Source organism: Allobosea sp. (assembly GCF_051860145.1).
Lineage (GTDB): Bacteria > Pseudomonadota > Alphaproteobacteria > Rhizobiales > Beijerinckiaceae > Allobosea.
This window is the reverse complement of record NZ_JBHYEM010000001.1, coordinates 313,677-369,672: the sequence shown is the minus strand read 5'-3', so window position 1 is coordinate 369,672 and position 55,996 is coordinate 313,677. Positions and strand designations below refer to the sequence as shown.

Sequence of the window (55,996 nt, the reverse complement as noted above, 5' to 3'; positions counted from 1 at the left end):
TATCCCGTCATAGCCGTCAAGCCGCTCCGGGAAATCGCCCTCGAAGGCCCAGCGCGCATCGACATCGAGCCCCCAGGACGCGAAGCGCTCGGGCAGTTTCGCCACGGAATCCCGCTTGGGGCCGTTCTGAAGAAAAAGCAGGCGTCCGCTCATGGCGCCGATCCTTCCATTGCGCTGTCGTTGGGCAGATTGGCCATGGAATCCGGGGCCAGCGTGCCGGCCAGCAGGTCCAGGATTCCCTGCTTGGCGTGGTCGATATGCAGTTGCATGGCTCGTGTTGCTCCCGCGGCGTCACCCGCTTCGATCGCAGACAGGATCGCGTGATGCTCGGTCTTGCCCGGGGCGAAGCGGCGCGGGATCCGCGACAGCCCGAACATGCGCGTCCGCTCGCGCAGCTCCTTCACGAGCCGTGCCATCGTCTGGTTGCCGCTGGCTTCCGCGATCGACAGATGGACGAGATCGTCGACCGTCCAGTGACGGTCGTGGGAGACCTCGCGCGGGCTCGCCATCCCGTCGATGGCGGCGCGGATCCCGGAGAGCCGTTGCTGCGACAGGCGGCCGGTCGCCAGACGTGCCGTCTCGCCTTCGAGCAACCGCCGTGTCGCGAGGATTTCCATCACGTCCTCGATGGAAACCGCCTGCACGGTCAGGAGCCGCTTGTCGCGTCGCAAATAGCCTTGCCCGGCCAGGCGCCCAAGGGCCTCCCGGACCGGCGTCCTCGACAGGCCGAGCTGTTCGGCGAGTTTTCTGTCCTGCACCACCGAGCCGCCGGGCAGGTCTCCGGCGACGATCATCCGACGGATTTCGCGTACGGCCCGGTCCGCCAACGAGGCGTCGTCGAGCAGCGGGGCGGAGCTCTGCGGGGTTGGTATCATGTGAGGATACTTTTGGTATACCAAGCCGTCAGTCAAGTGGGGATCTGTCCAAAATGCGAGCAGCCGTGCCTGTATTGCGACCACGGCGCCTGTGGGAGGGCAATGCTCCGGCCGAGTTTTGAGCGCAGCGCGAGGACCGCACCGAGGGGCGGCGGGACGTTGTCGCCGCTCGGGCCGCGCCATACACTCGCTCGGGTTCGATCTGGCGATCAGCCTGAAGACATGTGAACGAGGGCGATGCGCGCGCGTCAGATCGAAGTGTTTCGGATGGTGATGCGCTGCGGCACGCTGACCAGCGCGGCCGAAGCGCTCAATGTCTCGCAGCCGGCGCTGAGCCAGATCCTGCTCCACACCGAAGACGAGCTCGGCTTCAAGCTGTTCCTGCGCGTCAAGGGCCGGCTCATCCCCACGCCCGAGGCGGAAGAGCTCTATCCCGAGGTCGAGCGGCTGTTCGGCGATCTCGAAGGGCTGCGCCGCCGCGCGGGCGATCTCCGGCAGGGCAAATCCGGCGTGGTGCGCCTTGCCGCCTCGGCGCCGCCGTCGCTCTCGCTGGTGCCCGAGGCCCTGCGTCATTTCCGGGCAGCGCATCCCGATATGCGCATCCTCTCCTATGTCGTGCCGGCCGAGATCATCATGGGCATGCTCGACAGCGGCCAGGCCGGCCTCGGCATCGCCATGAACGACCGGCCCATCCCGCTGATCGACACGGAAATCATTGGCCATACGAAAGTGGTCTGCGTCCTTCCCGCCGGCCATCGCCTCGCGAGCAGCATTGCGGTCAGCGCCGGCGACCTCGATGGCGAGACGCTGATCTCCTACCGGGCCCAATCCTTGCCCGGGCAGCTGCTGCGCGCGGCGCTCGGGCGGGAAGGCCTCTCGTTCGAGCCGGACATGGAGATCGACGTCTCGATCATCGCGCTCGCTTTCGTGCAGCAGGGGCTCGGCATCGCGGTCGTAGACGGGCTTCTGCCCTGGCACAGCTTCCCGGGGCTCGTCACCCGCCCGTTCCTGCCGAGCGTCGCATTGCCGCTCTGCCTGCTGACCAGCGCGCGCCGGCCGCTGTCGCGCAGTCACGAATTGCTGCGAACCCATTTGCGCACCGCCTGCAAGCAGCTCGGGCTGGAGCGGCCCATGGGCTGACATCAGGCGGGCTGACGTCGGGTGCCCTGACGCCATAAGCCCGGCTTATCCGAGCCCGGCGTTTTGCTCTTTGACGATGAGGGCCCGTCGCCGCGACAGTGCCGCTTCCTCTCGCATACAGGCGGATCATGAGCTGGCGTATCGGCGTCGACATCGGCGGCACCTTCATCGACTTCTGCGCGCTGGAGACGACGACCAACCGGTTCGAGACCATCAAGGTCCTGACCACGCCGGACGCGCCCGGCAAGGAACTGCTCGACGGGCTCGGCCTCCTGGAGGAGCGCCACGAGGTCCGGCCGGAGGAGGTCGTCTCCTTCGTCCACGGCACCACCGTCGGCATCAACACCATCATCCAGCGCAAGGGCAGCCGGCTCGCGCTGATCACCACCGCCGGATTCGAGGACGTGATCGAGCTGGCGCGGCTGCGCATGCCGGACATGTATTCACTGTTCTGCGCCCGGCCCGAGCAATTGATCCCGCGCGACCTGATCTATGGCGTCCGCCAGCGCCAGCTCGCCAATGGCGATGTGGCGGAGGCGCTCGACAGGAATGCCCTCGCCGAGGCGGTGGGCCAGATCCGCGCCAGGGGCGTCGAGGGCGTCATCGTCTCCTTCCTGCATGCCTATCGCAATGGTGCGCATGAGGCGCAGGCCAAGGCGCTGATCGCCGAACTCGCGCCAGAACTCTTCGTCTTCGCCTCCAGCGAGGTCTGGCCGGTGATCCGCGAATACGAGCGCAGCACGACCGCGATCCTGAACGGCTATGTCCATCCGCGTGTCGCCGGCTATCTCGGCGCGCTCGAGACGGCATTGGCCTCGCGCGGCGTGCCGGCCGGGCCGATGCTGACCAAATCCAATGGCGGCGTGATGAATGCCGAGACCGGCAAGCGCGCCTGCGTCAACATGCTGCTCTCCGGCACCGCTTCGGGCGTCATCGGCGCGGCCTATCTCGCCGAGCAGGCCGGTATCGGCAATGTGCTCACGCTCGATATCGGCGGCACCAGCGCCGACCTGGCCCTGATCATCGATGGCAAGCCGCAATTCGGCACGGGCGAGGTCGTCGGCGACTTCCCGCTTTTCCTGCCGAGCGTCTCGGTGACCTCGATCGGCGCCGGTGGCGGCTCGATCGCCTGGGGTGACGCCTTCGGCGTGCTCAAGGTCGGCCCCGAGAGCGCCGGCTCGACACCCGGTCCAGCCTGCTATGACCGTGGCGGCACGCGCGCGACCGTCACCGACGCGATGGCGGTCTCGGGCTTCCTCGGCCACACGCCTCTCGCCTATGACCAGATCGGCATGCATCGCGACCGGGCCGAGGCGGTGATCGGCGAGCTTGCCGCATTGCTCGGCCTGGAGGCGCAGGCAACGGCCGAGGCGATCATCGCGGTGGCGGTCTCTGAGATGTTCGTCGAGGTCAACAAGCTCGTCGCCCGCTATGGCGTCGACCTGCGCGACTTCACGCTGATGCCGTTCGGCGGCGCCGGCCCGATGCTCGGCTGCTTCCTGGCGCGCGAGCTCGGGATCCCGCGCGTGCTGGTGCCGCAGCGCCCCGGCGTGGTCAGCGCCCTTGGCGGCCTGATCGCCGATCTGAAGGCCGACTTCATCCAGACGATCTTCGCTGCCGCCGAGCGCCAGTCCCTGCCACGCCTGCGCGAAGCGCTCGCTCGCCTCAAGCGCGACGGCCTGGCCTGGATCCGGGAGGAGCAGGGCTTTGCCGGGCCGGTGGTGGAGAGCTTGACCGCCGACATGCGCTATCACGGCCAGTCCTTCGAGATCGAGGTGCCGCTATCGGAGGATTGGCTCGCGCGAGGCGATCTCGGCGCGATCACTGCAGCGTTCCACCGACAGCACCTGGCGATCTACGATTTCAACGACGAGGAGGCCGAGGCCCAGATCGTCAACCTGCGCCTGGTCGTCAGCGGCGCCACCGCGCGGCCGAATCTCGCGCCGGCCGCGGAGGTCGCCACTGAGGTGGTCGCGCCTGCGCGGATGATCCGGGTCTGGCTCGACGGCGAGAGTCGCGAGGTCGCGCTCTATCACCGCGACGCGCTGCATTATGGGCACCGCTTCGCCGGGCCGGCCGTCGTCGCGCAGCAGGACACCACGATCTGCGTCCCCGCCGGCTTCGACGCTGAGGTCGACGCCTGGCTCAACCTTCACCTCACCCTGCGCACGGAGGCCTGACCATGGTCGACAAGGTGACTCTGCAGGTTCTGGCGAACCATTGCCGGGCGGCGGCCGAGAACATGGCCTACACACTCTACCGCACGGCGCATTCCACCTTCGTCAAGGAGACGGAGGACTTCACCGTGATGGTGATGGACCGCACGGGCCGCGTCGTCGCCGTGCCGATGGACCTCGGCGCCACCTGGTATCCCGGCATGAACTACAACCGGGCGATCGAGCTCGTCGACGAGTACCGGCCAGGCGACATCGCCTTCACCAACGATCCCTATAGCGGCTATCTCGCGACGCATGCGCCCGACACGCATCTCTGGAAGCCGATCTTCCACGAGGGCGAGATCGTCTGTTTCGTCGGCGGCCATGTCCACAATACCGACATGGGCGGTGCCGTACCGGCGAGCCTGTCGCGCTCGCTGACCGAGATCCATCAGGAGGGCATCCGCTTCCCGCCGATGACCTTGATGCGCGACGGCGCCTTCGACGAGAAGGTCCTGCGGATCATGACGATGAATGTCCGCAAGCCGCATCTGAACATGGGCGACCTCAAGGCGCTCGCCGGCGCGCTCAACACCGGCGAGCGCAAGATCCAGGCGATGGTGAAGAAGTTCGGCGCCCAGGGCTTCATGGACGGGCTCGACGGGCTGATGGACTATGCCGAGCACCAGGCGCGCGACATCCTGCGCTCGATGCCGGATGGCGAATATGTCTTCTCCGACTATGCCGACGAGGACGGCGTCGACGGCAATCCTTGCCGGCTCGCGCTGACGCTGACGATCAAGGGCGACGAGGCCATCCTCGACTTCACTGGCAGCGACCCGCAGCTCGGCTCCTCGCTCAATGTGCCGACGGGCTCGGACCCGCGCCACACGCTGCTGCTCGTCGGCGTCTATTACGTGCTCTACACACTGAACCCGCAGATCCTGCTGAATTCCGGCCTGACCCGGCCCTTCACCTGCATCGCGCCCGAAGGCACGGTGCTGAACCCGTCCTTCCCGGCCGCGGTCGGCATGCGCAGCCTGACCTGCGCCAGGCTGCGCAGCCTGATCTTCGGCGCCTTCAGCCTCGCCGTGCCGGAGCGCATGCCGGCGGCGCCCGCCGGCTCGAGCTCGATCGTCAATGTCATGACGACCGACGAGAAGAGCCATCGCAGCGTCATCGCGGCGATCAACCCGGTGGTCGGCGGCGGCGGCGGCATGCCGCATCGCGACGGCCCCAACGGCTCGGGCGCCGACAGCGCCTATCTCAAGAACACGCCGATCGAGATCACCGAGACCGAGGTGCCGATCCAGTTCGTGCGCTACGGACTGCTGCCGGATTCCGGCGGCGCCGGGCGCTGGCGCGGCGGGCTGGCGACCGTGATGGAGTTCAAGGTCTTCGCGCCGAACACGCGCATCACCGTGCGCAACCGCGATCGCTCGCATTTCCGGCCCTGGGGCACGCTCGGCGGGCTGTCAGCCGAGACCTCGAACTTCATCATCAACCCGGGCGCCGCCAATGAGCGCATCCTCGGCAACACGGACATCGCCGTCGCCGAGCCGGGCGATGTTATCCACATCCATTCGCCGGGAGGCGGCGGGCGTGGCTCGCCGCTTGAGCGCGAGCCGGAGCGGGTCCTGCTCGATGTCGAGCGCGGCTATGTCAGCGCGGCCATGGCGAAGGCGCACTATGGCGTTGCGATCGAAGCCGGCGCGCTCGACCTTGCCGCGACAACGGCGCTCAGGGCGCAGATGCAGCAGCGCGCCCACGCCACGCATTTCCATTTCGGGCCGGAGCGGGACGCCTTCGAGCGGATCTGGCACGCGCAGAACTACGCCGCGCTGACCCGACTGCTGGCGGCGCTGCCCGTGCATTGGCGCTTCTTCACCAAGACGAAGATTTTTGCCGCGATCCGCGAGATGGGACGGGACGCGGATGTCGGGGCGGCCTTCGCCCTGGTCCGGCGCGACTACCCGCAGGTGCCCGAGATCGACCTCCAGCCGGAGCTGAGGGCCGCTCAATAGGCGGCGCGCTTCAGGCCGAGACCGGGATAAAGACGGTCGATGGCCTCGATCTCGGCGCGGAGCTCGGCCATGATCCAGTCCCGGATCTCTTTCGCGATCGGCCGGGCAGGGCGGTTGCGCGGCGTCAACAGCACGCAGACGCGTGAGCCGGCCGTCAACCGATCCGACGCCGGGACCAGCGCGCCCGAGATCAGCGCGTGCGACACGACCGTGATCCAGCCGAAAGCGACGCCCTGGCCGAGCAGGGCCGCCTGCACGACCACCGCATAGTCGGAAAAGCTCAGCGTCTTCACCGGTCCCGGCCGCCCCGTCTCGAATGGCGGATACTGGCTTGCCCAGTCGGACGGGGAATCGCTCAGCTGGATGATCGTGTTGCCCTCGCGCTCCGCGCCGCCGGCCGCCTCCGGACGGCGATAATCCTGGCTGCACACCGGCAGCATGATCTCGCGGATGATGAAGGTGTCGGCGGGCACGAGATCCCCTTCGTCGAGGAAGCGCATGCCGAGATCGACGTTCTCGACCGGGCCGCGCAGCGACCCGGCGATCATCTGGAAGCGCAGGTCGACGGTCGGGAAGCGGCGCTGGAAGCGGTCCATGCGCGGCATCAGCCAATGCGTGGTGAAGGCGGACGAGACCGAGATCGTCACCGTCTCCTTGCCGCCGCGCAGCTGTTCGACCTCACGCAAGCCCACCTCGATGCTGCGGAAGCCGTCGGCGACGCGCCTGTAGAGCGCCTCGCCCTCGGGCGTCAGCACCGCGCCTTTCCCGCCACGCTCGAACAGGCGCAGGCCGAGATGGTTCTCGAAGCGGGAGAGCATCCGGCTGACGGCAGGCTGGGTGACGTTCAGCTCATCGGCCGCACGGGTAAAACTGCCGCTGCGCGCGGCCGCCTCGAAGACGAAGAGCGCGTTGCTCGATGACACCATGCGGCGCAGCTCTGACATTACATCAGGTTATGGTTCTCCTGATTATTTGGCAATTGCCGCCGGGGGCTGAAATCCCGTTTCATAACCCCATCGAATGCAGCTTGCGGTGATGGGCTCCCAGAAGCCCGCGCTGCCGGAAGGCACGGCTGACGGCGGTCCCGGACACCATAAGATCGACTTATGGCCGGAACCAAAATCAGTCTTTGCCGACGCGCTCGCGCGGTGTCGCTGTATCGAGACGGGAGACTTGAATGACGAAGCCTGGCGGCGAGCGCGTCGAGATCAGATCCGCAAGCAAGATCTATGGATCGGTGCGCGCGCTCGACGACGTCTCGCTCGACATCGCTCCGCAGGAATTCGTTTCGCTGCTCGGCCCATCCGGCTCGGGCAAGACCACCTTGCTCGGCATCCTCGGCGGCTTCGTCCAGCCATCGGGCGGCTCGATCCATTTCGGCGGCCGCGACGTCACTTTCATGCCGCCGCACAAGCGCGACATCGGCATCGTCTTCCAGAACTACGCGCTCTTCCCGCATATGAGCGTCGGCGAGAACGTCGCCTTCCCGTTGCGGGCGAGGCGCCTGCCGAAATCGCTCCATGCCGAGCGCGTCAAAAGCGCGCTCGCGATGGTCGATCTCGCCGGCTACGAGGAGCGCGGCATCGGCCAGCTCTCCGGCGGCCAGCGCCAGCGCGTCGCGCTCGCCCGCGCCATGATCTTCGAGCCGCGCCTGATCCTGATGGACGAGCCGCTCTCGGCGCTCGACAAGCAACTGCGCGAGACCATGCAGATCGAGCTGCGCCAGCTCCACAAGCGGCTCGGCGCGACGATCATCTATGTCACGCATGACCAGCGCGAGGCGCTGACGATGAGCGACCGCGTCGCGATCCTGAAGGACGGCAGGCTCGTCCAGATCGACAAGCCGGAGCGCCTGCACGATCACCCGGCCAACGCCTTCGTCGCGAGCTTCATCGGCGAGGCGACCCTGCTGCCCGTCCAGCGCATCGGCACGGACAGCGTCTCGCTCGCCGGCACGGTGCTGAAGAGCAGCCGGCCGATCGCGCCGAACGGCGAGCTCGTCCTCGCGATCCAGACCGAGAAGCTGCTGATCGAGGACGGCTTCGGCGCGCCGGAGCGCAACCGCTTCTCAGCGCGCGTGACGGATATCGTCTTCCAGGGCGAGAGCCTGCGCGTGTTCCTGTCGCTCGACGACGGCACCACGCTCAGCCTGCGCCAGCCCAGCCATTACGAAGCGGCTCGCCGCATCCCCCCGATCGGCGAGCGGCTCGCCGTCAGCCTCCACCCGCAGGACACGATCATCGTGCCGAAATCCGGCTCCTGATCGCTCCCCTGTTGCGCAACAGCTCAAGAGAAGTCGACACCATGGCCCTCAGCGATTTCAAGGTTCTCACATTCGATGTCGTCGGCACGCTGATCGACTTCGAGGCCGGCGTCCTCGGTGCCGTCCGCCGTATCGGCGGGTCGGCCGCCGCCAAGCTCTCCGACGACGAGATCTTCGCGCCCTATCTCAAGGGCCGCGAGCTCCATTATGAGCGCTCCAGCGAGGCGATGAAGTTCGTCTACCTCCATCTCGCCAAGGAGCTCGGCCTGCCGGCCGACGACCAGGCGGCCGACGCCTTCCAGCACGCGATGTTCCGTCACCCGGCCTTCCCCGATTCCGTCGCGGCACTGGCGCGGCTGCGCAGGCATTTCCGGCTGGTCGCCATGACCAATGCCGACCGCCCGACCTTCACCTTCTATTCGCAGACGCTGGGCAACCCGTTCCATGACAGCGTGACTGCCGACGAGGCGATCCATCCCAAGCCCGACCCGCTGTTCTTCGCCTTCAACCGCGGCCGGCAATCCGCCTTCGGCTTCAAGCAGGAGGAGATCCTCCACGTCGCGCAGAGCCAGCACCACGACATCGGCGTGGCGAAGTCGCTGGGCTACACCACCTGCTGGATCGAGCGGCGCCAGGGCCAGAAGGGCTTTGGCGGCACCCCGGCGGTGCCCGAGATCACGAAGCCCGACTACCATTTCCCGACCCTGAAGGCGCTCGCCGACGCGGTCGAGGCCGAGAAGGCCTGACATGGCCGGCCCCGCCTGGCATGCACTCGATGCGGCGCCGTCGCTCTGGCGGGCGACGGCCAAGCCGCTGCGCGAGCTGCCGGCCCTGGCCGGCGACGCCCAGGCCGACATCGTCATCATCGGGGCGGGCTATACGGGGCTTTCGGCGGCGCATCACCTGGCGCAGAGCGGTCTCTCCCCGATCGTGCTTGAGGCCAACCAGCCCGGCTGGGGCGCGAGCGGCCGCAATGGCGGCGTCATCACCGCCAAGTTCCGCCTGTCCTTCCCGGCGATCGCCGCCGCCCACGGCCGCGACATGGCGAAAAGAATGTACGATATCGCCCATGAGGCGACCGATATCGTCGCCGAACTGGTCGACGCCCATGGCATCGCCGACGCCAATCTGACGCGTTCGGGCCAGGTCAAGGCGGCGCATAACCACGAGACGCTGGCCTATGCCGTGAAGGAAGCCGACTGGCTTCGTGCCGAGCTGGGCGACACCACCATGTCCGTGCTGGATGCCGATCAGGTTCGCAAGGAGACCGGCTCTGCCGGCTTCGTCGGCGGCGTGCTCAATGCCGGCTCGGGCGGCATCCATCCGCTGAACTACCTTCACGGCCTCGCGGAGGGCGTCGCGAAGCGCGGCATCGCCATCCATGGCGGGACGCCGGCGCTGCGCCTGCGAAGAGAGGGCAGCGGCGTGCTGGTCGAGACGCCGGGCGGCGTGGTCCGGGCCAAGCAGGCGATCATCGCCACCAACAGCTATTCCGACCTGACGTCGGCGACAGCCAAGCTTCAGCGCACGCTGATCCCCTTCCGCAGCGCGATCATTGCGACGGAGAGGCTCTCGCCCAATCTCGCGGCAAGCGTGATGCCGACGCGGCGGACCTATACCGAGACCAAGCGGATGATGCGCTGGTTCCGCATGGTCGACGACCGGGTCGTCTTCGGTGGCCGCGGCGCCTTCGGCAAGACGGATTCGCCTGCCGCCTTCCGCGCCCTGCACAAGGCGATGGTCGGCATCTTCCCGCAGGTTGCCGATGTGCCGCTGGCCTTTTCCTGGTCGGGCCTGGTCGCGATGACGCTCGATTCCGTTCCGCATGTCGGGCGCGTCGACGACCGGGTCATGGTCGCCATGGGCTACAACGGCGCCGGCGTCGCGATGTCGAGCCTGATGGGGCGCTATCTCGCCGGTTTCGCCCGTGGCGAGCGGCCTGATGTCGGCCTGCTCGACGCCAGCCGCATGCGGCCTGTGCCCTTTTATCCGCTTCGAGAACCGGCCGTCCGTGCGGTCGCCGGCTGGTACCAGTTTCTAGACGCGATCGGACGGTAGGCCTCGAAGTTCCGATCCAACAACAGGGGAATAGGACATGGCTAAACGACGCTTGAACCTCCGGCTCGCCTGCGCCGCCGCAGGCCTCTCCCTCGCGATGCTGGGCACGGCGCCGGTGCTCGCCGCCGAACAGATCATGTTCGTCTCGCAGGGCGGCGCCTATCAGAAGGCGCAAACCATCGCGATCCTCGATCCGAGCGCCAAGAAGCTCGGCATCACCATCAACCAGGACAGCGTGCCCGACGCCTGGCCGATCATGCGCTCGCAGGTCGCGACCGGGAAGCCGACCTGGGACGTCGTCGACGTCGCCACCAATTTCTGCCTGCGCGGCGGCGAGCAGGGCATCGTCGAGAAGCTCGACTTCAGCAAGATGCCCAATGCGGCGGCGATGCCGGCCGAGTATCGCAGCGACTGGTCGGTCGCCTACGAATTCTATTCCAGCGTGCTCGGCTACAGCCTGAAGAAATATCCGGAGGCGGCCGCCGCTCCCAAGACCTGGACCGATTTCTGGGACGTGAAGAAATTCCCGGGCCGGCGCTCGCTGCGCAACCATCCGCTCGCCACGCTCGAGGCGGCGCTGATGGCCGACGGCGTCGCGCCCGACAAGCTCTACCCGCTCGACGTCGACCGCGCCTTCAGGAAGCTGGAGGAGATCAAGCCGAACATCACCGTCTGGTGGACCTCGGGCGCCCAATCGGCGCAGTTGCTCAGCGATGGCGAGGTCGACATGGTGATGGCCTGGAACGGCCGCATCAGCGCGCTGACGAAAGAGGGCGCCAAGGTCGCCTATACCTATAACCAGGGCATCCTGCAGAGCACCTCGCTGTGCGTGCTCAAGGGCGCGCCCAACCTGCCGACGGCGATCAAGTTCCTGAACGAGGCGGTCGATCCGGTGCACCAGGCCAACCTGCCGCTGCATATCGATTACGGCCCGGCCAATCCCAAGGCCTATGACACCGGCGTCATCCCGGCCGCCCGCGTCGGCGAACTGCCGAGCGCGCCGGACAACGCCAAGGTCCAGGCGCTGATGTCCTATGCCTGGTGGACCTCGCCCGCCGGCGAGGCGGCCGAAAAGCGCTGGCTCTCCTTCGCCCAGAAGTGAGGGGCGCTGGCGTCCGTCATTCTCGGGCGAAGCGAAGCGTAGACCCGAGAATCTCGTGGAAGAGATGCTCGGGTGTGACGAGGGAACGCGATGAACACGCGCACGATCGACCCATCCCTTCGCTACCAGCGCCGCGAGCAGGGGCTGATGCTCCTGCTCGCCTCGCCGGCGGTGCTGGTGATCCTTGCGCTGGTCGTGATCCCTGTCGGCTGGCTGATGGGCCAGTCCTTCTACGACAATGGCTTCACGCTGGAGCACTACCGGCGCATCTTCAGCGAGGAGGTCTACTGGCGCAGCTTCGCCCTGACCTTTCGCATCGCGCTAACGGTGACGCTGCTGACGCTCGTCCTCGGCTATCCCGTCGCCTATGCGGCCGCCCATGCGAGGCGTCCCTGGGACGTGCTGATCCTGAGCTTCGTGATCCTGCCATTCTGGACCAGCGTGCTGGTGCGCGCCTATGCCTGGCTCGTGCTGCTGCAGCGCACCGGCGTGACCAACCAGATGCTCGAGCGCTTCGGGCTCATCGCGGAGCCGCTGGCGCTGGTGCATAACGAGCTCGGCACGGTGATCGCGACCGTGCACATCTTGCTGCCCTTCATGGTGCTGCCGCTCTATTCGACCATGCAGAAGATCCCGCGCGAGCTGATGCTGGCCGGCGCCAGCCTCGGCGGCGGGCCGCTTCATACGTTCCTGCGCGTCTTCCTGCCGCTGTCGCTGCCTGGCGTGGTCGCCGGCCTGACGCTCGTCTTCGTGCTGACGCTCGGCTTCTACATCACGCCGGAACTGCTCGGCGGCGGGCGCACCATCATGATCTCGATGGTCGTGAGCCGGAATGTCGAGCTCTACAATCAATGGGGCGCGGCCAGCGCCGTCGGCGTCGTGCTGCTCGTCTGCGTGCTGGCGATCTTCGCGATCGTCGGCCGCATCATCCCCCTCGACAAGATGCTGGGGCAGAAATGAAACCGCCGCTCCTGCCGCGCCTCGTCTTCGGCCTCTTCGTCGGGCTGGTGCTGATCTATCTGATCCTGCCTTTGCTGATCATCGTGCCGATGTCGTTCTCCGGCACGCGCTTCCTGACCTTCCCGCCGCCCTCCTTCTCGCTGCGCTGGTACGAGGAGTATTTCGGCAATCCGAACTGGATGCAGGCAACGCGGATGAGCCTGACGATCGGCGTGCTGACGGTTCTCGTCGCGACGCCGCTGGGGACGGCCGCCGCCTACGCGATCAGCAACTCGCAGAGCCGGCTGATGCGCTCGCTGCACATGGTGCTGATGTTGCCGCTGATCGTGCCGATCATCATCATCGCGATCGGCGTCTTCTTCATCTACGCCAAGCTCGGCCTGATCCAGACCCTGGCCGGGCTGGTGCTCGCCAATGTCATGCTCGGCCTGCCCTATGTCATCACCTCCGTCATCGCCGGGCTGCAGAGCTTCGACAAGACGCAGGAGATGGTGGCGCGCAGCCTCGGCATGAACCGCTTCCGCGCCTTCCTGACCGTCACCCTGCCGCAGATCAAGGCGAGCGTCTTCGCCGGCGGCATCTTCGCCTTCATCTCGGCCATCGACGAGACCATCATCGCGCTCTTCGTCTCGGGCGGTCAGTACCAGACCCTGACCAAGCGCATGTTCACCGCGCTGCGCGACGAGATCGACCCGACCATCGCCTCGATCTCCACCCTGCTGACGGCGGCCTCGTTCATCCTCGTGCTGCTGGCGATGAGCGGGCAGAAGAAGGCCGTGCCAGCGGCCTAACCGTCCTCGCCGCTTCTCTGGTCCAGCGCCCAGACGAGCAAGCGACCGGACAGGCGCTCGCGGATCCCCGAGGCCTTGTCCAGCCGCATCCGTTGCAGTTCGGCCGAGTGGCTTTGCTGCCGCTCGCCGCCCGACGCCAATGCCGACACCGCAGTTTTCAGCATGCCGCCGCGCGATGCCGTGCGCTCCCGCAGCAGCGACAGCGCCGAGAGCAGGTTCTGTTCGACCGGGGTGAAATCGCTGCCCAGCGGATAGTCCTCGCAGAAGCCCGCTGCCTTCGCCTCCCGCAGGGCCCGGGACACGAATGCCGGCGTGTTGGCGGCCGCCTGCGCCGGCAGCGCGAAACCGCCCTCGGTCTTGCCTGCCGATCGGGCCTGGCGCAGCAGATCGCCGTGGAAGGCGGCATCAGTGATGCCGAGCATGGCTGCGATGCAGTCGCGGTCGCTCGCGCCGCGCAGATCGGCGACGCCGTATTCGGTGATGACGACGTCGCGCAGGTGGCGCGGGATGGTGGTGTGGCCGTAGCTCCACAGGATGCGGGACTGGCGCCGCCCCCTCCAGGCACGCGACGCGTTCAGCGTGATGATCGAGCGCGCGTCGTCCAGCGCGAAGGCCTGGGCCACGAAATTATACTGCCCGCCGACACCGGAGACGACGGCCCCGTCCTCCAGCCCGTCGGAGATCGTGTCGCCGAGCAGGGTCGTCATCATCGCGTTGTTGACGAAACGCGCATGCGCGCGGTCGCGCCGCTTGCGGTCCTCGTCGCCATGCAGTTCGTTGACGAAGGAAATGCCGCGCATCTGGAAGAGCGTGCGCTCCTGCTCCGACAGGTCGCGCAGGAAGGCATAGAATGCTTCCGTGCCGAGAAAGAACCCGGCATGGAGCAGCGCCCCGTCCTCCGCTTGCCGCTTCAGGATGCCGGACCGGTAGAGCTCCATGAAGCCGTCGACGAACATCTCGCTCGCGGCATAGAGCCCCCGCTCGAAGGGCCGCGTCTCGCGGTTCGGCGGAATCCTGCCGTGGCAGAGCGCGGCGAGCGTGCGCTCGAAGAGCTCGGGCGCCCTGTGCCGCATGATCAGGCCGGCGGTCAGGGCGTCGCCGAGCGAGCCGATCCCGATCTGGATCGTGCCGCCATCCTTGACGAGCGAGGCGGCATGGATGCCGATGGCGTGGTCGGCGTCGGAAACCGGCTGCTTCGGCACCACGAACAGGCCGGGTTCGTCCTGCGGCCGGTCCAGAACTAGCTCGAACGCCTCCTCCGACAGCACGGCCTTGCCGCCCATGAAGGGCAGTTGCGAACTGACCTCGCCGGCGAGGATGAAGCGCCGGCCGTCGGCCCGCAGCGCCGGCAGGATGTCGAGCGTGATGTCGGTATTGCAGGACAGGCTGTAGCCGGGTTCCCCACTGGGCGTCTTCGCGACGAGCTGGGCGATGACGTTGACGCCCTTGTCGAGCAGCATCCGCGCCGCATGGGTATAATTGGCGGAGACATAGCGCTGCTGGGCGGAGGGGACGCCGAGCCAGCGCCCGGCGAGCAGGAAGAACTCGCTGACGGTGATGTTGGCCGGCAGCTTGCCGTCGCGCAGGGCCTGCGCATAGGCCAGCCGCTCATAGCGCCCGAACAGCCGCTCGATGATCGGCTCCAGGAAACGCCGCTCGAGATCGGCCTGCGGGGCCGGCGGCTCGAGCGTCAGCGCCGTGAAGATGTCGAGTGAGACCGCCTTGTCGGCAGCGGCACGGCGATAAAGGGCGTTGGCGATGCGTCCCGCCTTGCCGAGACCGAGCGGAAGCCCGAGCACGACCTTGCCGTCCAGCGCCTCCACGATCCGGTCGGCAATCGCATCGGGATCGTCGTGAACCTGCGGCCGGGCCATGACTAGCTCTCGGCGCGCAGCGTCCGCCACCCTTCGTCGGGCGCGAAGCGCGGCCCGTATCTCTCCTCGAGGCGCATCAGGGTCGCGACGACCTCGTCGATCCCGCGGCTCCTGGCGTAATGCAGTGGGCCGCCGCGGAACGGCGCGAAGCCGGTGGCGAAGATCATGGCGCCGTCGATCGTGTCGGCGTCCGGCGCCACGCCTTCGCGCAGCAGCCGGACGCAGGTGTTGAGCATCGGCAGGATCAGCCGGTCGGCTGCATCCGCCGGCGGCTCGCCCGCCTCGGCTTTCTTCGGCCTGCCCTTGTCGTCGTAGTCGTAGAGCCCCTTGCCGGACTTGGCGCCGAGCTCGCCCGCCTCGACCTTGGCCGCGAGCCAGCCTGGAACCTCCGGCACCTCGTCGGGAAAGGCCTGCCTGAGGCTGCGCGCAACCTCCAGCCCGATATCGAGGCCGACACGATCGGCGAGCTCGATCGGCCCCATCGGCATCCCGAAATCGGTGGCCGCGCGATCGATGGTTTCCTTGGCGACGCGCTCGTCGAGCATCAGGAAGGCTTCGACGAGATAGGGGGTGAGAGCCCGGTTCACGAGGAAGCCCGGTGAGCTCTTCACCGGCGCCGGAAGCTTGCCGATCGAGCCCGTGAAGGCGCGCGCCCGGTTCAGGACCTCGTCATCCGCCCGGTCGTGCGAGACGATCTCGACGAGGTCCATCTTCGTCACGGGGTTGAAGAAGTGGATGCCGACCAGCCGTTCGGGATGCGGCAGCCCTTCGCGCAGCGTGTCGAGCGGGATGCTGGAGGTATTGGTCGCGAGGATCGCGCCCGGCTTCAGCTGCGGCGCGATCGCCTCGAAGAGCTTGCGCTTGGCCTCGGTCTTCTCGGCGATCGCCTCGATCACCAGATCGGCGCGCGCGACGCCGTCTCCGGCGAGGTCGGGCATCAGCCGGTCGAGCGCGTCGCGCCGCTCGATCCTTGCGTGAAGCTTGCGGTCGTAGAACGTGCTCGCGGTTCGGATCGCCTTCCCCAGCGCCTTCGCGTCGAGATCGGCGAGCGTGACGCGCAGGCCGCGGGCGGCGCACAAGGCGGCGATCTCCGCCCCCATCGCGCCGGCTCCGACGACATGGACATGGGACATGCCGCTTTCGCCCTTGCCGTTCGCCCGCAAGCCCTCGCGCAGGAAGAAGACGCGGATCAGGTTCTGCGCGGTTTCGCCTGTCAGGAGCTCGGCAAAGGAGCGGATCTCGGCATCCTGCAGCGTGTCCTGCTCGGCGCCGTGCTCCTCCCAGAGCGCGATCAGGCGGGAGGGCGCCGGATAGTGCCGGGCCGGCGCCTTCTTCTCGGCTTCGGCGCGCATGCGCTTGGCCGCGAACCTGCGGACCAGGGAGAGGTTGAAGGCGTTCACCTTCCAGTGCTGCGCCCCGCTTTTCAGCCGGCCCGCCGCGACGGCCTCGACCGCGGCGGCGACGTGCCGCTCCTCGACCACGGCGTCGACGAGCCCGAGCCGCTTCGCCTTGCCGGCATAAACCGACGCGCCCGTCAGCATCATCGTCATCGCCTGGAACGGGTCGATCAGGCCAGGCAGGCGGAATGTTCCGCCCAATCCCGGATGCAGGCCGAGCAGGATTTCGGGGAAGCCGAGCTTCGCATCGGGAAGCGCGATGCGGAAGCGGCAGGCGAGCGCCAGTTCGAGGCCGCCGCCGAGGCAATGGCCATGGATCACCGCGACGGTGGGGATCGCGAGGCCCGCGAGGCGATCGACGACGCGATGCGCCTGCCGCAGGCGTTCCTCGATCGTGGCGGCATCGGTGATGCCTCTGAATTCGCGGATGTCGGCTCCCGCCGCGAAGCCGCTGACCTTGGCCGAGCGGATGGCGAGTGCGCGCGCGCCGGTCTCCATGACCGTGGAGAGCATCTCATTCAGCTCGATGAGGACCTCTTCGGACAGCGTGTTCGCGCTTTCGCCGGCACGGTCGAGCGTCAGCCAGGCGATGCCGTCCTCCGCCGCCAGCCGCCAATGCCGTAGCTCCTTGACGAGAGAACCGGGGCCCCGCTCCATCTCGCGATCGCGCAGCGCCGCGCGCACGCCGTTCAGGACAGGGTTCATGCCGCCTCCAGCAGCATTGCGCCGCCCTGGCCGCCGCCGATGCATTCCGTCGCGATGCCGCGCCGCTCGCCGTGCTGGCGTAGCGCCTGGGCCAGGTGGAGCACGATCCGGTTGCCGCTCGTGCCGACCGGATGGCCGAGGCTGATCGCGCCGCCATCGACATTGAGCCGCCGGTGCTCGATGCGCCCGAAAGCGTCGTCGAGGCCGAGCACGTCCCGGCAGAATTCGGGACTCTCCCAGGCGGCCAGGCAGGCCAGGACCTGCGCGGCGAAGGCTTCGTTGAGCTCCCAGAGGCCGATATCCGGCCGCGTCAGCCGGTGCCGCTCCAATAGCGGCGTCACCGACATCACCGGCCCGAGCCCCATGATCGAGGGATCGAGCCCGGCCCATTCGCTGTCGACGATGCGCGCCAGCGGGGCGAGCTTGTGCCGCGCGACCGCAGCCTCCGAGGCGAGGATCACCCAGGAGGCGCCGTCGGTGATCTGCGAGGAATTGCCGGGCGTGACCTTGCCATAGGGCTTCTCGAAGACGGGGCCGAGCCTGGCGAGCTTCTCGAGCGAGGTGTCGGGGCGCACGCCGTCATCGGCCTCGTAGACATTGCCGTCCGGCGCGATCGCGGGCAGCACCTCCGAGGCCAGGCGCCCTTCCTCCTGCGCCTTCGCCAGGCGCCGATGGCTTTCGAGCGCATAGGCGTCGGCAGCCGCGCGCGAGATCTCGAAGAGATGCGCCAGCACCTCGGCGGTCTGGCCCATGTTGAGCTCGGTGACCGGGTCGGTCAGGCCGCGCTCCAGCCCGATCACCGGCTTGAGGAAGCTGGGGCGCAGGCCCCCGAGCGCCGCCAGCCGCTGACTGAGGCTTTTCGCCGTGGCGAAGCGCGCGAACCATTCCGTCGCGCCGCGGTTTAGCACCAGCGGCGCATGGCTCAGCGCTTCCGCGCCGCCGGCCAGGATCAGCTCCGCCTTGCCCGCCTCGATCGTCCGGAACGCGGTGTCGATCGACTGCATGCCGGAGCCGCAATTGATCTGGACCGTGAAGGCCGTCATGGCCTCGCCCATGCCGAGCCGCAGCGCCGCGACGCGGGCCGGGTTCATCTCGTCGGCGATGACGTTGACGCAGCCGAGAATGACCGTGTCGAAGGCGTCGGCTCCGAAGGGCTGCCGGGCGAGGAGCGGCCTGCCGCATTGCACGGCGAGATCGACCGGCGTGAACGGCCCGGGCTTTCCCCTGGCGCGCAGGAACGGCGTCCTCGCGCCATCGACGATATAGACCGGGCGCCCCGCCGCGATGCTTTCGCCGCTCGGCCTGGCTTTGCGCGAGGGGCTTGCAGTTTTCCTGACGCGCTCGGCCATCATTCGGCCGCCTCGCGCCGGGCAGCCGCCTCGCGCCGCGGCCTCGGCTTCGGCCGCTCGGTTCGATGCTGCTTTGCGAGCGGCGAGACCTCCTCCATCGGGAAGGCGTCGACCGCCACCACGCGTTGCACGGCGGCCTGGGCCTCGCCGAGCCGGGCCAACTCCTCCGCGTCGATCACGCCGCGGCTGTGGGCCTCCTCGGCATCGCGGATCCTGGCCTTGCGCATCTTCTGTTCCGCTGGCGCGCAGGCTGCGACGAGCCGGAACGCCTCTTCGAGGTGGCGGGCCGGATGGTCCTCGCGCCCCTCGCCGAGATAGAGCCCGGGCGTCAGGCGCTCGCGCTGTGCGGAGGGCTCCAGCAAGGTCGCCGCGACCCTGTTCGTCAATTCGTCCGGAGGCGTCGCATAGGGCACGCCGGCAGGGAAGGCGAGGAAGCGGACGAGCCAGCTTGCCCAGCGCGCCGGCAGGTTCGCGAGAACGCCGTCGAACGCGACCGCGATCCGGTCGACGCCCTGTAGCATGATGTAGTCGACGATCGGCCGGTCCTCCTCCTGCCGTCCCTCGTCCTCGTAGCGCTTCAGCGCCGCGCCCAGCAGATAGAGCTCGGCCAGGATGTCGCCCATGCGCGCCGAGAGCATCTCCCGGCGCTTGAGCGCGCCGCCGAGGGTCAGCAGGGCGAGGTCGGACAGGAGCGCGAAGGCGGATGCGAGGCGCGACAATTGCCGCCAGTGATGCGGCAGCGCGACATTGTCCGGCGCCGGCGCGAGGCGGCTGCCCGTCCAGCCCCGACCGAGGCTGCGGAACGCATTGCCGAGCGCGTGGCGGGCATGTGCCCAGAAGCTGCGGTCGAAGGCATCGAGCCCGGCCTTCCGGTCGGGATCGGACAGCGCCTCCAGCTCGGCGAGCATATAGGGATGCGAGCGGATCGCGCCCTGGCCGAAGATCATCAGGTTGCGGGTGAGGATATTGGCGCCCTCGACGGTGATGCCGATCGGCACCGAGCGGTGTTGCCCACCGAGATAGTTGCGCGGCCCGTCGATGATGCCCTTGCCGCCATGGATATCCATGGCCTTTTCGACCGAGCGGCGCATGTGTTCGGTCGCGTGGTATTTCATGATCGCCGAGACCACCGACGGCCTGTGGCCCTCGTCGAGCGCCGCGACCGTCAGGCGGCGGGCGGCGTCGATCAGATAGGCGTTGGCGGCGAGATCGGCGAGATGTTCGCGAATGCCCTCGAAATCGCCGATCGCGACGTTGAACTGGCGCCTGATGCGGGCATAGGCGCCGGTGACGCGCGCGCACATCGCAGCCGAGCCGGCCGATTGCGAGGGCAGCGAGATGCCGCGCCCGGCCGCGAGCGCAGTCATCAGCATCGTCCAGCCCTGGCCGATCTGCTTCTGGCCGCCGAGAACCCAGTCGAGCGGGATGAAGACGTCCTTGCCGTAAAGCGGGCCGTTCTGGAAATGGGTGAACTGGGGCAGGTGCCGCTCGCCATGGCTGACGCCAGCCGTCGCGGTCGGGATCAGGGCGACGGTGATGCCGCGCTCGACGCCTTCGCCGAGCAGATTGTCGGGATCGCGCAGCTTGAACGCCAGCCCCATCACCGTCGCGATGGGCCCCAGCGTGATGTAGCGCTTGTGGAAGTTCAGCCTGATGCCGAGCACGCGCTTGCCCTCGTGCTCGCCTTCCTCGACCACGCCGAGATCGGTCATCGCGGCCGCATCCGAGCCCGCATCCTCCGAGGTCAGGCCGAAACACGGGATCTCGCGGCCGTCGGCGAGGCGCGGCAGCCAATAGTCCTGCTGCTCCTGCGTGCCGAAATGCAGCAACAATTCGCCGGGGCCGAGCGAGTTCGGGACCATGACGGTGACGCCTGCGACCACGCTGGCGGTCGAGACGGTCCGGACCACCTCCGAATGCATCGTGTTCGAGAAGCCGAGCCCGCCGAACTTCTCCGGGATGATCATCCCGAAGAACTTCTGCTTGCGCATGAAGGACCAGACCTCCTTCGGCAGGTCGTGATCCCGCCAGGTGATCTGCCAATCGTCGATCATGGCGCAGAGCTGGCGGACCGGTCCGTCGATGAAGGCCTGCTCGCGCGCCGTCAGCTTGGCCGGCGGCAGGGCCAGAAGCTTCTCCCATCTGGGATTGCCCGAGAAGAGCTCGCCATCCCACCAGACCGTGCCGGCGTCGATCGCGTCGCGCTCGGTCTCCGAGATGGGCGGCAGAACGCCACCCGCCCACCGGAACAGCGGCTTGGTCAGGTAATCCCGTCGCAGATCGCGTAGGCCCATCGATGTCCCCCTGCTGTTTCGGGAATGCATAGGGTGGCGAATTGTTCCTGAATCAGAGCCGGAACGGAAGGGGCTGCCCGCGCATCGAGCCAATGCCGACGCGTGGCGCCGCCTTGGCTCTGATCTCGATCTGACGAGTAGGATCGAAGGAATCTGTTGCGGCCGATCGTGAAAAGCAGGGCGCCCCGGTCTCGGTCGCGGAATCCACCTTTTCAGGAAATGAAAAGGTTTACTTAGCAAAAATGTGGCGCATTATGGCGATGATCGTGGATGTAAACGTTTTCTTTCTGCTTGCCGAGCGTTCCTCGGCAGCACAAGTCGCATCCGTCAAAACAAGGGGAACAGCATGTCGACGGACACCCTCGCCAATCCTGGAAATCTCGCCGGAGGGCTGCATGCGGAGCGGCGCCGTGCCGCAGTTTCGATCGTGGTCGGCAACGCGCTCGAATGGTTCGATTTCGCGACCTACGCCTTTCTCGCCACGGTCATCGCCAGGAACTTCTTCCCCGCCGGCGATGAGACCACCGCCCTGCTCAGCACCTTCGCGGCGTTCGGCATCGGCTTCGTCGCAAGGCCGATCGGCGCGATCTTCTTCGGGCGGCTCGGTGATACGCGCGGGCGCAAGCTGGCTTTGCTCATCGCGATGCCGCTGATGGGGTTCGGCACCCTGCTGATGGGCCTGATCCCGCCTTATGCCACAATCGGCGTGGCGGCGCCGCTGCTGCTGATCTTGGGGCGTCTGCTGCAGGGCTTCTCGGCCGGTGGCGAACTCGGCAATGCGGTAGCCTTCCTCGTCGAGTGGGCGCCGCCAAGGCGCAGGGCGCTCTTCAGCAGCCTGCAGCAATGCAGCACGATCGGGGGCACCTTGCTCGGCTCGGGCGCCGCGGCGATGCTGACATCCGTGCTGACACCGGAGGCCTTGGATAGCTGGGGCTGGCGTCTGCCCTTCATTTTCGGCGGGCTCGTGATAGCGCCGCTCGGCTGGTATCTGCGCAGCAAGGTCGACGAGACGCCGGTCTTCGAGCAGGCCAGCGCCGTTCCCGTCAAGGCGCCGGCTGGCGCTGGCGGCGACGCCTCGCCCTGGCTGATGGGCGCCAAGACGATGGGGCTGTCCATCGTCTGGACGGTCTCGTTCTATGTCTTCCTGAACTACCTGCCGAGCTTCCTGCCGAAATATGCCGGAACCTCGCCGGCCGCGGCGCTCTGGGCCAATACGGCCGGGCTCTTCGTGATGATGCTGGCAATTCCGGCCTGGGGGCTGATCTCCGATCGCATCGGGCGCAGGCCGCTCTTGCTGGCCGGCGCCATCGCTTTCCTGATCCTGCCTTATCCCTTGTTCGGCATCTTGCTGGGCGGGGCTTCGCCATTGACGGTTTTCGCCGCCATCGTCGCTTCGGGGCTGCTGATCGCCATCTTCGCCGGCGTTGCTCCGGCAACGATGTCGGAGATGTTCCCGACGCATTTACGGACCACCGGCATGTCGGTCGGCTTTGGTCTCGCCACGGCGATCTTCGGCGGGTTCTCGCCCTTCATCTCGACATGGCTCATCAGTGCCACCGGCTCGCCGCTCGCGCCGACATTCTACGTCATGGCGGCCGCCCTGATCTCGACGCTGGTGATCCTCACATTGCGGGAAACCGCGCATGACGATCTGAAATGAGCCGGGAAACTCGCGGGTGACCGCATTGCGCGCGCCTCGAAGCGCGCGCAATGCGGTAGCGCAGCCTTCACGCTGCGGTTACTGATGATCGCCGATCACGCGGCGGATCCGGGAGCCCCAGCAGAAATGGCCGAGAAGCGAGGTGTTTTCCGGGTCGCTGAGAGCGCCGGCGTCTCGATTGCCACCGTTTCGCGGGCATTCAACGAGCCGGCGCTCGTCCGTGAGGACGTTCGCAAGCGGATTCTCGAGGTGGCCAATGCGCTCGGCTATGTTCCGAATTCGGCCGCCAAGGCGCTCCGCTTGCAACGAACGCATATCGTGGGGGCTGTCATTCCGACGCTTGACCACGCGATTTACGCGAGGCTCGTCAACGCCTTTCAGGCGCAGATGTCGGCCTCCGGCTACACGGTGGTCGTCCTGGCTGTCGGCTTCGACAACACCCATGTCGCGGCCTCGATCAAGCAGGTCGTAGAACGCGGGGCCGAGGCCTTGATGATCGTCGGCTCGATCGAGGATGACGAGCTCCGGCATTTCCTGAAGACGAAGAGGACGCCGGTCGTCCAGACCTACTCCTTCGCGTCCGAGCGGGACCATCCCGCCGTCGGCTTCGACAACGCCGCCGCCATGCGCGCCGTGATCGATCATCTTTTGAGCCTCGGGCACAGGCACCTGGCCATGCTGGCGGGGCCGACCCGGGGCAATGACCGGCAGATGGCGCGGGTCGGGGCCTTTCACGCGGCTCTCGCCGAGGCCGGCATCGAAGCGGGCCCGGTCATCGAGAAGCGCTACACGTTCCAGCACGGCATCGATGCCCTTGGCGAGATCCGGGCCGATCATCCGCGCACGACGGCGATCGTCTGCAGCAGCGACATCCTGGCTTTTGGCGTGCTTCACGCCTGCCGCAGCGCCGGGCTGACCGTTCCGGACGACATCTCGGTAACCGGTTTCGATGATCTCGATTTCGCGGCTTTGCTCGACCCGCCCTTGACGACGATCGCAATCGGAGCCGACGCGATGGGGCGCATCGCCGGCGAGCGGATCGTCGCTGCTCTCGAGGGCGGCCCCGCCGAGGGACTCTGTCTCCCGACCCGCCTCGTCCTGCGGGCCTCGACCGCCGGACCGAGAGCCCGCCTTTCGATATGAGACAAAACCCGGAATGCCGAAATCAGTGCTTGCGCAAAAATGAAAACCTTTACATTCTCTATCAACACCGTTTCGGACGCATAGAGCGACGCGAGCGGCGGAGCACCGGCAGAGGTTCAAACGCGCCCGGGCGGCGCGCCAGATCGATAGGTTTCCCATGGAGACGCAGCGCGGAAATAGTCGGGGTGGAGCGGTCATGATCCTGCCGCCCGAGGGCGGCGACAATTATTGGCAGCCGGAGCCTGCCAACGGGCACATCTCGGTCAGGGTCGCGCCACGCCTCGTCGACATGGAGCACCCGGTCGGCCTCGGCACGCAGACGCTGCCGCCTGGCGGCTTCGTCCGCGAGCACGCCCATGACCGCAACGAGGAGGTGCTCCACTTCATCTCGGGCACCGGCAAGGCGCTGATCGACGGGGTCGAGCACGAGCTGAAGCCGGGCGTGACGATTTTCGTCGGCAAGAACCGGCGGCACAAGTTCATCAATGACGGCGAGGGCGAGCTGCACTGGGTCTGGCTGATCGTGCCCAACGGGCTCGAGGATTTCTTCGAGGCCATCGGCCGGCCGAAACAGATCGGCGGCGTCGACCCGACACCCTTTCCGAGGCCTGCCGATGTGGCCGAGATCGAACGCCGGACGGTTTTTGCGCCCGGCAGCGAGAAGACCTGAACGCCGGCAGATAACCGCTTCCGGACGGCCCAGGCCGCGATCCGGCATCGACATCCAGAGGATCACTATGCGTCTTGAAGGAAAGATCGCCATCGTCACTGGCGCAGCCGCCGGAATAGGCGCCGCCACTGCCAAGCTCTTTGCCGTCGAGGGCGCCCGTGTCGTCGTGGCCGATTGGAATGGCGAGGGCGCGCGAGCCGTCGCGAGCGAGATCGGGGACGCAGCGATCGCGGTGACCGTCGACGTGCGGGTGGAGGCCGAGGTGATGGCGATGATGGCCCGCACCCGGGAAGCCTTCGGGGGCCTCGACATCCTGGTCAACAATGCCGGGAAGGGGCTGATCGGCGACGTCGTCTCGATTGCGGAGAGCGATTGGGACGACATCGTCTCCATCAATCTCAAGAGCGTCTATCTCTGCTCCAAACACGCCATTCCGCTGCTGCGCGAGCGCGGCGGCGGCGCCATCGTCAACACCGCCTCGAACGTCGCCCAGGTCGGGATCCGGGCGCGCGCGGCCTATGTCGCGGCCAAGGGCGGTGTGGCAGCGCTGACCCGCGCCATGGCGCTCGACTACGCGGGGGATTCGATCCGGGTCAACGCGGTCGCGCCGGGTGTGATCTGGTCGAGCTATTACGAGAAGATGCTCGAAACGGTGCCCGATCCCGAGGCGTTCGTCGCTGCGCTCAAGGCGCGCGCGCCGATGAACCGGATGGGGGCGCCCGAAGAGATCGCCTCGATGATGCTCTGGCTCGCCTGCGAGGATTCGTCCTTTGCGACGGGCGCGCTTTTCACGGTCGATGGCGGCATGACCGCCTGGTGAGGCGGGCACCTCCAGCAGGATTTCCGGCAGAGTCAGGACGGGGCGATGCAGTTCAGTCGAATGATCACGGTGGTCGGCATGCACACCGAGGGCGAGCTCAACGAGGTCATCACCGGCGGTGTCCTCGACGTGCCTGGCCGGACGATGTTCGAGAAGGCGCGCCATCTTGAATCGAAGGCCGACGAGCTGCGCCAGTTCCTGCTGCACGAACCGCGTGGGAAGGTGACGCAATGCGTCAACCTCGTGCTGCCGTCGTCGAATCCTGAAGCTGTCGCCGGCTTCATCATCATGGAATCGGCGTCGTACCCGCCGATGTCCGGCTCCAACACCATTTGCACCGCGACGGCGCTGCTCGCGACCGGCATGGTGCCGATGGTCGAGCCGGTGACCGAGTTCGTCCTGGAGGCGCCGGGCGGCCTGATTAGGGTGAAGGCGGCCTGTGCCGGCGGGCGCTGCGAAAGCATCACCTTGCGCAACGTGCCGTGCTTCGTCTTCGGGCTCGACCAGCCCGTGGAGGTTGCCGGGCTCGGGCCGATCAATGTCGATGTCGCCTATGGCGGGATGATCTACGCGCTGGTCGATGCGAAGGCGCTTGGTTTCGGTCTCGATCCCTCGGAGGCGAAGGACCTGGTCGCGGTGGGCGAGCGCATCAAGGCTGCCGCGGCCGAGCAGTGCCCGGCCGTGCATCCGGAAAATGCCGAGATCCATACGATCAACCAGACCCTTTTCGCTGGCCCCGTCGAGCGCGGCGAGCGCGGTCTGACGGCCCGCAACACCGTGGTCGTCTCGCCCGGCCGGCTCGACCGCTCGCCCTGCGGAACGGGCACCAGCGCGCGGCTGGCCGTGATGCATGCCCGCGGCCAGATCGCAGTCGGCGAGACCTTCATCCACCGCTCGATCATCGACAGCGAATTCGTCGGACGCATCGAGGAGACCCTGGAGGTCGCCGGCCGCCCGGCGATCGTGCCCAGCATCACGGGCCGGGCCTGGCTGACGGCGTTCCATCAATACGTGCTCGATCCGACGGACCCCTTTCCGACGGGTTACCGCATCGGCGACACCTGGCCCGTGGAGGGCAGTCATGGCTGAGCCCGACACCCTTTTCGCGATCTGGCCAGAGCTCTGTCGCCATGCCGCAAAGCTTGCCTGGGGGCTTGGTGAGGGGCCAGCCGCGGCATTCGCCGCTGCCGATCAGGCGGCCGAGCGGCTCGTTGCGCGCAGCTATTCCACCATCCTGCGGCTCGATGAGGGCGGCCTGTCATGCCGTCTCTTCAGCAGCGTGCCGCAAGCCTATCCCGTCGGCGTCGCTAAGCCGCTCGGCTCCTCGCCCTGGCGGGATCGCGTCGTCGATCGTGCCGAGGTCTTCATCGCCGAGACGCCGGCGGAGATCGCGGTGCATTTCCCGGATTTCGAGCTGGTCGGCTCGCTCGGCGGTCGCTGTCTCGCGAATATCCCCGTCCCCGGCGCGAATGGCCGCATCGTCGGCCTGTTCAATGTCGCGGGCGGACGCGCCTTTACCCCGTCCGAGCTGCGGCTTCTCCAGCTCATTGGAAATCTACTCGGTCCGGCGGTCGCAGCCGCGCCGCCGAACTGAGCCGCCAGTTCCTTACGCATCGATCGACGAGAGCAGCCATGGACGACATCCTCCTCACCAATGCCTGCATCATGGACGTGCTGGCGGGCAGCGTGTCCTCCGAGCGCGAGGTTCTGATCCGCGACGGGCGCATCGCCGAGATCGGCGAGCCCGGGGTCGGCGCCTCGAGCGCCCGGCGCATCGATCTGCGCGGCCGCGTGCTGATGCCGGGTCTTTGCGACGCGCATGTCCATGTCATCGTCCCGATGAACAGCTTCAAGCTGCTGACGACCTGGTCGCCCTTCTACACCGCGATCCGCGCCCTCCCGATCCTGCAGGGCATGCTGATGCGCGGCTTCACCACCGTGCGCGATGGCGGCGGGGCCGAGTTCGGGTTGGCCCGCGCGGTGGAGGAGGATCTCATCCCGTCGCCGCGCATCCTCTATAGCGGCAAGGCTCTCTCGCAATCGGGCGGACATGGCGACATGCGCGGCGCCGGCGAGAACGTTTATGACGACCACTATGCGGTCCCCGGCCTCGGCCGCATCTGCAATGGCGTGGCCGAGGTGCGAGCGGCTGCGCGCGATGAGATCAGGCGCGGCGCGAGCCAGGTCAAGATCATGGCGGGGGGCGGGATCGCCTCCTACACCGACCCGATCGACAGCGATCAATTCTCGGAGGAGGAGATCCGCGCGGCCGTCGAGGAGGCCGCGATGGCAAACCGCTATGTCATGGCCCACACCTATACGGCGCGCCAGATCGCCCGGGCGGTGAGATACGGCGTCCGCTCGGTCGAGCATTGCAACTTCCTCGACGACGAGGCCGCGAGCCTGATCGCCGAGCGCGATGCCTTCATGGTGCCGACCCTCGTCGCCTACGAGACGATGTGGCGCGAGGGGCTCGAGATCGGCATGCCTCCCGAGCTCCACGCCAAGATCAAGACCGTCCTCGACGTCGGCAGCCGGTCGCTCGAGATCGCGGCGAAGCACAAGCTCAACATGGCGTATGGCACCGATCTGATCGGGCCGCTGCATCGCCACCAGACGCTGGAGTTCAAGATCAGGGCGGAGGTTCTCCCCGTGATCGAGGTGATCCGCTCAGCGACAGTCTATGCGGCGGAGCTGTTCCGGATGGTCGGAGAGATCGGCGTCGTCGCCGTCGGCGCCCGGGCCGATCTCATCGCGGTCGACGGCAATCCGCTGGACGATCTCGATCTGCTGGTCGGGCAGGGCGAGCGCCTCGACCTGATCATGAAGGACGGGCGCATCTACAAGGACACGCTGTCCTGAGATCGATGTTCCTCGCCTCGCTGGAGACAAGCATCGGCCGACACCACAACCAAAAAGAGGGGAATTCGACATGAACATCCGACACGGTTTCATCGCGGCGATCGCCGCAGGCGCGCTTCTTTGCGGCCTCACCGCGGCGCGGGCGCAAGGCGGGACCATCCGCTTCGTTCCGCAATCGGAGGCGACGATCTTCGATCCCGTGACCAGCGTCATCGCGGTCACGCAACAGCACGCCTACATGGTCTACGATACGCTGTTCAGCCTCGACGCGAACGGCGTCCCGCAGCCGCAAATGGTCGACACGGTCACGCGCGATCCGTCCGGGCGCGTCTACACCATGACCTTGCGCGCGGGCCTGAAGTTCCATGACGGCAGCGCGGTCCGGGCCGCCGATGCGGTCGCCTCGATCAAGCGCTGGGCCCGGCGCGACGTCGTCGGCACCCGGCTGGTCCAGCTCGGCATGAAGGTCGCGGTCGTTGACGACAAGACCTTCACCGTCGAGACGACGGAGCCGACCGCGCTCGTCCTGGAAGGCTTCGCCAAGCCGACCTCCAGCGCGCTCTTCGTGATGCGCGAGCAGGACGCCATGAACGAGCCGACGAAGGCCGTGACGGCCAATATCGGCTCCGGTCCCTTCAAGTTCGTAGCCGGCGAATATGTTTCCGGCAGCAAGCTCGTCTATGAGCGCAATCGCGATTACGTGCCGCGGGCCGAGCCGGTCAGCTATTTCTCGGGCGGCAAGAAGGTCAATGTCGATCGTGTCGAATTCGTCATCATCCCGGACGCCGCCACGGCCGTCTCGGCTCTGAGCACTGGCGAGGTCGACATCTATGAGGCACCGCCGCTGGACCTGTTGCCCGTCCTGCAGCAGCGGCCGGGCGTGAAGACGCGCGTGCTCAACAAGAACGGCATCATGGCCGTCCTGCGGCCCAACCATCTCCATCCTCCGTTCGACAATCCCAAGGCCCGGCAGGCCTTGATGATGATGGTCGACCAGGACGAGTACATGGCGGTGGCCGGCGGTCCCGACAAAGCCAATTGGCTGCCCTGCAAATCCTTCCTCGGCTGCGGATTGCCGTCGACGACCCAGGCCGGAACAGAGATCTATGCCAGCCAGAACATCGAGAAGGCCAAGCAGCTGCTCAAGGAATCGGGCTACAAGAACGAGCCGGTGACGGTGATGCAGCCCGCCGACCAGGCGCTCGTGCGCGATCTGACCGAGGTCACGGTCGCGACCATGCGCAAGGTCGGGTTCAATGTGAACGTGCTGGCCATCGACTGGGCCACCATGCTCCAGCGCAGGGACAGCCAGGCTGCGCCGGACAAGGGTGGCTGGAACATCTTCCACACCTGGTCCTACTCCTTCGAGCTGACCAACCCCGTGGCGAACTTTCTCCTCACGGCGCCTTGCGGAGGCAAGGGCTGGTTCGGCTGGGCCTGTGATGAAAAGCTGGAGAAGCTGCGCAGCGATTGGGCGAGCGAATCCGACCCGGCCAAGCGCAAGGCGCTCTACGAGCAGGTGCAGATCCGGTCGGCGGAGATCATTCCCTATGTGCCGCTCGGCCAGTTCCTCTCTCCGATCGCCTATCGTGATCGGGTCGACGGCCTGGTCGATGCGCCGCTGACGATCTTCTGGAACATGACGAAGAAATCATAGTCCTGCGGCTCAGGCATTGGCCTGAACCAGACCGTGCCGGGATGGCGGGGGCGGTTCGAGATCGAGATTTATCACCATTGCCTCGCCCCCGTGCTTGCGTGCGGGGGCGAGGCAAAACCTGCGTCAGTGCGATCGCTCGGCCGCGACGATCGACCTATCCCGGCGCCCGCCCCCTGCGCCATTTGGCGGCATAGGGCAGCGCGAACAGGTACAGACCGCTGAACAGGAGCAAAAACAGCGGCAAAAGCGGTGAGTAGACGATCCAGGGGGGAGGCTCCCCCTGGCTCATGGCGACGAAATTGGCGATGACGGTCGCCGTAAAGACGATCGCCAGCCAGCGGTGGGCCTGCCGGACCCAGATGGTCCAGTTCATGGGAACTCCTTCTTGAAGATGGGCTGACGCGGAGGCTGGCGGAGGTCAGCCAGTTGCCCCCAAGACATGCTCCAGCTTCGCGAGGAAGCCCTGCCACCCCGCCCTGGCGCCCCCATAGGCCTGCTTCTGCTCCGGCCTGAAGCCCGCTTGCTCCACACGCAGCCTGGTACCCGCGCCCGTCGGGGTGAGCGTGAAGGTGACGACGCTTTTCAAATTGTAGGCCGCATCGTCATGGACAAAATTCCACGTGTAGGACAGCGTCCTGTTCGGCTCGACGGCCAGGACCTTGCAATCCAGCACGCCGCCCCACTCTCCGCGAAGATTGAAGCTGTGCCCCACGACGGGTTTGAAGTCGTTCTTCATCAGCCACTCCTCGATGAGGTGCGGTTGCGTGAGCGCTCGCCAGATCTTGTCCGGCGGATGAGCGAGCTCCCGTTCGACGGTGACGGAGCGCGTTTCGGTCGATGTTTCGGTCACTGATCCATCCTTTTGAGCAGGTCTTCGAGGTCGTCGAACCGGTTCTCCCAGAATCCGGCCATTTGGCTCGTCCAGTCGATCAGCGGGGCCAGCGCGCCGAGCTGCGCGCTGTAATGCGTCCGGCGGCCCGCCTGGCGGTCGCGCACCAGCCCTGACTGCTTCAGGACGCCGAGATGTTTCGAGACGGCCGGTTGCGAAACACCGGACCCGGCTGTCAGCGCCCCGACCGTCTGCTCCCCGTCGCGACACAGCCGCTCGAAGATCGCCCGTCGGGTCGGGTCGGCGAGCGTCTTGAAGAGGATATCGTGGGGCTGCTGCATCTGGACGTATAACTCGCTGGCTATTGATCAAATCAATAACCCGTCAGTTATGAGTTGGTCAACCCCGGGTTTTGTCGCCACCAAGATTTTGGGGCGCGTTTGGGCGTGCTCTGTGTGGTTGCAACCTGGCGGAGGTCAGGCTTGGCCTTCCACACGCCTTGGTGAAACCAAACTCCCCGTGTTAGTCGCTTGATGGTTCCACCTCGTATCCGGCGGGGTGGAGCGACTGGATAGGGATAGGGATACTGAAATGAAATTTGCTGCCGTTCTCGGGCTTCTCGGTTCGCTCACCATCGGAGGCCTCGTGTCTTCCGGCCCCGCTCTTGCTGGCGAAGCGCTGCCCGCCGCGACCGCTCGACAGCTCGATGGTCAGGCCGTCGAGTTCACCATGACCGCTGCCAAGCAGCGTCGACTCATGATCATGCAGAACGCGAACCGCGAGCAGCGCTATGGGCGCGGCGGCGGATACGGGCGGGGTTACGGCCCGGGCCCGCGACATGGCTATGGCCGCGGCTATGGTCCGCGTCCCGGTTACGGCCCACGCCCCGGCTACGGCTATCGCCGCTACTGAGTGAAGCTGGACGCCGAGACGCCGACTCAAGGCCGCATGGCTAGTGGCCCGGCGTCTCGGCTCCTTCGCCAGGGCAGAGATCGAGGGCCATCAGGATGCTGTCGCGGTAGACGCCGTCGCGTCTCCAGTCGCGCATGCGCCGTCCCTCGATCCGAAAGCCATGCCGTTCGTAGAGGGCGGACGCCGCATCGTTGTCGTGGAGAACCGACAGCGCGATGCGCTCGAGGCCTCTCTCGCGCGCACGGTCGATCGCCAGGGTGAGAAGACGGTGGCCGAACCCCTGGCCGCGATGGGTCGCGAGCAAACCCATGCCCAGGCTTCCGACATGCGCGCGCGCGGGCGAGGTGTCCGGAGCAATGTCGCACCAGCCGACCACCTCGCCGTCGACGGCAACGATCCGAGGGGCGTTGGCCTCCCGCAGGCCGGCCACGAAGGCTGTGTAGCGCTCGATTGACGGCGCGCTCAGTCGCGAGAGCCACCGTCCCTCTCGGGCGACGGCGTCAAGGCAGCGGTGACAGCCGGCCAGGTCAGCCGCGCCCGCATCGCGTATGTCGACGGCCATCGAATTCCTCCCCCGCCCGCAAGCCGAGCTCAATCGTAGCCTGGCGTGGCCGCCGCGCGAAAACCCTATCGTCTGCGGCGACGGAGCGAGGCGGATATGCCGCCGAACCGCCGAAGTTTGAAAAGCCGTTTCATTGACGTTCGAATCGACATCAAGAATTATAAATGCATCGGGTCTAGGTTTCTTGGCCCGTTCGCGGGATTTGCTGGAGCAGCTTGCGCCGCGTCAATAATGCTAAAAGCACCACGATGCATTCGTGGGCTCCTCTGTTTGGAGACGCGCCAATGATCGATATTTCTTTCTTTGCGGCAGCCACTCTGGCGCCTCCCTTGTCTTGTCGCGCCGGCATCTGTTGACCGAACGGATGACGCAGGCCTGAACGGCCGCGGCGAGCCAGGACAGTTTCACGCAATCTGAAAATCGGAGACGCCGCCTTTCGGCCGGCGACAGCAAGCCCATGTCATCGTCAGCGATCATCGAGCCGGCCGACGCGCCGGCGCCTTTCGTCACGCCGGGGGCCTGCTCATGAGCATTCCTCCCGCACCCAGCGCCAACATCCTGTGGTTCCTGCCGACCCATGGCGACGGACGCTATCTCGGCACCTCGACCGGTGGCCGGCAGACCGACTTCGCCTATTTGCGCCAGATCGCCCAGGCGGCGGATGCGCTCGGCTATTACGGCGTGCTCCTGCCTACGGGCAAGAGCTGCGAGGATTCCTGGGTCGTCGCCTCGGCGGTCGCTCCGCTGACCCAGAACCTGCGCTATCTCGTCGCCGTGCGGCCGGGACTGCAATCCCCGACGGTCGCCGCCCGCATGACCGCGACGCTCGACCGGGTCTCGAACGGGCGTCTGCTGGTCAACGTCGTCACGGGCGGCGACCCCGTCGAGAATGCCGGCGACGGCATCTTCCTTGGTCATGACGAGCGCTATGAGGTCACGCGCGAGTTTCTGACCGTCTATTCCGCCCTGCTGCGCGGCGAAACCGTGACCTATCAGGGCAAGCATTTGCGGGTCGATGGCGGGCAATTGCTTTATCCGCCAGCGCAGGAGAACGGGCCGCCGCTCTATTTCGGCGGCTCCTCGCCGGCGGGAATCGCGGTGGCGGCCGAGACGGTCGACAAGTACCTGACCTGGGGCGAGCCGCCCGCGGCCGTCGCGGAGAAGATCGCGACCGCCGACAAGGCGGCGAAAGCGGCGGGGCGCAAGCTCTCCTTCGGCATCCGCCTGCACGTCATCGTGCGCGAGACCGAGGAAGAAGCCTGGTCCGCGGCGAACAGCCTGATCAGCCATCTCGACGAGGCCACCATCGCCAGGTCGCAGGCTATCTTCGCGCGGATGGATTCCGAAGGTCAGCGCCGGATGTCGGCCCTGCATGGCGGCAGCCGAGACAAGCTCGAGATCTCGCCAAATCTCTGGGCCGGCGTCGGCCTGGTGCGCGGCGGCGCCGGCACCGCGCTGGTCGGCAGCGCCGAACAGGTCGCGGCGCGGATCAAGGAATACCAGGCGCTCGGCATCGATAGCTTCATCCTCTCCGGCTACCCGCATCTGGAAGAGGCCTATCGCTTCGCCGAGCTGGTCTTCCCGCTGCTCTCGCTCAACCACGGCAAGCCGGCCTTCAGCGGCGTCGTCAATAACGGCCCCTTCGGCGAGACGATCGCCAATGACGAGAAGCCTGCGCAGAAGCGGGCGGCGAGCTCATGAGGCGATGCGGCATCGCCGGCGCGCCTTCGCGCATCCAGCCGGAAGCAGCGGCCGAGCGGGCCCCGGAAACCAGCGTTGATCCGCTTCCCAAATCAGAGGTTCATCCGATGAATGTCGTCACGACCTTGCAGACCCGCGCCGCTCTTCTGCGCGACACCTCGTCCGACTTCCGCGCCGCGATGCGCCAGCTCGCCGGCGGCGTTGCCGTCGTCACCGTCGGGCGGGGTGAGGATCTCACCGGCTTGACCGCGACGTCGATCTCGTCGCTGTCGGCGGAGCCGCCGACCATCATGTTCGGCCTGAACCTCGCCTCGTCGAGCTTCCCGGTGCTGCAGCGCCATCGCAGCTTCGGCGTCAACTTCCTCACCGCCACGCAAAAGCAGGTCGCGGACCGTTTTGCCGGCCGCAACGGCGAGAAGGGGGCGGCTCGCTACGCCGAAGCCGAATGGTCGACCGGCGTCACGGGAGCGCCGCTTCTCGCCGGCGCGCTCGCCAGCCTCGATTGCGAGGTCGAAGAGCTGATCGAACGGCATTCGCACGCGATCGTCATCGGGCGCGTCCGCGAGGTCAGGCGGGGGCGGAACGACGCTGCCCTGGTCTACTGGCGCGGCGACTACGAGCGCATCGGCTGGATGGTCGAGGAAGCGACGACCGCGCTCGGCCTGCGCGCCTTTTGAGCCCTTTCATCACAGCTTGAGCCGGTTTGGCCGGCACATTTCGGAGATCAGAATGCCCCGTCTCGCACCTGCCTTCTTCCTGACGGCCGCATTGCTGCTCGGCTCCGCCGGCGCGATGGCGCAGACGAAGGAGATCCCCGCCCATGGCGGCACGCTGAACGCGATCGTCCATCCCGAGCCGCCGATCCTGTCGCCGCTGCTGAACACGGCGACGCCGATCGTCCTCGTCGCCACCAAGATCAATGACGGGCTCGTCGATTACGCCCTCGACGGCAGCCTGAAGCCGCAGCTCGCCGAGAGCTGGGATTTCTCCAGGGACGGCCTGACCCTCACGTTCAAGCTGCGCAAGGGCGTGACCTGGCATGACGGCAAGCCCTTCACCTCGGCGGATGTGAAATTCTCGATCGAGGAAGGCCTGCTCAAATACTCCTCGACCGGAAAGCGGATCTTCAAGACCCTGTCGAAGGTCGAGACGCCGGACGAGCACACCGTCGTGCTGACGCTGTCACAGCCGACGCCGGTGATCTACCGCAACCTCAACGCCTCGGCGCTCTGGCTGCTGCCGAAGCATCTCTATGAAGGCACGGATGTCCGCTCCAATCCCTGGAACGCCAAGCCGATCGGCACCGGCCCCTTCGTCTTCAAGGACTATGTCCGCGGCAGCCACATCGCGCTCGACCGCAACCCGAACTACTGGGATTCCGGAAAGCCCTATCTCGACCGCATCGTCTTCAAGGTCATCCCCGACGCGGCCGGCCGTGCCGCGGCCTTCGAGACCGGCGCCGTCCAGTTCGGCCAGCAGCATCCCATCACCTTCGCCGATGCCGCGCGCCTGAAGGCGGGCGGGAAGTTCGCCGTCGACACGCGCGGCTACGAGTTCTCGCCGACCTGGTTCTGGCTCGAACCCAATCACAAGAATCCCTACCTGCAGCATCTCAAGGTCCGCCAGGCCATCGCCCATGCGATCGACCGCAACCTGCTGCTGAAGACGGTCTGGGGCGGCTACGGCAAGCCCTCGGTCAGCCCGATTCCGTCTTCGCTGAAACCCTTCCATATTTCCGAAGGCCTCCAGCAATATCCGTTCGATGCGAAGAAGGCCGAGCAGCTGCTTGACGAGGCCGGCTTCCCGCGCAAGGCCGATGGCTGGCGCTTCAAGCTCACCCATGATTTCATTCCCTATGGCGACGACTATCGCCGCACCGGCGAGTTTGTGCGCCAGGCGCTGCGCCGCGTCGGCATCGACGTGACGCTCGGCAGCCAGGATCTCACCACCTGGCTGAAGAGCGTCTTCACCGACTATAATTTCGACCTGATCAGCTCATGGGGCGGAGCCGGTGCCGATCCGCAGATGGGCATCGAGACGCGGTTCTGGTCGAAGGGGCGCCAGCCCGGCACGGCCTGGACCGTGGTCTCCGAATACAAGAACGACGAGCTCGACGCTGCCTTCGAGGATGCGCAGACGCAGGTCGATCCCGAGAAGCGGCTCGAGGATTACCGGCTTGTCCAGCGTATCGTGCAGCGCGACCTGCCGCTGATCCCGCTTTTCGAGGTCGACTGGTTCTCGGTCTACGACAAGCGCCTGCGTGGCCTGACCGATACGCCGAACCAGCGGGCCGATAATTTCGCCGGCGTCTACTTCGCCTCCGAGTGAGCGATAGCGATGCTGCCCTTCATCGTCAGGCGCCTCTTGCTGGCCGTACCCCTGATCCTCGCGATCATCGCCTTCAACTTCTTCCTGCTCCAGCTCGCGCCCGGCGACCTTGCCGACGTGCTGGCCAGCGAGCAGGGCGGAGCGGCGGCCGATGCCGGCTATGTCGCCGAGCTTCGCCGCAGCTTCGGGCTTGACCTGCCGGTGCTGACCCAGCTCGGCGTCTATCTGAAGAACGTCGCGGCGTTCGATTTCGGTTTCTCGCACCGCTACGGGGTGCCGGTCTCGACCCTGATCACGGCGCGGCTCGCCGGCACTTTGCTGCTCGCGCTGACCAGCCTGGTGATGGCGATCGCGATCGGCGCCGCGCTCGGGCTCGCCGCCGCGCGCCGGCCCGGCGGCGTCTTCGACGTCATCGTCTCGATGCTTGCGACGCTCGCCTACTCGGCCCCGCTGTTCTGGGTCGGCCTGATGCTGATCGTGCTGTTCGGCGTCCAGCTGCAATGGCTGCCGACCGGGGGCTTCCAGGAGGTCACGCAGGTCCCGCTCGCGGGAACGGCTCTCTTCATCGACCGGCTGCGCCACCTGATCCTGCCGGCGACCACGCTCGCGCTGCTCTTTGTGGCCATCTACGCCCGCATGACGCGCGCCTCGATGATCGAGGCGATGAGCCAGGACTATATCCGCACCGCCCGCGCCAAGGGCCTGGGCGAGGGCCAGATCGCGCTGACCCATGGCCTGCGCAACGCCCTGCTGCCGCTCGTCACCATGGTCGGCCTGCAGGCGGGCTCCCTGCTCGGCGGCTCCGTGGTGGTCGAGACGGTGTTCGCCTGGCCGGGCATGGGGCGCCTCGCTTTTGAGGCGGTCAGCAATCGCGACCTCAATCTCCTGCTGTCGATCATGCTGCTGAGCTCCTTCGTCGTCGTCGCCGTCAATCTCGTCGTCGATGTCGTCTATGCCTGGCTCGACCCGCGCATCGGGTTGCGCCCATGACCCGGACCTCGATCCTGCGCTCGGTCCTGTCGTCGCCGGCGGGTATCGCCGGCAGCATCGTTGTGCTGCTCGTGCTCGTCGCCGCGGCTATGGCGCCGCTCCTCTATCCCGGGGATCCGTTCGACATGGTCGCCGCGCCCTTCACCTGGCCGGGCAGCGACGCCGATTATCCGCTCGGCACCGACCTGATGGGCCGCGACATCATGGCCGGCCTGTTTCACGGTGCGGCGGTCTCGCTGATGGTCGGCGGCGTTGCCGCGGCCATCTCGCTCGGCATCGGCATCACGGTCGGTGCGGTCTCCGGCTTCTATGGCGGCTGGATCGACGACGTCGCGATGCGGGTGACGGAACTCTTCCAGACGATGCCGGCATTCCTGCTCGCGATCGTGATGGTCGCGGTTCTCAGCCCATCGATCTACACGATCATCCTGGCGCTCGGCCTCACCGCATGGCCCGGCATCGCCCGCCTGACCCGTGCCGAGGTGATGGCGCTGCGCGACCGCGAGTTCGTACAGGCGCTCGTCGCCATGGGCATGCGCGACTGGCGCATCCTCATGGTTCACATCATTCCGAACGCGCTGACGCCGGTCATCGTCGCCGCCTCCATCCTGGTCGCGACCGCGATCCTCTCCGAGGCCGGGCTGTCCTTCCTGGGCCTCGGCGACCCGAACCATGTCAGCTGGGGAACGATGATCGGGGCCGGGCGCGATGCGCTGCGAACCGCCTGGTACCAGACCGCCATCCCCGGCCTCGCCATCATGATCACCGTGCTCGCGCTGAACCTGCTCGGCGACGCACTCAATCACGCTCTAAACCCGAGGCTGAGACAATGATCACTGCGATCCTGACCGACCCCGGCGCATCCCGGGCCGACCACGCGCGCGCCGGCACGGCTGACGCGCGTTCGAGTGGCGATGCGCGCCAGGCTCCCGATTTCGAAACGGTGGCGGGCCTGTTCCGGCCGATCTTCGCGCGGATCGCCGAGGGCACGGTGGCGCGCGAGCATGAGCGCCGCCTGCCCTTCGAGGAGGTCGGCTGGCTCAAGCAGCAGCGCTTCGGCGCGCTGCGGGTGCCGGTGGAGTTCGGCGGCTACGGGCTCGACCATGCCGGGTTCCTGCGCCTGCTGATCGAGCTTGCCGCGGCCGATTCCAATGTCGCGCATCTCTTCCGCGGCCATATCGCCATCGTCGAGGACCGGCTGAGCGATCCCGATCCGGAATCGCGCGCGATCTGGCTGACGCGGTTCGGCAAGGGCGACATCGTCGGCAACGCCTCCACCGAGCCGGGCGCCGCCATCCTCGACAAGCGCTCGACGCGGCTCCAGGAGGTCGATGGCCGCTGGCTGCTGAACGGGACGAAGTTCTACACCACCGGCAGCATCTTCGCCGACTGGATCGACGTCTCCGCGCGCCGCAGCGACGAGGCCCATGTCTCGGCGCTGGCCGCAAGGCACCATCCCGGCATCGCGATCTCGGACGACTGGGACGGCTTCGGCCAGAAGCTGACCGGCACCGGAACGGGCGTCTTCACCGATGTGCCGGTCGAAGCGCATGCGATCCGCACACGCGAGGACCGCGCACCCTACCTCACGGCGATCTACCAGACGGTGCTTCTGGCGACGCTCGCCGGCATCGCGCGGGCGATCGTCAACGACACCGCAGCCCAGCTTCGCGCCCGCTCGCGCGTCTACAGCCACGGCAACAGCGACCTCGCGAAGGACGATCCGCAGCTCAAGCAGGTCGTGGGCGAACTGGGCGCCGCTGCCTATGCCGCCGAGGCGCTCGTGCTGGCGACCTCCGGCGGCTTCGCCAGGGCGCAGGCTGCCGCCGCGGGGCCTGATCGCGAGGCCGCCATTGCCGCCGGCCAGGCGCTCGAGATCGAGGTCAATCAGGCCCAGGTCGCGATCGGGGAGATCGTGCTGCGCGCCGCCTCAAAGCTGTTCGATGCGCTCGGCGCCTCGGCCGTGCGCCACGAGACCGCACTGGACCGGCACTGGCGCAACGCGCGCACGCTCCTGTCCCACAACCCGCTCGTCTATCGCGCCCGCATCATCGGCGACTTCCTGGTCAACGGAAAGCTTCCGGACCGCGTCTGGAGCGTCGGTATCGCGCAGCCGCCTGCACAGGAAACCGCCGGATGAGCCAGGCTCGCAAGCAGATCCGCCTCAATGCGTTCGACATGAACTGCGTCGGGCATATCAATCACGGTCTCTGGGCACATCCGCGCGACCGTTCGGCGAACTACACCGACATCGACTATTGGCAGAACCTCGCGCGGACGCTCGAACGCGGCCTGTTCGACGGGTTGTTCATCGCCGATATCATCGGCCTCTACGACGTCTACAAGGGCGGTCCGGAGACCGCGCTGGTCACCGGCGCGCAGGCGCCGCTGAACGATCCGATCCTGCTCGCGCCGATCATGGCTGCGGTGACCAAGCATCTCGGCTTCGGCATCACCGTCAACCTGACCTATGAGCAGCCCTATCTGTTCGCGCGGCGCTTCTCGTCGCTTGACCATCTCACCAAGGGGCGCATCGGCTGGAACATCGTCACGGGTTATCTCGACAGCGCCGCGCGCGGGCTCGGCCTGGCGAAGCTGCAGGAGCATGACGGGCGCTACGAGGTCGCCGACGAGTTCATGGACGTGGTCTACAAGCTCTGGGAAGGCAGCTGGCAGGACGATGCCGTGCTGCGCGACCGCGAGCGGCGCATCTTCACCGACCCGGCCAAGGTCCATCGCATCACGCATCGCGGCGCGCATTACAGCGTCGACGGCATCCATCTCAGCGAGCCGTCGCTCCAGCGCACGCCGCTGCTCTATCAGGCGGGCTCGTCCGACCGCGGCCGCCGCTTTGCCGGCGAACACGCCGAATGCGTCTTCGTCACCGGCCAGAACAAGGCGCAGACGCGTTCCGTGGTCGAGGATATCCGCCGCAAGGCCGTTGCCGCTGGCCGCAGGCCCGACGATGTGAAGGCCTTCGTCGGCGTCACGGTGATCGTCGCGCCGACCGAGGCTGAAGCGCAGGACAGGTTCGCGGAGTATCGCGATTATGCCAGCGTCGAAGGCGCGCTCGCGCATTTCTCCGCCTCTGTCGGGCTCGACTTCGCGGCTTACGACCCCGACGAGCCGATCAGCTTCGTCAAGACCGACGCCAACAACTCGGCGCTGGAGGCGATCACCAAGCGCAGCCCCGACAAGGTCTGGACGGTTCGCGGCCTGCGCGAGCAGATGACGCTCGGCAGCCGCAACCAGCCGATCGTCGGCAATCCGTCGCAGGTGGTGGACCAGTTGGCCGCGTGGATCGAGGAGGCCGATGTCGACGGCTTCAATCTGACCCGCACGGTGACGCCGGAAAGCGTCGAGGCCTTCGTCGATCTCGTCGTGCCCGAATTGCAGAGCCGTGGGCTTTACAAGACGGCCTATGAGGAGGGGCCGCTACGGCAAAAACTCTTCGGCACCCCGCGTCTCCCGACGCGCCATCGCGCGGCGCAGTTTCGCCAGCGCTTCAGCGCCGCGGCCGAATAGAGGCGCCTTTTGCGGCGGCGGCCTGCCGGGCGAGGCTCCGCTGAGCTGAAATGAACAACCGGGATGCGCGCGCTTGCACCTCTCGCTCCCGGTGGCGCGCCATAGAAATGGTTGACCAAAAAATTCATCCTACCTAACATCCCGCCACCGCTGCCAGGGAGAGAGCGCCCGCCCGAGAGGCGCTCCGGCTCGCGGACGGGAGGAAGCAGATGAAGGGTCGAGCCCGACATCCCAAGCTTGCCGCGGCAGTCGCCGTCGGCACATTGGCCCTCCAGGCCTGGGCAAGCGGCGCTGCCGTCGCGCAGGACGACAAGCGGCCGCTGAAGATCGGCCAGCTCAGCGACATGTCCGGCATCGTGCGCGATCTGTCGGGCCCCGGCACCAATGTCGCCATGAAGCTGGCGATCGAGGATTTCGGCGGCACCGTGCTTGGCCGCCCGATCGAGCTGCTCAGCGCCGACCACCTCAACAAGCCCGATGTCGGGCTGGGTCTCGCCCGCAAATGGTACGACGAGGGCGTGATGGCGATCTTCGACATCGGCATCACCACCGTCGCGCTGGGCATGCAGGAGCTCTCGAAGGACAAGGACAAGCTCGTCATCTACCTGTCGACGGCGAGCTCCGACCTGACGGGTGCCAAATGCAGCCCCAACGGCATCCACTGGACCTACAACAACTACAGCCAGGCGCTCGGCGTCGTGAACCAGCTGATGAAGCAGAAGCTGGACAGCTGGTACTTCATGACGGTCAATTACGGCTACGGCATCAATGTCGAGCGCGACACGACCGAGATGGTCAAGAAGGCCGGCGGCACGATCGTCGGCTCGACCAGGCATGCCTTCGACATGACGGATTTTTCCTCGGACCTGCTCAAATCGCAGAGTTCAGGCGCCAAGGTGATCGCGCTCGCGACCACGACTGCCCATGCCGGCAACATCGTCAAGCAGGCCGACGAATTTGGCGTCCGGCCCAAGCAGCAGCTCGCGGCCCTGAGCCTGACCCTGCACGACACCAAGGCGATGGGGCTGAAGACGGCGCAGGGCCTGCTCGAGACAGCGCCCTATTACTGGGATCAGAACGAGCAGACCCGGGCCTTCGCGAAGCGCTATTTCGACCGCTTCGGCAAGATGCCGAACATGATCCAGGCCAGTGCCTATGGCGCCGTCCTGCACTATCTCAACGCCGTCAAGGCGGCGGGCACCGATGCGACGGCGGCGGTGAACAAGAAGATGCGCGAGCTGCCGATCAACGACTTCATGACCAAGGACGGCTCGATCCGGCCCGATGGCCGCGTGATGCGCCCGATGTACGTCTTCGAGGCCAAGAAGCCCGAGGAATCGACGGGCGAATGGGACCTCTACAAGCAGGTCGCGGAGATCGCGCCGACGGACGCCTTCGCCCCGCCCGATCCGGCTTCCTGTCCGCTCGCGAAGTGAGCTCGCGGCTCCGGCGCGAGCCGGAGCGGGCCAGGCCGCATGCCGCTGAGGCAGCCGCGCACTGGCCGGTATCAAGGAGAATGGAATGCCCGGCAGCAGCGGAACCGAGGACAGGCTCGACGTCGCAGTCGTGGGCGCCGGTTTCTCGGGGCTCTATCTGATCCATCGGCTGCGCAAGCTCGGCTTCAGCGTGCGCGCCTTCGACAGCGCCGGCGATATCGGCGGGACCTGGTACTGGAACCGCTATCCGGGCGCACGCTGCGACGTCGAGAGCATGCAGTACTCCTATTCCTTCGACGAGGATCTCCAGCGGGACTGGAACTGGTCCGAGCGCTTCGCGACGCAGCCGGAAATCCTGGCCTATGCCCAGCACGTCGCGGAGCGTTTCGACCTGAAGCGCGACATCCGCTTCAACACCACGATCGCGGCTGCGCATTATGACGAGGCGGCGCAGCTTTGGACGCTGATGACCGACAAGGGCGAGGCGATCGAGGCACGCTTCTGCGTGATGGCGACGGGCTGCCTCTCGGCCGCACGCGATCCAGAGATCAAGGGGGCCGCGCGCTTCGCTGGGGCGGTCTACCGCACCGGCAACTGGCCGCATGAGCCGGTCGATCTCAGTGGCAAGCGCGTCGGTGTGATCGGCACCGGCTCGTCGGCGATCCAGGCCATTCCGGAAATCGCCAGGCAGGCCGGACATCTCTTCGTCTTCCAGCGCACGCCGAATTTCAGCGTGCCGGCGAAGAACGCGCCCCTCACCCCCGACTATGTCGCCTCCTGGAAGGACGATTATCCGGCGCTGCGCAAACGGGCGCGCGAGGAGACGCGCTCGGGCACGATCTACGAGTTCGCGGTCAAGTCCGCGCTCGAAGCCACGCCCGAGGAGCGCGAGGCCGAGTACCAGCGGCGCTGGGACAAGGGCGGCGCCAATTTCATGCACGCCTATACCGATCTCGTCGTCGACGAGCGCGCCAGCGAGACGGCCGCAGAGTTCGTCCGCCGCAAGATCAGGGCGGTCGTCAAGGATGCGCGCACGGCCGAGCTGCTCTCGCCGAAGGATTATCCGATCTTCACCAAGCGCATCTGCGTCGACACCGACTATTACGCCACGTTCAACTGCGCGAACGTCACGCTGGTCGATATCAGGCGCGACCCGATCCAGGAGATCACGCCGACGGGCCTGCGCACCGGCGCGCAAGACTTCGATTTCGACGTGCTGGTCTATGCCACCGGCTTCGACGCCATGACCGGCGCGCTCGACCGGATCGACATCCGCGGCCCCGACGGGCGCGACCTGCGCAGCAAATGGGCGCATGGCCCGCGCGCCTATCTCGGCCTGATGAGCGCCGGCTTCCCGAACCTCTTCATCGTCACCGGGCCCGGCAGCCCGTCGGTTCTGAGCAACGTCATCACCTCGATCGAGCAGCATGTCGAGTTCATCACCGACTGCATCGACCATATGCGCGCGAAGGGCCTCGCCCGGATCGATCCGGCGCAGGAGGCGGAAGACAGGTGGGTGGCGCATGTCGGCGAGGTCGCGGGCGGCACGCTACTGCCCAAGGCGGCGTCCTGGTACATGGGCGCGAACATTCCCGGCAAGCCGCGGGTCTTCATGCCCTATGTCGGCGGCGTCGACCGCTACCGGCGCGCATGCAACGACATCGTCGCGAAGGGCTATGAAGGCTTCACCTTCGCTTGAAGAGCCGGCAAAGCAAGGCAAACGCATGACGCTTCATCCCTTCATTGCCGCGATGCTGGAACAGCTCAAGGGCCGCCCGGCCCTTTCGGCGGGCACGCCGGGAGAGGTGCGCGCCATGATCGCCGCCGGGCGGGCGGTTCTCGGCGCCGGCCCCGACCTGGCCCGCATCAGCGATCTTTCGCTCCCGACGCGCGGCGGATCGATCAGGGCGCGGCTCTATGTTCCGGACGGCGACGTCGGCGGCCTCGTCGTCTATCTCCACGGCGGCGGCTGGATGATCGGCGAGATCGAGGACTACGATACGCTCGCCCGCACCCTGGCGGCCGAGAGCGGTTGCGCCGTGCTGCTGCCGGACTATCGGCTGGCGCCGGAGCACCCGTTTCCCGCCGGCCTCGAGGATGCCGAAGACGTGCTGGCCCATGCGGCAAGCCGCATGCCGGACCTCATCGGACGGGCCGGCCGGCTGGTGGTCTGCGGCGACAGCGCCGGCGCCAATCTGGCGACCATCGCCATCCGCCGCTTGCGCGGCTCGGCCGATGTCGCGGCCCAGATCCTGATCTATCCCGTGACGGACTGTGATTTCGAGCGGCCGTCCTACGCCGCCTACGGCGTGGGTCTGCCTCTGACGCGCGAGGACATGGTCTGGTTCTTCCGACACTACGCGCCCGAGAGCCTGTGGTCCTCGCCCGATATTGCGCCGCTGCGCGCCCACGACCTGCGCGGCCTGCCGCCGACACTCGTCATCGTGGCCGAATGCGACGTGCTGGCCGACGAGGGCCTGGCCTATGCCGACAGGCTGGAGCAGGCGGGCATCGACGTCACCAGGCGGGTCGCGCCTGGCCTCACCCACGGCTTCATCCGGCTGCACAACCTTGTCGATGTGGCACGCGACGAGGTCCGCGCTGCGGCGGTCTTCGCTGCGCAAGCCTGCCGCGTCGCCGCCCCGCCCCCGACCATCGACTGAACGCCTGACGAGAGGATCCGCCATGAAAGCCTGGGCCGTGGTTCGCAACAGCGAGCCGCTCGAATGCATCGAGGTGACGATGCCGGAGCCGACCGGCTCGCAGGTCGTGCTGGCGGTGGAGGCCTGCGGCGTCTGCCACTCCGACCTCCATTTCTGGAAGGGCAGCTACAATCTCGGTGGCGGCAAAATCCTGACGCTTGCCGATCGCGGCGTGACGCTGCCGCGTGCGCCGGGACACGAGATCGTCGGGCGGGCGATCGCCGCCGGCCCTGACGCCACGGGCGTGACGCTGGGCGAGAGCTACATCGTCTATCCCTGGATCGGCTGCGGTCGCTGCGACGACTGCGCCAATGAGGACGACAATCTCTGCACCAGCCAGAACAGCATCGGCGTGCTGCAGCATGGCGGCTTCGCCAGCGAGGTCGTGGCGGCCCATCCGCGCTATCTCGTGCCGCTCGGATCGCTCGACCCGGCCTTGGCCTCGACCTTCGCCTGCTCCGGCATCACGGTCTACAATGCGATCCAGAAGGTGATGCCGCTGGCGCCCGACAGGCCGATCGTGCTGATCGGGGCGGGTGGGCTCGGCCTTGCTGCCATCGCGATGCTGCGTGCCTTCGACCATAAGGCGATCATCTCGGTCGATATCGACCCGGCCAAGCGTCAGGCCGCGCTCGGCATGGGTGCGACGGCCACGGTGGACGGGGCGGGCGAGGGCGTCTCCGGGCGCATCGTCGAGGCGGCCGGTGGGCCGGTCAGCGCCGTCATCGATTTCGTCAATGCGACGGGGACGGCCGCCGCCGGTTTCGGAGCGCTCGCCAAGGGCGGGCGGCTGGTCAATGTCGGCGTCGCCGGAGGAGAACTCACGCTCTCGTTGGCGGGCATGGTCTTCCGAAACGTCAGCGTCATGGGGAGCAACACCGGCAGCGTGAAGGATCTGCGCGCCGTGGTGCAGCTCGCCAAATCCGGCAAGCTGCCATCGACGCCGGTGACGCGCTTTCCCAAGGACAGCGCCAACGACGCCATGCGAAAGCTGAAATCAGGCGAAATCACTGGCCGCGCCGTGCTGGTCGAGACCGTCTAGGCGTCAGCCCTATCCGGCTGCCCCGGCCATGATCCCGCCATCGATCGAGAAGGCGCTGCCAGTGCAGAACGAGGCTTCGTCGCTGAGGACGAAGGCCAGCAGGGCCGCGACCTCCCCTGCCTCGCCATAGCGCTTGAGCGGGACGCGCGCGATCGTCGCCTTGCTGGCGGCCTCGAGCGCGTCCGGAGCAAAGCCACGCTCGATATTGTGGATCATCGCCGTGTCGATCGGCCCGGGATGAAGCGCGTTGACGCGCACGCCATGGGCGGCGCCTTCCAGTGCGGCGGTGCGCATCAGGCCGAGCACCGCGTGCTTGCTCGCGACGTAAGGTGCGAGCCCGATGCTGCCGCGCAAGCCGGCCGTCGAGGAGGTCAGCACGATCGAGCCCGCGCCCTGGCGTTTCATCAGCGGCATCAGCGCGTTCAGGCCGATGAAGCAGCCGCGGACATTGATTGCCATGACACGGTCGAAATCCGCAAGCCGCGCCGCGCCGAGCTGCGCCACGGCACCTTCGGTCCCGGCATTGAGAAAGGCGCAGTCGATCCGGCCGAATGTGGCGAGGCCCTCGCGGATCGCGCTTGCCATAGCGTCTTCCTGCGTGACGTCGCCTGGGACCGCGATGGCTGCGTTGCCATGCTCGGCTGCCAGGGTGCGCAGCGGCGCTTTGGCGACGTCGCAAAGCACGAGCCGGGCGCCCTCGGCGGCGAGCCGGCGCACGGCGGCGCGGCCGATTCCGCCTGTCGCGCCGGTGATCAGGACGGAGCGTCCTTCGAAGCGGCGGGTATGCGTCATGGCGATCCTAGCCTCCCTGGCGGTCGGGGATGTCGAGTTCCAGCAAGGCGGAGCTGAGGCTCTTGCCATGCGGGTCGAGCCGGAGCGACCGGGTCACGCCGCCGCCCAGCGCCTGGTGCAGCACGAAGTTGAGCGCGCCGAGCTCCGGCAGCTCGTAACGGACGATCTCGCCATGGACGATGCCGGCGAAGAGCGCCGCCACCCGCTCGGCCGTGACATGCTCCGCCAGGAAGGCGTAGTCGCCCGGCTCGTAGGCGATGACGCTGATATTCGAGATGTCGCCCTTGTCTCCGGCCCGGGCGTGAGCGAGTTCGCGCAGGCGCATCGTCAGGATTCCAGCATGTGGAGCGTCGGACGCACGCGCTCGCGCGGGATCAGGGCGGAGGCAGCCGCGATCACCTCGCGCGCGGCCCATGTCGCGCCGCCGCCTCCGGCCGGGCCGTTGATCCAGACGGCCTCGATCTCGCGGCCGATCCGCTGGGCGTCCGGCAGCGTCGCCGTGCGGCCGGCGATGCGGGCGCGCACATCCATCGCCTCGCCGGGGCCGCGTGGGCCGGCATAGACGGAATCGACCCCGATGACGTCGAGCTGCAGGTCGCGGATCGGGACACCGAGCAGCCTCAGCCGCTCCACCACGATCTCCAGCGCCAGGCGCGCGCGGCGTTCGGCGCCCGCACCGGCATAGGAAATCTGCCCCTCGCCGATGAAGCCGTCGCGGTAGCCGATCGTCGCCTTGAGGCTGCCGGTGCGCGGCGTTCCGCCGCCGCCGCTGAGCCGGACGCGGTCCGGACCGTCCTGCGCGAAGCGGGCGCTGGTGAAGTCGGCGACGACATCGGGCTGGATATAGCGGGCCGGGTCGTGCACCTCATAAAGGAGCTGTTCCTTGCAGGTGCGGATGCTGAGTTCCCCGCCCGAGCCGGCGACCTTGCCGAAGACCGCCGATCCATCCTCGCCGACATCCGCGAAAGGGAAGCCGAGCCGTGCGAGCCCGGCCACGTCCTTGGCGCCGGGATCGGCGAAATAGCCGCCGGTCAGTTGCCCGGCGCATTCCAGCAGATGCCCGATCAGGGCGCCGCGGCCGAGGCGCGTCCAGTCGTCGGGCACCCAGCCGAATTCATGCGCCAGCGGCGCCGTGAACAAAGCCGGGTCGCCGACGCGGCCGGTGATCACGATATCGGCCCCGCCATCCAGCCCCGCCACGATCGGCTCGATGCCGAGATAGGCATTGGCCGAGACGATACGCTCGCCGAGCTCGGCTGCGCTGCCCGGCGCGTCCAGCAGGGGCGGCGCCGAGGCACGGACCTCGTCGAGCACGTCGTCGCCGAGCACATAGGCGATCCTGAGTCCCCTGAGCCCGAGCCGCCGGGCCACCGCCGCCACGGCCTTCGCCGCGGCCGCCGGATTGGCGGCGCCCATATTGCTGACGATCCTGATGCCGTTCTGCCGGCACAGCGGCAGCACGCGCTCCATGCGCTCTTCGAGCCGCTTGTCATAGCCGGCATCGGGATCCTGGAGGCGCGCCTGCTGGGCGAGCGCGATCGTCCGCTCGGCCAGGCATTCGAAGACGAGATAGTCGAGCTCACCCTTCTCCGCGAGCTCGACCGCGGGCTCGATCCGGTCGCCGCCGAAGCCCGAGCCCGCGCCGATTCTGATCGTCCTCACGACGGGCGCCCCGCCTTCGCGCTCACTCGGGCTCGATGCCCGCCTCTTTCACCAGCGCCGTCCATTTTGCGACCTCGCCATGGACATAGCGCGTGAACGCCTCGGCCGAGGTCGGTTGCGCCTCGATGCCGAGCGGCGCGAAACGCTGCCTGACCTCGGGGATGTCGAGGACGGCGTTGACCTCCTTGTTCAGGCGCTCGACGATCTCCTTGGGCGTTCCCGCCGGTGCGAACAGGCCCGTCCAGGAGGCGAGGTCGAAATCCTTGACCGCGGTTTCGGCGATCGTCGGAAGCTCGGGCGCCAGCGTGCTGCGCGCCTTGGTCGTCACCGCGATGGCGCGCAGGCTGCCCGCCTGCACCGAGGTGATCGCCGAGGACATGTCGCAGAACATCACGTTGACCCGCCCGCCCATCACGTCGGTCAGGGCCGGCGGGTTGCTGCGATAGGGCACCTTCAGCAGCTGCAGGCCGGCGCCCTTGGCGAAGCTCTCGGCCATGACGATGCTGGTCGAGCTGCCGCCGGCATAGCTGACATCGCCCGGCTTGGCCTTGGCCAGGGCGACGAGATCGCCGATCGACTTCACCGGCAGGCGCGGATCGACGACGAGGAAATAGGAGAACACGCCGGTATGGGCGATCGGCGCGAAATCCTTGATCGGATCATAGGCCAGCTTCTTGTAGAGCGCGCTGTTGGAGCCATGCGTCGAATTGGTCCCCAGCAGCAGCGTGTAGCCGTCCGGCGCGGCGCGGGCGACGCCCGCCGTGGCGATCGCACCGGTCGCACCGATGCGGTTCTCGATGACGAAATTCTGGCCCAGGCGGGCCGAGAGATGCTGGCCGAGGATGCGCGCCGCCGTGTCGCTGCCGCTGCCGGCTGCGAAGGGAACGACGATGGTGATGAAGCGGCTCGGATAGGTCTCCGCCTGCGCCGCGCCGCACAGGCCCAACAGGACAGCCAGGAATGCTGCAGCCACTCGTTTCATCGCCGTCCTCCCATGGACCGCGCCGTTCCGGCGCTGGGCTCGCGATGGCTTCGCCTGCGAGCGGGAGGAGACTAATCGGCCCGCGCGGATCGGGCAATATAAATGGTCCAATTATTTTAAATATCGCTATTCAGCGTGCGGCCGCCGCCTTGGCTGCGGCCGGGGGCATCGGCGCTACGCCGGTCGCGATGTCGCGATAGCCCGCGACATGCCGGTCCATGCGCTTGAAGGCGGCGTCCTCGTCCTGCTCGCGCAGGGCCTTCAGGATCACGGTATGGGCCTTCACCGCGATCGCGCGCAGCTCGGGCGTGGTGACGTGCTGATAGTCCATGGCATCGCGGATCGGCGTCGAGATCGCCTCCATCAGCGCCATCAGCGGCTCGTTGCCGCTGGCGCGGGCAATGGCCAGGTGCCAGTCGAGATTGATGTTCTTGTAGCTGGCGACGTCGTCGACCGAGGCGACGAACTGCTCGTGCAGGGCTTCCATTTCGGCGAGCTGCGCCTCCGTGCGGCGCTTGGCGGCGAGGCGGGCGAGCGTCGGCTCCACCGCGACCCGGCATTCCAGCAGCGATTCCAGCCTGATGCCATGGGTGCGCACGAAGAGCTCGACGGACCGCGCCACCGAGGCCCGCCCGGGCAGCGTCACCATCGAGCCGCCGGTGCGCCCGACCTTGGTGGTGATCAGGCCCTCCGATTCGAGCACGCGCAGCGCATCGCGCACGGAGGTGCGGCTGAGGCCCGACTCGGCCACGAGGTCGCGTTCGGTGGGCAGGAAGCTTCCCGGCGTGATCTGGCCCTTGACGATGAGTTCGCGCAGGCGGGTCGCCAGGATGTCCGATGCCTTGGGGACGATGACGGGGGCGATCAGCCCGGATGACTTGACGTTCATTCAGCTCCCCCTCGGCCGCGACGGCCATGCGGGTCAATGGTCCAACTGTTCTATCATAGACCCATATAGGTTTCCTGAATGCTCTTGTCCGCCTGCAATTGCCGCGCGGGGCCCGATCGGACGATGCGGCCGCGGTCGAGGATATGCGCCTCGTCGGCGATCTCCAGCACCTCGGTGACGCGCTGCTCGACGATGACGACGGTCAATCCCTCGTCGCGCGCGAGCCCGGCGACGATCTCCAGAACCCGCTCGGCCATCAGCGGCGACAGCCCGACCGAAGGCTCGTCGAGCAGGAGCAGGCGCGGCCGGCACATCAGGGCCCGCGCGATCGCGCACATCTGGCGCTCCCCGCCCGAGAGCTTGCCGGCGAGCTGGTCGCGCCGTTCCGCGAGCACCGGGAAGGCGGCCGTCACCTCCTGGATGCGGGCGGCCATGCCGGCGCGTGCGCCAGGGGCGTAGGCGCCGAGCTGCAGATTGTCCTCGACGCTCATGAACGGGAACAGCCGTCCGCCTTCGGGCACGAGCGCCAGGCCGAGGCCCGGGAGATCGTCGGCGCGGGCGCGGCTGATGTCGCGATCACGGAACCGGATCGCCCCGGCGCTGGGCCGCAGCAACCCCGCGATGGTGGAGAGCAGCGTGGTCTTGCCCGCGCCATTGGCCCCGACGATCGCGACCACCGCGCCGACCGGCACCGCGAAGCTGACATCCTGTAGGACGCGGAGGTCGTTATAGCCGGCGCAAAGCCCCTCGACGACAAGCTCGTTCGTCATGTCCGCCTCTTGCCGATATAGGCCTCGATCACGGCCTCGTCGCCGAGCACCTCCTCGGCCGTGCCCTGTTTCAGCAGCCGGCCGCGGTTGATCACGATCACCCGCCGCGAGAAGGCGCGCACGACCTTCAGGTTGTGCTCGATGACGAGGAAGGTGACGCCGCCCGCGTTGAGCGCGTGCACCATGTCGATGATCTCCTGCACCTCGGTCTGGTTCAGGCCGGCCATGACCTCGTCCAGCAGCACGATCTGCGGCCCCATCGACAGGGCGCGCGCCACTTCCAGGCGCCGCCGCTCGCCGAGCGTCAGGTCGCCTGCCTTGTCGGCGGCGCGCTTCGAGAGCCCGACCATCTCCAGGGCCTCGGCCGCCTTGCTGGCGGCGGCCGGCAGGCTGCGCTGGTGCAGGAAGGCGCCGACCATGCCGTTCTCCAGCACGCTCATCGAGGTCAGCGTCTGCGAGATCTGGAAGGTCCGCCCGAAGCCGAGCCTGGCGCGCTGGTTGGGCCGCAGCGGCCCGATATCGCGCCCCTCGAAGCGGATGACCCCGCCCGAGGGCGGCAGCTGGCCGGTCAGCAGGTTGAACAGCGTCGTCTTGCCGGCGCCGTTGGGCCCGATGATGCTGACGACCTCGCCGCGGCCGACCTCGAAGCTGACCTCGTCGACGGCGCGCAGGCCACCGAAATGGCGCGACACGTTCTCGATCTGCAGGAAGGGTGCAGCGTTCAAGGGTGCGTCGCTCATCGCCGGAACCCCGCGAGCTTGAGGACGAGGCTGCGCAGCGCGCCGATGATGCCCCGCCGCAGGAAGAGGGCGGTCAGCATCAGGATGAAGCCCAGCACGATCAGGTTCGCGCCCGGGACGGTGCCGCCGAGTTCCGCCCGCAGATAGCTCTCGAGCGGGACGATCAGCAGCGCGCCGAGCAGCGGCCCGTAGATCGTGCCGATACCGCCGATCAGCGCGATCAGCGCCATTTTCACGCCGATGTCGAAGAGCGAGAACAGGGTCGGCGGGTCGGCGACGCGCACATACATCATGTAGAGCACGCCGCCCATTCCGGTCAGCGCGGCGCTGATCGCCATGCCGGTGAGCTTGGTCCGCAGCACGTCGATGCCGCTGGCGAGCGCGGCGTCTTCGTTGTCGCGCACAGCCTGCAGCGCGTAGCCCAGCCGGCTGCGCGTCACCGCCGCCATGACCAGCAGGCACAGGGCCAGGAAGCCGAGCATCAGCAGGGCGTAGGACAGCCGGTCGCGGAAGATCATGTTCTGGAAGCCGAGCCGGAACGGGATCGAGAGCCCGCGCGAGCCGCCGGTGAAGCGGTCGAAATAGAGCGCCAGCGACAAGAGCACCTCGGTCAGCGCCATCGTCGCGATGGCGAAGAAGGGACCGCGCAGGCGGAAGACCGGCCAGGAGAACACGACGCTGAGGATGGCCGACAGGGCCGCGGCCGGGAGCAGCGCGAACCAGGGCGAGATCTGGAGCTTGAGGTAGAGATTGGCGACCGTGAAGGCGCCGATCGCGAAGAAGACGCTGTGGCCGAGCGAGAACTGGCCGCCGAGCCCGCCGATGATGTTCCAGGCCGTCGCCAGCCCGGCGAACAGGAACGCGGTCGCCAGGATGTTGAGCGTGAAGCTGTCGCCCGAGAGCAGCGCCACCAGCGCACCCAGCGCGGCGATGACGCCGAGCGTCGTCGGCAGCTCGTGGCGCAGCGTCTTGACGCCGCCGGTCATGCGCCAGGCCAGGCGCTGTTCACGATTGCTCACGGAGCCCCACTTCCTCGGCGCCGGCGACGCCGAACAGGCCCGACGGACGAATGATCAGGACCGCGATGAAGACGAAGAACAGCACGGCATGCTTGAGCGCCGGGTCGAGATAGAAGCCCGCCATCGCCTCGGTCAGGCCGACGATGAAGCCGCCGACATAGGCGCCGAGCACGCTGCCGAGCCCACCCAGCACGACGACCGCGAAGGCCGGCATGATGAAGTTCATGCCGATCTGCGGCGACATCGAATAGAGCGGCGAGAGCAGGCAGCCGGCGAGCCCGGCGAGCGCGGCGCCGACGCCGAAGCTGACCATGTACATGCGCTCGACATTGATCCCCATCAGCCGGGCGGCCTTGCGGTCCTGCGCCACGGCCCGGATCGCCTTGCCCGGCAGCGTGGCGCGCAGCCACCAGCCGAGGCCGCCGGCGACGATCGTGGCGGCGACGAGCACGAAGAGCCGCGCCACCGGCATCTGCACGGGGCCGATCGCGACGGTGGTCTGCGACAGCACCGAGCCGACGCTGAAGCTGACGCCGCGCGTCAGCGCGAGGATGCTGTTCTCGAGCACCATCAGCAGGCCGAAGGTGGCGAAGACCTGCATCATCGGCTCGCCCTGCAGCGGCCGCAGCAGGATCCAGTAGACCGCGCAGCCGAGCGCGAAGAGCGCCGGCACCACGACGATCGGCGCGACATAGGGGTCGAAGCGCAGCGCGACCTGCGCGGCGAAGGCCCCGTACATGCCCAGCATCACGAACTCGCCCTGGGCGAAGTTCACGATGCGGATCACGCCGAAGATCAGGTTCAGCCCGACGCTGACGAGCGCATAGATGCCGCCCAGCAGCAGGCCGATGGCGACGATGTTCAGGAATTCGGCCATGGGCCTCTCCCGATTGAGGGACAGGGGGCCGCCTGTCCGGCGGCCCCGGAGCGTCAGGCGCGCGGCACGTTGACGACGGACACGCCTTCGGCTGCGGCCTCGGCCGGGTAGACCGCCTTGACCAGCCCGCCTTGCCATTGCGCCACCACGGGCAGGGCCCGCGTGTTCTGCATCTTGGCGTCGAACTTGGCGCCGTAGCCGGTCTCATAGGCCCCGAGCGGCTTGTCCATTGCGGCCGCGGCCTTGACGATTGTCTCGTAATCGACGCTGCCGGCGGCCTTGATCGCCTCGAACAGGATCTTCATGCCGACGAAGGCGTTCATCCCCTGCGGCGCGATCGGGTCGCGGCCGTGCTTGTCGCGATAGAGCTTCAGGAAGGCGCCCGCGCCCGGACCGTATTTCTCGCTGACGTCGGGGCGTGGATAGGAGACCAGCAGGATGCCTTCGAGATAGTCCTTGCCGAGCGCCTCCAGGGTCTCCGTGGTGTCGCCGACGCCGCACAGCATCATCGCGGCGGGCTTGAAGCCCTGGTCGCGGGCGGCGCGCAGCAGGAGATTGGTGTCGACGACATAGGCGGTGCTGATCCAGATGTCCGGCGCGGTGTTCTTGGCGCGCAGGATCGAATCGGTCACGTCGATGGCGCGAGCGCTGTGCGAGCCGACGCCGAAGTTCACTCCGGCCTCCTTCAGCAGGCGCTGCTGCTCCAGCGCGATCGAGGTGCCATAGGCCGAATCCTCGTGCTCGACCCAGGCCTTCAGGTCCTTGGGCTGCTTGTTGAGCCTGGCCGCCACGACCTTGAGCGCGCCCTCGACGGCGCGCGAGGCGAACTCGTTGCTGCTCGGGCCGGAGCGGACGAAATTGGGCAAGCCGCGGTCGGTGAGGTCGCGGGCGAGCGCATTGGTTTCCCAATAGAGCTTGCCGTAGTTGAGGGCGCTCTCGCTGGCGGCGTTGGAGATGGCGGTGACATAGGTGCCGGCCAGGATGTCGACCTTGTCGCGCCCGACGAGCTGCTCGATGGCGGCGATGCCTTCCTGTGCCGAGGTGGCGTTGCCGCGCACCATCTGGGCCTGCCGGCCGAGCAGGCCGCCCTGGCCGTTGACCCATTCGGCGGCGAGCTCGTAGCAGCGGGTGACCTCGTCGCCATATTGCGCCATCGCGCCCGAATAGGGGTTCACGGCGCCGATCTTGATCGGCCCGCCCTGCGCGAAGGATCCGCGCGTGGCCGCGATCAATGCCGCGCCTGCGGCGAGGCCTCCGAATTGCCGTCTGGTAAGTTTCATGTCGTCCTCCCTTTGCGTCGTTTTCTTATCCGGCCCGGCGCTGGTCCGGTCTCATCCCGCTTCGCCGTGCCCGGGTTCTCTCCGGATCGAGGGTGAAGACGGGTCTGCCGTCGATGCTGCGCGTCGCGCTGATCGCGACACCGTAGACGGTCTCGGCCGCCTGCCGGTCGATGAGGCCGGCATTGAGGTCGGCCTCGACGGCGGCGAGGTCGCGCTCCAGCGGGTCGCCGAAGCCGCCGCCGCCGGGCGAGCCGAGATGGAAGCAGTCGCCCGCGGCGAAGGGGATCTTCTCGGCCTTGCTGCGCATCGGCGGGATCCAGGTCTCGCCGCCGGTCGTGAGCTGCACGCTGTTGGGGGCAGCGAGCGCGCCGCCCTGGACGCCGAAGGGCGCGTGATCGACGCGATCGCCCAGGATCGAGACGACCGTGTCCGACAAGGTCTCGATGGCGTATTCCGAGCCGCAGCCGCCGCGATGCAGTCCCGCGCCGCCCGAGCCTTCGCGGATGGCGTAATGCCGGAAGCGCACCGGATAGCGGTGCTCCGACATTTCGACCGACATGAACTTGGCCATCGAGCCCGGCGGCGTGCCGTTGATGAGCCCGTCCGAATCCTGGCTCGCACCATAGCCGCCGGGATAGGGGTAGACGGCGACGAAATACTTCTCCGTCTCGGGATGGCGACCGGAGACGGTGGCGACGCCCGTGGTGCCGAAGGGCGCCGCCGGCGTGTGCTCGGGGATCGCCTGTGCCAGCGCGCCGAAGACCACGTCGACGATGCGCTGGGTCACGTCTGTCGTGCCGCCGACCGCCGAGGGATACTCCGCAGCCAGGATGGATTTGCGCGGGATCACGAAGCGGGTGGGCCGGAAGGCGCCGCCATTGACCGGGACCTCGGGGAAGATGTGCTTGAGCGCCACGAAGCAGAGCGAGCGCGTCGTGGCGTCGGAGATGTTCATCGGCCCGACCGCTGCGCCGGACGTGCCGGTGAAGTCGAAGAGCAGGTCCGAACCCGAGACGGTGAGCGCCAGCGCGACCGTCAGCGGCTCGTCGACGACCCCGTCATTGTCGAAATAATCGGTGATCGCGTAGGTGCCGTCCGGGATCTCGGCGATATAGGAGCGCATCTCGGCTTCCGAGCGGCGCATCATCTCCGCGATGC

The 55,996-nt window shown here is 67.4% G+C and carries 51 protein-coding genes (1 of these 51 running past the window's edge); 29 read left to right on the top strand and 22 right to left on the bottom strand.

The features are described 5' to 3' along the window. Positions 1-153, bottom strand: the 5' portion of a protein-coding gene (locus tag ACTIF2_RS01715; RefSeq protein WP_439495287.1) for a type 1 glutamine amidotransferase. 555 nt of this gene lie to the left of the window's left edge; the window shows 153 of its 708 coding nt (coding positions 1-153); it begins with the start codon at positions 151-153; the stop codon falls past the left edge of the window. Further along, complete coding sequence (locus ACTIF2_RS01710; protein WP_439495286.1) at positions 150-875, bottom strand: GntR family transcriptional regulator; 726 nt, start codon at positions 873-875, stop codon at positions 150-152. Before ACTIF2_RS01710 ends, ACTIF2_RS01715 begins: the two co-directional genes overlap by 4 nt. A gap of 237 nt (positions 876-1,112) precedes the next feature. On the opposite strand from ACTIF2_RS01710, the gene ACTIF2_RS01705 reads away from it, so the two are divergent. From ACTIF2_RS01705 to ACTIF2_RS01695, 3 genes are all read left to right on the top strand, one after another. Then, positions 1,113-2,015: a LysR family transcriptional regulator gene (locus ACTIF2_RS01705; RefSeq protein WP_439495285.1), complete on the top strand. Its 903-nt coding sequence runs from the start codon at positions 1,113-1,115 to the stop codon at positions 2,013-2,015. 128 nt (positions 2,016-2,143) lie between these two features. Next, positions 2,144-4,195: a hydantoinase/oxoprolinase family protein gene (locus ACTIF2_RS01700; protein ID WP_439495284.1), complete on the top strand. Its 2,052-nt coding sequence runs from the start codon at positions 2,144-2,146 to the stop codon at positions 4,193-4,195. A gap of 2 nt (positions 4,196-4,197) precedes the next feature. Then, complete coding sequence (locus ACTIF2_RS01695) at positions 4,198-6,195, top strand: hydantoinase B/oxoprolinase family protein (RefSeq protein ID WP_439495283.1); 1,998 nt, start codon at positions 4,198-4,200, stop codon at positions 6,193-6,195. Here ACTIF2_RS01695 and ACTIF2_RS01690 read toward each other — a convergent pair. After that, positions 6,189-7,139 carry a LysR family transcriptional regulator gene (locus ACTIF2_RS01690; RefSeq protein ID WP_439495282.1) on the bottom strand — a complete coding sequence of 317 codons (951 nt, stop codon included), beginning with the start codon at positions 7,137-7,139 and terminating at the stop codon, positions 6,189-6,191. The two genes, ACTIF2_RS01695 and ACTIF2_RS01690, sit on opposite strands and share 7 nt — an antisense overlap. 233 nt (positions 7,140-7,372) lie before the next feature. On the opposite strand from ACTIF2_RS01690, the gene ACTIF2_RS01685 reads away from it, so the two are divergent. From ACTIF2_RS01685 to ACTIF2_RS01660, 6 genes are all read left to right on the top strand, one after another. After that, on the top strand, positions 7,373-8,458 hold the full coding sequence (locus ACTIF2_RS01685) for an ABC transporter ATP-binding protein (protein ID WP_439495281.1): 1,086 nt from the start codon (positions 7,373-7,375) through the stop codon (positions 8,456-8,458). Between the two features lie 41 nt (positions 8,459-8,499). Next, complete coding sequence (locus tag ACTIF2_RS01680; protein WP_439495280.1) at positions 8,500-9,204, top strand: HAD-IA family hydrolase; 705 nt, start codon at positions 8,500-8,502, stop codon at positions 9,202-9,204. A gap of 1 nt (position 9,205) precedes the next feature. Beyond that, entirely contained in the window at positions 9,206-10,516 is a 1,311-nt protein-coding gene (locus ACTIF2_RS01675; RefSeq protein WP_439495279.1) for an NAD(P)/FAD-dependent oxidoreductase, read from the top strand. Between the two features lie 37 nt (positions 10,517-10,553). Next, positions 10,554-11,618, top strand: a complete 1,065-nt coding sequence (locus ACTIF2_RS01670) for an ABC transporter substrate-binding protein (protein WP_439495278.1) — start codon at positions 10,554-10,556, stop codon at positions 11,616-11,618. Between the two features lie 90 nt (positions 11,619-11,708). Next, positions 11,709-12,578: an ABC transporter permease gene (locus ACTIF2_RS01665; RefSeq protein ID WP_439495277.1), complete on the top strand. Its 870-nt coding sequence runs from the start codon at positions 11,709-11,711 to the stop codon at positions 12,576-12,578. Then, positions 12,575-13,369 (top strand): ABC transporter permease, encoded by a 795-nt coding sequence (locus ACTIF2_RS01660; protein ID WP_439495276.1) that lies wholly within the window; start codon positions 12,575-12,577, stop codon positions 13,367-13,369. The genes ACTIF2_RS01665 and ACTIF2_RS01660 overlap by 4 nt, the downstream gene beginning before the upstream one ends. Here ACTIF2_RS01660 and ACTIF2_RS01655 read toward each other — a convergent pair. The 4 genes from ACTIF2_RS01655 to ACTIF2_RS01640 are packed head-to-tail and all read right to left on the bottom strand — an operon-like array spanning position 13,366 to position 20,988. Continuing rightward, a complete protein-coding gene (locus tag ACTIF2_RS01655; protein ID WP_439495275.1) occupies positions 13,366-15,243 on the bottom strand; it encodes an acetyl-CoA hydrolase/transferase C-terminal domain-containing protein in 1,878 nt (625 codons plus the stop codon). The two genes, ACTIF2_RS01660 and ACTIF2_RS01655, sit on opposite strands and share 4 nt — an antisense overlap. 2 nt (positions 15,244-15,245) lie before the next feature. Further along, a complete protein-coding gene (locus ACTIF2_RS01650; protein WP_439495274.1) occupies positions 15,246-17,345 on the bottom strand; it encodes a 3-hydroxyacyl-CoA dehydrogenase NAD-binding domain-containing protein in 2,100 nt (699 codons plus the stop codon). Continuing rightward, the gene (locus tag ACTIF2_RS01645) at positions 17,342-18,694 is read right to left on the bottom strand and encodes an acetyl-CoA C-acetyltransferase (RefSeq protein WP_439495596.1); all 1,353 of its coding nucleotides are present in this window, start codon (positions 18,692-18,694) and stop codon (positions 17,342-17,344) included. Before ACTIF2_RS01645 ends, ACTIF2_RS01650 begins: the two co-directional genes overlap by 4 nt. Next, positions 18,694-20,988, bottom strand: coding sequence for an acyl-CoA dehydrogenase (locus ACTIF2_RS01640; RefSeq protein WP_439495273.1), 2,295 nt, complete (start codon positions 20,986-20,988; stop codon positions 18,694-18,696). The genes ACTIF2_RS01645 and ACTIF2_RS01640 overlap by 1 nt, the downstream gene beginning before the upstream one ends. Before the next feature lie 346 nt (positions 20,989-21,334). On the opposite strand from ACTIF2_RS01640, the gene ACTIF2_RS01635 reads away from it, so the two are divergent. From ACTIF2_RS01635 to ACTIF2_RS01600, 8 genes are all read left to right on the top strand, one after another. Further along, complete coding sequence (locus tag ACTIF2_RS01635) at positions 21,335-22,648, top strand: MFS transporter (protein ID WP_439495272.1); 1,314 nt, start codon at positions 21,335-21,337, stop codon at positions 22,646-22,648. Positions 22,649-22,774: 126 nt separating this feature from the next. After that, positions 22,775-23,791, top strand: coding sequence for a LacI family DNA-binding transcriptional regulator (locus ACTIF2_RS01630; RefSeq protein WP_439495271.1), 1,017 nt, complete (start codon positions 22,775-22,777; stop codon positions 23,789-23,791). A gap of 196 nt (positions 23,792-23,987) precedes the next feature. Beyond that, positions 23,988-24,461 (top strand): cupin domain-containing protein, encoded by a 474-nt coding sequence (locus tag ACTIF2_RS01625; RefSeq protein WP_439495270.1) that lies wholly within the window; start codon positions 23,988-23,990, stop codon positions 24,459-24,461. Positions 24,462-24,528: 67 nt separating this feature from the next. Then, positions 24,529-25,281 (top strand): SDR family oxidoreductase, encoded by a 753-nt coding sequence (locus ACTIF2_RS01620; RefSeq protein WP_439495269.1) that lies wholly within the window; start codon positions 24,529-24,531, stop codon positions 25,279-25,281. Between the two features lie 45 nt (positions 25,282-25,326). Next, complete coding sequence (locus ACTIF2_RS01615; protein ID WP_439495268.1) at positions 25,327-26,370, top strand: proline racemase family protein; 1,044 nt, start codon at positions 25,327-25,329, stop codon at positions 26,368-26,370. Then, positions 26,363-26,875 (top strand): GAF domain-containing protein, encoded by a 513-nt coding sequence (locus ACTIF2_RS01610; RefSeq protein ID WP_439495267.1) that lies wholly within the window; start codon positions 26,363-26,365, stop codon positions 26,873-26,875. The genes ACTIF2_RS01615 and ACTIF2_RS01610 overlap by 8 nt, the downstream gene beginning before the upstream one ends. Before the next feature lie 38 nt (positions 26,876-26,913). Next, positions 26,914-28,143, top strand: a complete 1,230-nt coding sequence (locus ACTIF2_RS01605; protein ID WP_439495266.1) for a metal-dependent hydrolase family protein — start codon at positions 26,914-26,916, stop codon at positions 28,141-28,143. Positions 28,144-28,213: 70 nt separating this feature from the next. Continuing rightward, a complete protein-coding gene (locus tag ACTIF2_RS01600) occupies positions 28,214-29,800 on the top strand; it encodes an ABC transporter substrate-binding protein (protein WP_439495265.1) in 1,587 nt (528 codons plus the stop codon). Between the two features lie 154 nt (positions 29,801-29,954). Here ACTIF2_RS01600 and ACTIF2_RS01595 read toward each other — a convergent pair whose 3' ends face one another. From ACTIF2_RS01595 to ACTIF2_RS01585, 3 genes are read right to left on the bottom strand one after another with little or no spacing between them, the layout of a single operon-like run. After that, positions 29,955-30,173: a hypothetical protein gene (locus ACTIF2_RS01595; protein ID WP_439495264.1), complete on the bottom strand. Its 219-nt coding sequence runs from the start codon at positions 30,171-30,173 to the stop codon at positions 29,955-29,957. A gap of 45 nt (positions 30,174-30,218) precedes the next feature. Then, positions 30,219-30,650, bottom strand: a complete 432-nt coding sequence (locus tag ACTIF2_RS01590) for an SRPBCC family protein (protein WP_439495263.1) — start codon at positions 30,648-30,650, stop codon at positions 30,219-30,221. Then, entirely contained in the window at positions 30,647-30,970 is a 324-nt protein-coding gene (locus tag ACTIF2_RS01585) for an ArsR/SmtB family transcription factor (protein ID WP_439495262.1), read from the bottom strand. The genes ACTIF2_RS01590 and ACTIF2_RS01585 overlap by 4 nt, the downstream gene beginning before the upstream one ends. A 250-nt stretch (positions 30,971-31,220) precedes the next feature. Here ACTIF2_RS01585 and ACTIF2_RS01580 point away from each other — a divergent pair, with 250 nt between their 5' ends. Continuing rightward, positions 31,221-31,541, top strand: a complete 321-nt coding sequence (locus ACTIF2_RS01580) for a hypothetical protein (RefSeq protein ID WP_439495261.1) — start codon at positions 31,221-31,223, stop codon at positions 31,539-31,541. A gap of 40 nt (positions 31,542-31,581) precedes the next feature. Here ACTIF2_RS01580 and ACTIF2_RS01575 read toward each other — a convergent pair whose 3' ends face one another. Next, positions 31,582-32,103, bottom strand: coding sequence for a GNAT family N-acetyltransferase (locus ACTIF2_RS01575; protein WP_439495260.1), 522 nt, complete (start codon positions 32,101-32,103; stop codon positions 31,582-31,584). A 525-nt stretch (positions 32,104-32,628) separates the two neighbouring features. Between ACTIF2_RS01575 and ssuD the strand changes: the two genes are divergently transcribed. The 11 genes from ssuD (at position 32,629) to ACTIF2_RS01520 (ending at position 45,827) form a co-directional block, all read left to right on the top strand. Continuing rightward, on the top strand, positions 32,629-33,804 hold the full coding sequence (gene ssuD, locus ACTIF2_RS01570; protein WP_439495259.1) for an FMNH2-dependent alkanesulfonate monooxygenase: 1,176 nt from the start codon (positions 32,629-32,631) through the stop codon (positions 33,802-33,804). A 107-nt stretch (positions 33,805-33,911) separates the two neighbouring features. Further along, positions 33,912-34,481 (top strand): flavin reductase family protein, encoded by a 570-nt coding sequence (locus ACTIF2_RS01565; protein WP_439495258.1) that lies wholly within the window; start codon positions 33,912-33,914, stop codon positions 34,479-34,481. A gap of 52 nt (positions 34,482-34,533) precedes the next feature. After that, on the top strand, positions 34,534-36,132 hold the full coding sequence (locus ACTIF2_RS01560; RefSeq protein WP_439495257.1) for an ABC transporter substrate-binding protein: 1,599 nt from the start codon (positions 34,534-34,536) through the stop codon (positions 36,130-36,132). A 9-nt stretch (positions 36,133-36,141) separates the two neighbouring features. Continuing rightward, positions 36,142-37,122 (top strand): ABC transporter permease, encoded by a 981-nt coding sequence (locus ACTIF2_RS01555; RefSeq protein ID WP_439495256.1) that lies wholly within the window; start codon positions 36,142-36,144, stop codon positions 37,120-37,122. Beyond that, positions 37,119-37,955, top strand: a complete 837-nt coding sequence (locus tag ACTIF2_RS01550) for an ABC transporter permease (protein WP_439495255.1) — start codon at positions 37,119-37,121, stop codon at positions 37,953-37,955. The genes ACTIF2_RS01555 and ACTIF2_RS01550 overlap by 4 nt, the downstream gene beginning before the upstream one ends. Next, positions 37,952-39,262, top strand: coding sequence for an acyl-CoA dehydrogenase family protein (locus ACTIF2_RS01545; RefSeq protein ID WP_439495254.1), 1,311 nt, complete (start codon positions 37,952-37,954; stop codon positions 39,260-39,262). The genes ACTIF2_RS01550 and ACTIF2_RS01545 overlap by 4 nt, the downstream gene beginning before the upstream one ends. Continuing rightward, positions 39,259-40,647 carry an LLM class flavin-dependent oxidoreductase gene (locus ACTIF2_RS01540; RefSeq protein ID WP_439495253.1) on the top strand — a complete coding sequence of 463 codons (1,389 nt, stop codon included), beginning with the start codon at positions 39,259-39,261 and terminating at the stop codon, positions 40,645-40,647. The genes ACTIF2_RS01545 and ACTIF2_RS01540 overlap by 4 nt, the downstream gene beginning before the upstream one ends. Before the next feature lie 209 nt (positions 40,648-40,856). Beyond that, positions 40,857-42,083, top strand: coding sequence for an ABC transporter substrate-binding protein (locus tag ACTIF2_RS01535; RefSeq protein ID WP_439495252.1), 1,227 nt, complete (start codon positions 40,857-40,859; stop codon positions 42,081-42,083). An 85-nt stretch (positions 42,084-42,168) separates the two neighbouring features. Then, the gene (locus tag ACTIF2_RS01530; protein WP_439495251.1) at positions 42,169-43,782 is read left to right on the top strand and encodes a flavin-containing monooxygenase; all 1,614 of its coding nucleotides are present in this window, start codon (positions 42,169-42,171) and stop codon (positions 43,780-43,782) included. Between the two features lie 25 nt (positions 43,783-43,807). Next, a complete protein-coding gene (locus ACTIF2_RS01525; protein WP_439495250.1) occupies positions 43,808-44,746 on the top strand; it encodes an alpha/beta hydrolase in 939 nt (312 codons plus the stop codon). A 22-nt stretch (positions 44,747-44,768) separates the two neighbouring features. After that, positions 44,769-45,827, top strand: coding sequence for an alcohol dehydrogenase (locus tag ACTIF2_RS01520; RefSeq protein ID WP_439495249.1), 1,059 nt, complete (start codon positions 44,769-44,771; stop codon positions 45,825-45,827). A 9-nt stretch (positions 45,828-45,836) separates the two neighbouring features. On the opposite strand, the gene ACTIF2_RS01515 is transcribed toward ACTIF2_RS01520, so the two are convergent. From ACTIF2_RS01515 to ACTIF2_RS01465, 11 genes are all read right to left on the bottom strand, one after another. Beyond that, on the bottom strand, positions 45,837-46,619 hold the full coding sequence (locus tag ACTIF2_RS01515) for an SDR family NAD(P)-dependent oxidoreductase (protein WP_439495248.1): 783 nt from the start codon (positions 46,617-46,619) through the stop codon (positions 45,837-45,839). 7 nt (positions 46,620-46,626) lie between these two features. After that, positions 46,627-46,944 carry an AtuA-related protein gene (locus tag ACTIF2_RS01510; RefSeq protein WP_439495247.1) on the bottom strand — a complete coding sequence of 106 codons (318 nt, stop codon included), beginning with the start codon at positions 46,942-46,944 and terminating at the stop codon, positions 46,627-46,629. Between the two features lie 2 nt (positions 46,945-46,946). Continuing rightward, positions 46,947-48,281: an acyclic terpene utilization AtuA family protein gene (locus tag ACTIF2_RS01505; protein ID WP_439495246.1), complete on the bottom strand. Its 1,335-nt coding sequence runs from the start codon at positions 48,279-48,281 to the stop codon at positions 46,947-46,949. 22 nt (positions 48,282-48,303) lie between these two features. Next, entirely contained in the window at positions 48,304-49,263 is a 960-nt protein-coding gene (locus ACTIF2_RS01500; RefSeq protein WP_439495245.1) for a Bug family tripartite tricarboxylate transporter substrate binding protein, read from the bottom strand. Positions 49,264-49,393: 130 nt separating this feature from the next. After that, positions 49,394-50,152, bottom strand: a complete 759-nt coding sequence (locus ACTIF2_RS01495) for a FadR/GntR family transcriptional regulator (RefSeq protein ID WP_439495244.1) — start codon at positions 50,150-50,152, stop codon at positions 49,394-49,396. Positions 50,153-50,205: 53 nt separating this feature from the next. Continuing rightward, positions 50,206-50,922 carry an ABC transporter ATP-binding protein gene (locus ACTIF2_RS01490; protein ID WP_439495243.1) on the bottom strand — a complete coding sequence of 239 codons (717 nt, stop codon included), beginning with the start codon at positions 50,920-50,922 and terminating at the stop codon, positions 50,206-50,208. Further along, complete coding sequence (locus ACTIF2_RS01485; RefSeq protein ID WP_439495242.1) at positions 50,919-51,662, bottom strand: ABC transporter ATP-binding protein; 744 nt, start codon at positions 51,660-51,662, stop codon at positions 50,919-50,921. The genes ACTIF2_RS01490 and ACTIF2_RS01485 overlap by 4 nt, the downstream gene beginning before the upstream one ends. Then, positions 51,659-52,681, bottom strand: a complete 1,023-nt coding sequence (locus tag ACTIF2_RS01480) for a branched-chain amino acid ABC transporter permease (RefSeq protein ID WP_439495241.1) — start codon at positions 52,679-52,681, stop codon at positions 51,659-51,661. The genes ACTIF2_RS01485 and ACTIF2_RS01480 overlap by 4 nt, the downstream gene beginning before the upstream one ends. Then, on the bottom strand, positions 52,668-53,558 hold the full coding sequence (locus ACTIF2_RS01475) for a branched-chain amino acid ABC transporter permease (protein WP_439495240.1): 891 nt from the start codon (positions 53,556-53,558) through the stop codon (positions 52,668-52,670). Before ACTIF2_RS01475 ends, ACTIF2_RS01480 begins: the two co-directional genes overlap by 14 nt. Before the next feature lie 53 nt (positions 53,559-53,611). Then, complete coding sequence (locus ACTIF2_RS01470; RefSeq protein ID WP_439495239.1) at positions 53,612-54,838, bottom strand: ABC transporter substrate-binding protein; 1,227 nt, start codon at positions 54,836-54,838, stop codon at positions 53,612-53,614. Between the two features lie 25 nt (positions 54,839-54,863). Next, positions 54,864-55,996: hydantoinase B/oxoprolinase family protein (locus ACTIF2_RS01465; protein ID WP_439495238.1), on the bottom strand; the 1,133-nt coding region annotated here is incomplete at its 5' end.

What these genes read in the sequence shown, in the direction of transcription:
- ACTIF2_RS01520 (WP_439495249.1), top strand. Translation starts at nt 44,769, where the DNA reads ATGAAAGCCTGGGCCGTGGTTCGCAACAGCGAGCCGCTCGAATGCATC.
- ACTIF2_RS01530 (WP_439495251.1), top strand. Translation starts at nt 42,169, where the DNA reads ATGCCCGGCAGCAGCGGAACCGAGGACAGGCTCGACGTCGCAGTCGTG.
- ACTIF2_RS01615 (WP_439495268.1), top strand. Translation starts at nt 25,327, where the DNA reads ATGCAGTTCAGTCGAATGATCACGGTGGTCGGCATGCACACCGAGGGC.
- ACTIF2_RS01700 (WP_439495284.1), top strand. Translation starts at nt 2,144, where the DNA reads ATGAGCTGGCGTATCGGCGTCGACATCGGCGGCACCTTCATCGACTTC.
- ACTIF2_RS01680 (WP_439495280.1), top strand. Translation starts at nt 8,500, where the DNA reads ATGGCCCTCAGCGATTTCAAGGTTCTCACATTCGATGTCGTCGGCACG.
- ACTIF2_RS01675 (WP_439495279.1), top strand. Translation starts at nt 9,206, where the DNA reads ATGGCCGGCCCCGCCTGGCATGCACTCGATGCGGCGCCGTCGCTCTGG.
- ACTIF2_RS01665 (WP_439495277.1), top strand. Translation starts at nt 11,709, where the DNA reads ATGAACACGCGCACGATCGACCCATCCCTTCGCTACCAGCGCCGCGAG.
- ACTIF2_RS01690 (WP_439495282.1), bottom strand. Translation starts at nt 7,139, where the DNA reads ATGTCAGAGCTGCGCCGCATGGTGTCATCGAGCAACGCGCTCTTCGTC.
- ACTIF2_RS01695 (WP_439495283.1), top strand. Translation starts at nt 4,198, where the DNA reads ATGGTCGACAAGGTGACTCTGCAGGTTCTGGCGAACCATTGCCGGGCG.
- ACTIF2_RS01485 (WP_439495242.1), bottom strand. Translation starts at nt 51,662, where the DNA reads ATGAGCGACGCACCCTTGAACGCTGCACCCTTCCTGCAGATCGAGAAC.
- ACTIF2_RS01655 (WP_439495275.1), bottom strand. Translation starts at nt 15,243, where the DNA reads ATGGCCCGGCCGCAGGTTCACGACGATCCCGATGCGATTGCCGACCGG.
- ACTIF2_RS01550 (WP_439495255.1), top strand. Translation starts at nt 37,119, where the DNA reads ATGACCCGGACCTCGATCCTGCGCTCGGTCCTGTCGTCGCCGGCGGGT.
- ACTIF2_RS01565 (WP_439495258.1), top strand. Translation starts at nt 33,912, where the DNA reads ATGAATGTCGTCACGACCTTGCAGACCCGCGCCGCTCTTCTGCGCGAC.
- ACTIF2_RS01475 (WP_439495240.1), bottom strand. Translation starts at nt 53,558, where the DNA reads ATGGCCGAATTCCTGAACATCGTCGCCATCGGCCTGCTGCTGGGCGGC.
- ACTIF2_RS01670 (WP_439495278.1), top strand. Translation starts at nt 10,554, where the DNA reads ATGGCTAAACGACGCTTGAACCTCCGGCTCGCCTGCGCCGCCGCAGGC.
- ACTIF2_RS01580 (WP_439495261.1), top strand. Translation starts at nt 31,221, where the DNA reads ATGAAATTTGCTGCCGTTCTCGGGCTTCTCGGTTCGCTCACCATCGGA.
- ACTIF2_RS01600 (WP_439495265.1), top strand. Translation starts at nt 28,214, where the DNA reads ATGAACATCCGACACGGTTTCATCGCGGCGATCGCCGCAGGCGCGCTT.
- ACTIF2_RS01470 (WP_439495239.1), bottom strand. Translation starts at nt 54,838, where the DNA reads ATGAAACTTACCAGACGGCAATTCGGAGGCCTCGCCGCAGGCGCGGCA.
- ACTIF2_RS01645 (WP_439495596.1), bottom strand. Translation starts at nt 18,694, where the DNA reads ATGGCCGAGCGCGTCAGGAAAACTGCAAGCCCCTCGCGCAAAGCCAGG.
- ACTIF2_RS01640 (WP_439495273.1), bottom strand. Translation starts at nt 20,988, where the DNA reads ATGGGCCTACGCGATCTGCGACGGGATTACCTGACCAAGCCGCTGTTC.
- ACTIF2_RS01650 (WP_439495274.1), bottom strand. Translation starts at nt 17,345, where the DNA reads ATGAACCCTGTCCTGAACGGCGTGCGCGCGGCGCTGCGCGATCGCGAG.
- ACTIF2_RS01620 (WP_439495269.1), top strand. Translation starts at nt 24,529, where the DNA reads ATGCGTCTTGAAGGAAAGATCGCCATCGTCACTGGCGCAGCCGCCGGA.
- ACTIF2_RS01555 (WP_439495256.1), top strand. Translation starts at nt 36,142, where the DNA reads ATGCTGCCCTTCATCGTCAGGCGCCTCTTGCTGGCCGTACCCCTGATC.
- ACTIF2_RS01625 (WP_439495270.1), top strand. Translation starts at nt 23,988, where the DNA reads ATGATCCTGCCGCCCGAGGGCGGCGACAATTATTGGCAGCCGGAGCCT.
- ACTIF2_RS01635 (WP_439495272.1), top strand. Translation starts at nt 21,335, where the DNA reads ATGTCGACGGACACCCTCGCCAATCCTGGAAATCTCGCCGGAGGGCTG.
- ACTIF2_RS01575 (WP_439495260.1), bottom strand. Translation starts at nt 32,103, where the DNA reads ATGGCCGTCGACATACGCGATGCGGGCGCGGCTGACCTGGCCGGCTGT.
- ACTIF2_RS01500 (WP_439495245.1), bottom strand. Translation starts at nt 49,263, where the DNA reads ATGAAACGAGTGGCTGCAGCATTCCTGGCTGTCCTGTTGGGCCTGTGC.
- ACTIF2_RS01495 (WP_439495244.1), bottom strand. Translation starts at nt 50,152, where the DNA reads ATGAACGTCAAGTCATCCGGGCTGATCGCCCCCGTCATCGTCCCCAAG.
- ACTIF2_RS01610 (WP_439495267.1), top strand. Translation starts at nt 26,363, where the DNA reads ATGGCTGAGCCCGACACCCTTTTCGCGATCTGGCCAGAGCTCTGTCGC.
- ACTIF2_RS01490 (WP_439495243.1), bottom strand. Translation starts at nt 50,922, where the DNA reads ATGACGAACGAGCTTGTCGTCGAGGGGCTTTGCGCCGGCTATAACGAC.
- ACTIF2_RS01585 (WP_439495262.1), bottom strand. Translation starts at nt 30,970, where the DNA reads ATGCAGCAGCCCCACGATATCCTCTTCAAGACGCTCGCCGACCCGACC.
- ACTIF2_RS01595 (WP_439495264.1), bottom strand. Translation starts at nt 30,173, where the DNA reads ATGAACTGGACCATCTGGGTCCGGCAGGCCCACCGCTGGCTGGCGATC.
- ACTIF2_RS01630 (WP_439495271.1), top strand. Translation starts at nt 22,775, where the DNA reads ATGGCCGAGAAGCGAGGTGTTTTCCGGGTCGCTGAGAGCGCCGGCGTC.
- ACTIF2_RS01540 (WP_439495253.1), top strand. Translation starts at nt 39,259, where the DNA reads ATGAGCCAGGCTCGCAAGCAGATCCGCCTCAATGCGTTCGACATGAAC.
- ACTIF2_RS01560 (WP_439495257.1), top strand. Translation starts at nt 34,534, where the DNA reads ATGCCCCGTCTCGCACCTGCCTTCTTCCTGACGGCCGCATTGCTGCTC.
- ACTIF2_RS01535 (WP_439495252.1), top strand. Translation starts at nt 40,857, where the DNA reads ATGAAGGGTCGAGCCCGACATCCCAAGCTTGCCGCGGCAGTCGCCGTC.
- ssuD (WP_439495259.1), top strand. Translation starts at nt 32,629, where the DNA reads ATGAGCATTCCTCCCGCACCCAGCGCCAACATCCTGTGGTTCCTGCCG.
- ACTIF2_RS01685 (WP_439495281.1), top strand. Translation starts at nt 7,373, where the DNA reads ATGACGAAGCCTGGCGGCGAGCGCGTCGAGATCAGATCCGCAAGCAAG.
- ACTIF2_RS01605 (WP_439495266.1), top strand. Translation starts at nt 26,914, where the DNA reads ATGGACGACATCCTCCTCACCAATGCCTGCATCATGGACGTGCTGGCG.
- ACTIF2_RS01710 (WP_439495286.1), bottom strand. Translation starts at nt 875, where the DNA reads ATGATACCAACCCCGCAGAGCTCCGCCCCGCTGCTCGACGACGCCTCG.
- ACTIF2_RS01510 (WP_439495247.1), bottom strand. Translation starts at nt 46,944, where the DNA reads ATGCGCCTGCGCGAACTCGCTCACGCCCGGGCCGGAGACAAGGGCGAC.
- ACTIF2_RS01515 (WP_439495248.1), bottom strand. Translation starts at nt 46,619, where the DNA reads ATGACGCATACCCGCCGCTTCGAAGGACGCTCCGTCCTGATCACCGGC.
- ACTIF2_RS01660 (WP_439495276.1), top strand. Translation starts at nt 12,575, where the DNA reads ATGAAACCGCCGCTCCTGCCGCGCCTCGTCTTCGGCCTCTTCGTCGGG.
- ACTIF2_RS01705 (WP_439495285.1), top strand. Translation starts at nt 1,113, where the DNA reads ATGCGCGCGCGTCAGATCGAAGTGTTTCGGATGGTGATGCGCTGCGGC.
- ACTIF2_RS01525 (WP_439495250.1), top strand. Translation starts at nt 43,808, where the DNA reads ATGACGCTTCATCCCTTCATTGCCGCGATGCTGGAACAGCTCAAGGGC.
- ACTIF2_RS01545 (WP_439495254.1), top strand. Translation starts at nt 37,952, where the DNA reads ATGATCACTGCGATCCTGACCGACCCCGGCGCATCCCGGGCCGACCAC.